The 57671-nt window shown below is 68.8% G+C and carries 54 protein-coding genes (1 of these 54 running past the window's edge); 38 read left to right on the top strand and 16 right to left on the bottom strand.

All coding sequences use genetic code 11. From position 1 onward, the window contains the following. On the top strand, positions 1-551 hold the 3' portion of the coding sequence (locus RF637_RS10790) for a YeiH family protein (protein ID WP_368844832.1). The gene continues 403 nt to the left of window position 1, outside the view; the window shows 551 of its 954 coding nt (coding positions 404-954); the start codon falls outside the window, past its left edge; it ends in the stop codon at positions 549-551. A 28-nt stretch (positions 552-579) separates the two neighbouring features. Then, positions 580-1641 carry an enoyl-CoA hydratase/isomerase family protein gene (locus RF637_RS10785; RefSeq protein ID WP_368844824.1) on the top strand — a complete coding sequence of 354 codons (1062 nt, stop codon included), beginning with the start codon at positions 580-582 and terminating at the stop codon, positions 1639-1641. A gap of 8 nt (positions 1642-1649) precedes the next feature. Here RF637_RS10785 and RF637_RS10780 read toward each other — a convergent pair whose 3' ends face one another. Then, entirely contained in the window at positions 1650-3065 is a 1416-nt protein-coding gene (locus RF637_RS10780) for a uracil-xanthine permease family protein (protein WP_368844823.1), read from the bottom strand. Between the two features lie 254 nt (positions 3066-3319). Here RF637_RS10780 and RF637_RS10775 point away from each other — a divergent pair, with 254 nt between their 5' ends. From RF637_RS10775 to RF637_RS10765, 3 genes are all read left to right on the top strand, one after another. After that, complete coding sequence (locus RF637_RS10775) at positions 3320-4174, top strand: 3-hydroxyacyl-CoA dehydrogenase (protein ID WP_085108652.1); 855 nt, start codon at positions 3320-3322, stop codon at positions 4172-4174. 379 nt (positions 4175-4553) lie between these two features. Then, positions 4554-5336, top strand: coding sequence for a metal-dependent transcriptional regulator (locus tag RF637_RS10770; RefSeq protein WP_085108639.1), 783 nt, complete (start codon positions 4554-4556; stop codon positions 5334-5336). Positions 5337-5582: 246 nt separating this feature from the next. After that, positions 5583-7121, top strand: coding sequence for a sulfatase-like hydrolase/transferase (locus RF637_RS10765; RefSeq protein ID WP_368844822.1), 1539 nt, complete (start codon positions 5583-5585; stop codon positions 7119-7121). Here the strand turns inward: RF637_RS10765 and RF637_RS10760 are convergent. The 5 genes from RF637_RS10760 to RF637_RS10740 all read right to left on the bottom strand — a co-directional run bounded on the left by RF637_RS10760 (position 7118) and on the right by RF637_RS10740 (position 13054). Beyond that, a complete protein-coding gene (locus RF637_RS10760) occupies positions 7118-8200 on the bottom strand; it encodes a lipid II:glycine glycyltransferase FemX (protein WP_368844821.1) in 1083 nt (360 codons plus the stop codon). The two genes, RF637_RS10765 and RF637_RS10760, sit on opposite strands and share 4 nt — an antisense overlap. 144 nt (positions 8201-8344) lie before the next feature. Beyond that, the gene (gene pgm, locus RF637_RS10755) at positions 8345-9979 is read right to left on the bottom strand and encodes a phosphoglucomutase (alpha-D-glucose-1,6-bisphosphate-dependent) (protein WP_368844820.1); all 1635 of its coding nucleotides are present in this window, start codon (positions 9977-9979) and stop codon (positions 8345-8347) included. Positions 9980-10103: 124 nt separating this feature from the next. Next, entirely contained in the window at positions 10104-11621 is a 1518-nt protein-coding gene (locus tag RF637_RS10750; protein ID WP_368844819.1) for an amidase, read from the bottom strand. 477 nt (positions 11622-12098) lie between these two features. Next, positions 12099-12698 (bottom strand): cadmium resistance transporter, encoded by a 600-nt coding sequence (locus tag RF637_RS10745; protein ID WP_048683490.1) that lies wholly within the window; start codon positions 12696-12698, stop codon positions 12099-12101. Beyond that, a complete protein-coding gene (locus RF637_RS10740) occupies positions 12695-13054 on the bottom strand; it encodes a helix-turn-helix transcriptional regulator (RefSeq protein WP_041102738.1) in 360 nt (119 codons plus the stop codon). Before RF637_RS10740 ends, RF637_RS10745 begins: the two co-directional genes overlap by 4 nt. Positions 13055-13250: 196 nt before the next feature. On the opposite strand from RF637_RS10740, the gene RF637_RS10735 reads away from it, so the two are divergent. The 4 genes from RF637_RS10735 to RF637_RS10720 all read left to right on the top strand — a co-directional run bounded on the left by RF637_RS10735 (position 13251) and on the right by RF637_RS10720 (position 16582). Next, complete coding sequence (locus RF637_RS10735) at positions 13251-13853, top strand: recombinase family protein (RefSeq protein ID WP_064847476.1); 603 nt, start codon at positions 13251-13253, stop codon at positions 13851-13853. 1 nt (position 13854) lies between these two features. Continuing rightward, the gene (locus RF637_RS10730) at positions 13855-15261 is read left to right on the top strand and encodes a Mu transposase C-terminal domain-containing protein (protein ID WP_368844818.1); all 1407 of its coding nucleotides are present in this window, start codon (positions 13855-13857) and stop codon (positions 15259-15261) included. Beyond that, positions 15258-16076, top strand: coding sequence for an AAA family ATPase (locus tag RF637_RS10725; protein ID WP_368844817.1), 819 nt, complete (start codon positions 15258-15260; stop codon positions 16074-16076). Before RF637_RS10730 ends, RF637_RS10725 begins: the two co-directional genes overlap by 4 nt. A gap of 68 nt (positions 16077-16144) precedes the next feature. Beyond that, entirely contained in the window at positions 16145-16582 is a 438-nt protein-coding gene (locus RF637_RS10720) for a hypothetical protein (protein ID WP_368844816.1), read from the top strand. Positions 16583-16774: 192 nt separating this feature from the next. On the opposite strand, the gene gabT is transcribed toward RF637_RS10720, so the two are convergent. From gabT to RF637_RS10705, 3 genes are all read right to left on the bottom strand, one after another. Next, positions 16775-18118: a 4-aminobutyrate--2-oxoglutarate transaminase gene (gene gabT, locus RF637_RS10715; RefSeq protein ID WP_368844815.1), complete on the bottom strand. Its 1344-nt coding sequence runs from the start codon at positions 18116-18118 to the stop codon at positions 16775-16777. Positions 18119-18291: 173 nt separating this feature from the next. After that, positions 18292-19767: an NAD-dependent succinate-semialdehyde dehydrogenase gene (locus RF637_RS10710; protein ID WP_368844814.1), complete on the bottom strand. Its 1476-nt coding sequence runs from the start codon at positions 19765-19767 to the stop codon at positions 18292-18294. A 103-nt stretch (positions 19768-19870) separates the two neighbouring features. Next, complete coding sequence (locus RF637_RS10705) at positions 19871-21319, bottom strand: APC family permease (protein WP_368844813.1); 1449 nt, start codon at positions 21317-21319, stop codon at positions 19871-19873. Positions 21320-21649: 330 nt separating this feature from the next. Between RF637_RS10705 and RF637_RS10700 the strand changes: the two genes are divergently transcribed. Then, the gene (locus RF637_RS10700; protein ID WP_368844812.1) at positions 21650-23026 is read left to right on the top strand and encodes an NAD-dependent succinate-semialdehyde dehydrogenase; all 1377 of its coding nucleotides are present in this window, start codon (positions 21650-21652) and stop codon (positions 23024-23026) included. On the opposite strand, the gene RF637_RS10695 is transcribed toward RF637_RS10700, so the two are convergent. Both RF637_RS10695 and RF637_RS10690 read right to left on the bottom strand, forming a co-directional pair. Further along, complete coding sequence (locus RF637_RS10695) at positions 22938-23468, bottom strand: MFS transporter (RefSeq protein ID WP_143467423.1); 531 nt, start codon at positions 23466-23468, stop codon at positions 22938-22940. The two genes, RF637_RS10700 and RF637_RS10695, sit on opposite strands and share 89 nt — an antisense overlap. Positions 23469-23578: 110 nt before the next feature. Beyond that, the gene (locus tag RF637_RS10690) at positions 23579-23701 is read right to left on the bottom strand and encodes a hypothetical protein (RefSeq protein ID WP_259462924.1); all 123 of its coding nucleotides are present in this window, start codon (positions 23699-23701) and stop codon (positions 23579-23581) included. Positions 23702-24068: 367 nt separating this feature from the next. Here RF637_RS10690 and RF637_RS10685 point away from each other — a divergent pair, with 367 nt between their 5' ends. Beyond that, positions 24069-25109, top strand: a complete 1041-nt coding sequence (locus RF637_RS10685) for an Lrp/AsnC family transcriptional regulator (protein WP_368836010.1) — start codon at positions 24069-24071, stop codon at positions 25107-25109. A 132-nt stretch (positions 25110-25241) separates the two neighbouring features. Here the strand turns inward: RF637_RS10685 and RF637_RS10680 are convergent, their stop codons facing one another. Both RF637_RS10680 and RF637_RS10675 read right to left on the bottom strand, forming a co-directional pair. Continuing rightward, complete coding sequence (locus RF637_RS10680) at positions 25242-26870, bottom strand: amidohydrolase (protein WP_085108046.1); 1629 nt, start codon at positions 26868-26870, stop codon at positions 25242-25244. A 214-nt stretch (positions 26871-27084) separates the two neighbouring features. Continuing rightward, positions 27085-27747, bottom strand: coding sequence for an aminotransferase class I/II-fold pyridoxal phosphate-dependent enzyme (locus RF637_RS10675; protein ID WP_368844811.1), 663 nt, complete (start codon positions 27745-27747; stop codon positions 27085-27087). Positions 27748-27815: 68 nt separating this feature from the next. Here RF637_RS10675 and RF637_RS10670 point away from each other — a divergent pair, with 68 nt between their 5' ends. The 4 genes from RF637_RS10670 to RF637_RS10655 all read left to right on the top strand — a co-directional run bounded on the left by RF637_RS10670 (position 27816) and on the right by RF637_RS10655 (position 31024). Continuing rightward, positions 27816-28187: a hypothetical protein gene (locus RF637_RS10670; protein WP_368844810.1), complete on the top strand. Its 372-nt coding sequence runs from the start codon at positions 27816-27818 to the stop codon at positions 28185-28187. 103 nt (positions 28188-28290) lie between these two features. Then, positions 28291-28626, top strand: coding sequence for a rhodanese-like domain-containing protein (locus RF637_RS10665; protein WP_064847362.1), 336 nt, complete (start codon positions 28291-28293; stop codon positions 28624-28626). Further along, positions 28623-29624, top strand: a complete 1002-nt coding sequence (gene pheA / locus RF637_RS10660; protein ID WP_193520067.1) for a prephenate dehydratase — start codon at positions 28623-28625, stop codon at positions 29622-29624. The genes RF637_RS10665 and pheA overlap by 4 nt, the downstream gene beginning before the upstream one ends. Before the next feature lie 5 nt (positions 29625-29629). Continuing rightward, positions 29630-31024, top strand: a complete 1395-nt coding sequence (locus tag RF637_RS10655; RefSeq protein WP_368844809.1) for a GntP family permease — start codon at positions 29630-29632, stop codon at positions 31022-31024. Between the two features lie 141 nt (positions 31025-31165). Here RF637_RS10655 and RF637_RS10650 read toward each other — a convergent pair whose 3' ends face one another. Next, the gene (locus RF637_RS10650) at positions 31166-32107 is read right to left on the bottom strand and encodes a diacylglycerol kinase family protein (protein WP_144932075.1); all 942 of its coding nucleotides are present in this window, start codon (positions 32105-32107) and stop codon (positions 31166-31168) included. 126 nt (positions 32108-32233) lie between these two features. Between RF637_RS10650 and serS the strand changes: the two genes are divergently transcribed. The 3 genes from serS to RF637_RS10635 all read left to right on the top strand — a co-directional run bounded on the left by serS (position 32234) and on the right by RF637_RS10635 (position 35225). Then, positions 32234-33538: a serine--tRNA ligase gene (serS, locus tag RF637_RS10645; protein ID WP_085108068.1), complete on the top strand. Its 1305-nt coding sequence runs from the start codon at positions 32234-32236 to the stop codon at positions 33536-33538. A gap of 87 nt (positions 33539-33625) precedes the next feature. After that, positions 33626-34540: an HAD family hydrolase gene (locus tag RF637_RS10640; protein ID WP_085108071.1), complete on the top strand. Its 915-nt coding sequence runs from the start codon at positions 33626-33628 to the stop codon at positions 34538-34540. Between the two features lie 73 nt (positions 34541-34613). After that, complete coding sequence (locus tag RF637_RS10635) at positions 34614-35225, top strand: hypothetical protein (protein WP_064847367.1); 612 nt, start codon at positions 34614-34616, stop codon at positions 35223-35225. A 120-nt stretch (positions 35226-35345) separates the two neighbouring features. On the opposite strand, the gene RF637_RS10630 is transcribed toward RF637_RS10635, so the two are convergent. Continuing rightward, positions 35346-36140 (bottom strand): hypothetical protein, encoded by a 795-nt coding sequence (locus tag RF637_RS10630; RefSeq protein WP_240918964.1) that lies wholly within the window; start codon positions 36138-36140, stop codon positions 35346-35348. 240 nt (positions 36141-36380) lie between these two features. Next, a complete protein-coding gene (locus RF637_RS10625; RefSeq protein ID WP_035959224.1) occupies positions 36381-36896 on the bottom strand; it encodes an inorganic diphosphatase in 516 nt (171 codons plus the stop codon). Positions 36897-37115: 219 nt separating this feature from the next. Between RF637_RS10625 and dacB the strand changes: the two genes are divergently transcribed. From dacB to RF637_RS10525, 20 genes are all read left to right on the top strand, one after another. Next, positions 37116-38555, top strand: coding sequence for a D-alanyl-D-alanine carboxypeptidase/D-alanyl-D-alanine-endopeptidase (dacB, locus tag RF637_RS10620; RefSeq protein ID WP_368844808.1), 1440 nt, complete (start codon positions 37116-37118; stop codon positions 38553-38555). Between the two features lie 87 nt (positions 38556-38642). Then, on the top strand, positions 38643-39737 hold the full coding sequence (locus RF637_RS10615; protein ID WP_167318828.1) for a zinc-dependent metalloprotease: 1095 nt from the start codon (positions 38643-38645) through the stop codon (positions 39735-39737). A 53-nt stretch (positions 39738-39790) separates the two neighbouring features. Beyond that, the gene (locus RF637_RS10610) at positions 39791-40252 is read left to right on the top strand and encodes a hypothetical protein (protein WP_064847371.1); all 462 of its coding nucleotides are present in this window, start codon (positions 39791-39793) and stop codon (positions 40250-40252) included. A 37-nt stretch (positions 40253-40289) separates the two neighbouring features. After that, entirely contained in the window at positions 40290-41459 is a 1170-nt protein-coding gene (gene tilS, locus RF637_RS10605) for a tRNA lysidine(34) synthetase TilS (protein ID WP_240918962.1), read from the top strand. Then, positions 41456-42007 (top strand): hypoxanthine phosphoribosyltransferase, encoded by a 552-nt coding sequence (gene hpt / locus RF637_RS10600; protein WP_098054248.1) that lies wholly within the window; start codon positions 41456-41458, stop codon positions 42005-42007. Before tilS ends, hpt begins: the two co-directional genes overlap by 4 nt. 230 nt (positions 42008-42237) lie before the next feature. Further along, positions 42238-44358 carry an ATP-dependent zinc metalloprotease FtsH gene (gene ftsH, locus RF637_RS10595; protein WP_064847374.1) on the top strand — a complete coding sequence of 707 codons (2121 nt, stop codon included), beginning with the start codon at positions 42238-42240 and terminating at the stop codon, positions 44356-44358. Further along, the gene (gene folE, locus RF637_RS10590) at positions 44358-45014 is read left to right on the top strand and encodes a GTP cyclohydrolase I FolE (RefSeq protein WP_368844807.1); all 657 of its coding nucleotides are present in this window, start codon (positions 44358-44360) and stop codon (positions 45012-45014) included. The genes ftsH and folE overlap by 1 nt, the downstream gene beginning before the upstream one ends. Beyond that, entirely contained in the window at positions 45011-45958 is a 948-nt protein-coding gene (gene folP, locus RF637_RS10585; protein WP_368844806.1) for a dihydropteroate synthase, read from the top strand. The genes folE and folP overlap by 4 nt, the downstream gene beginning before the upstream one ends. Before the next feature lie 7 nt (positions 45959-45965). Further along, positions 45966-46382, top strand: coding sequence for a dihydroneopterin aldolase (folB, locus tag RF637_RS10580; RefSeq protein ID WP_131333416.1), 417 nt, complete (start codon positions 45966-45968; stop codon positions 46380-46382). After that, the gene (gene folK, locus RF637_RS10575; protein WP_085108098.1) at positions 46379-46903 is read left to right on the top strand and encodes a 2-amino-4-hydroxy-6-hydroxymethyldihydropteridine diphosphokinase; all 525 of its coding nucleotides are present in this window, start codon (positions 46379-46381) and stop codon (positions 46901-46903) included. The genes folB and folK overlap by 4 nt, the downstream gene beginning before the upstream one ends. After that, complete coding sequence (locus RF637_RS10570) at positions 46891-47445, top strand: DUF3180 domain-containing protein (protein ID WP_131333415.1); 555 nt, start codon at positions 46891-46893, stop codon at positions 47443-47445. Before folK ends, RF637_RS10570 begins: the two co-directional genes overlap by 13 nt. Further along, positions 47429-47944: a PH domain-containing protein gene (locus RF637_RS10565; RefSeq protein ID WP_167318825.1), complete on the top strand. Its 516-nt coding sequence runs from the start codon at positions 47429-47431 to the stop codon at positions 47942-47944. Before RF637_RS10570 ends, RF637_RS10565 begins: the two co-directional genes overlap by 17 nt. Then, positions 47944-49779, top strand: coding sequence for a PH domain-containing protein (locus RF637_RS10560; protein ID WP_368844805.1), 1836 nt, complete (start codon positions 47944-47946; stop codon positions 49777-49779). Before RF637_RS10565 ends, RF637_RS10560 begins: the two co-directional genes overlap by 1 nt. A 51-nt stretch (positions 49780-49830) precedes the next feature. Further along, positions 49831-50823 carry a Rossmann-like and DUF2520 domain-containing protein gene (locus tag RF637_RS10555; RefSeq protein WP_064846316.1) on the top strand — a complete coding sequence of 331 codons (993 nt, stop codon included), beginning with the start codon at positions 49831-49833 and terminating at the stop codon, positions 50821-50823. After that, positions 50820-51662: a pantoate--beta-alanine ligase gene (panC, locus tag RF637_RS10550; RefSeq protein ID WP_085108112.1), complete on the top strand. Its 843-nt coding sequence runs from the start codon at positions 50820-50822 to the stop codon at positions 51660-51662. Before RF637_RS10555 ends, panC begins: the two co-directional genes overlap by 4 nt. Positions 51663-51686: 24 nt before the next feature. Next, positions 51687-53219: a lysine--tRNA ligase gene (gene lysS / locus RF637_RS10545; protein ID WP_367402479.1), complete on the top strand. Its 1533-nt coding sequence runs from the start codon at positions 51687-51689 to the stop codon at positions 53217-53219. A gap of 61 nt (positions 53220-53280) precedes the next feature. After that, entirely contained in the window at positions 53281-53553 is a 273-nt protein-coding gene (locus RF637_RS10540) for a hypothetical protein (protein ID WP_240918959.1), read from the top strand. 218 nt (positions 53554-53771) lie between these two features. Continuing rightward, positions 53772-54113 carry an Lsr2 family protein gene (locus RF637_RS10535; RefSeq protein WP_035959173.1) on the top strand — a complete coding sequence of 114 codons (342 nt, stop codon included), beginning with the start codon at positions 53772-53774 and terminating at the stop codon, positions 54111-54113. A gap of 218 nt (positions 54114-54331) precedes the next feature. After that, entirely contained in the window at positions 54332-56950 is a 2619-nt protein-coding gene (locus tag RF637_RS10530; RefSeq protein ID WP_368844804.1) for an ATP-dependent Clp protease ATP-binding subunit, read from the top strand. A 115-nt stretch (positions 56951-57065) separates the two neighbouring features. Further along, positions 57066-57584, top strand: coding sequence for an amino-acid N-acetyltransferase (locus RF637_RS10525; RefSeq protein ID WP_179861259.1), 519 nt, complete (start codon positions 57066-57068; stop codon positions 57582-57584). The last annotated feature ends 87 nt before the right edge of the window (positions 57585-57671 follow it).

Raw genomic sequence — 57671 nt, 5'->3', positions numbered from 1 at the left:
AGGACGTCGCGACCGCCGTGGGACTCGTGGTGCTCTACGGCAGTCTGATGATCCCGGTGATCCCGCTCCTCAGCGGGGCCCTGGGGTTGACCGAACACCAGGCCGGTCTGTGGGCGGGCGGCTCGATCCATGAGGTCGCCCAGGTCGTGGCCGCAGGCGGGGCCATCGGCTCGGCGGCACTGGCGTCCGCGGTGTTGGTCAAACTGACCCGCGTGGTCATGCTCGCGCCGATCATGACGATCGTGGGGATCCGGGCGCGCCGTTCGGGCACCGCCGCCCGCAACGGCAAGCGACCCCCAATCGTGCCCCTGTTCGTGGTGGGGTTCGTGCTCGCCGCGCTGGTGGCCTCGAGCGGCGTCCTCCCGGAACCGGTCATGGGAGCCCTGGGCACGCTGGAGACGTGGTGTCTCAGCATGGCGATGTTCGCGCTGGGGCTCGGGGTGAAGGCCAAGGAACTCGTGCGAGTGGGTTTCAAGCCCGTGCTGCTCGGTGCGATCTCCACGGTCGTCGTGGCGGCCACCGCCCTCGGGGGCATGCTGGTCGTCACATGAGCCCATGGTGCTGGCTAGCATGGGAAACATGAAGGCTACTGAAGAATCGTTCGTCCGGGCCGAGATCCAGGGCCAGACCGGGCTGTTGACCCTGACCCGTGACAAGGCGCTGAACGCGTTGAACCGCAGCATGTACCACCAGCTGGTCAGCGCACTGCAGATGTGGCGGGACGATCCCGCGATCACGCAGGTCGTGATCCGCGCGCAGCTCGCCAAGGCGTTCTGCGCGGGCGGGGACATCAAGGAGGTCCGCGAGGCGGCGTTGGGTGGCCGCCAGGACGAGATCCGCGACGCCTTCGGCACCGAGTACTCCATGAACGCGATCATCGCGCGCTACCCCAAGCCGTACGTGGCCATCATGAACGGCATCGTGATGGGCGGCGGCATGGGCCTGTCCGTGCACGGTTCGCACCGAGTGGTCACGGAGACCACGCAGATGGCCATGCCGGAGACTGCCATCGGCTTCTTCACGGACATCGGGGCGAGCTATTTCCTGCCGCGCGTCACCCGGGGTGCCGGTTCCTCGACCGACGACGACGCCGCTCGCCACGAATCCCTCGCCGTCGCCCGCTACCTCGGGCTGAGCGGTGCGCGCATCAACGGCGCGGATGCGATCGCGCTGGGGCTGGCGGACACCTACATCGATTCCGCGGACGTGGACGCGTTCGTGGACACCGTGCTGGCGGACGGAGTGGACGTCGCGACGTCGTCGTACGCCAAGCAGGCCCCGGAATCCGAACTCGTGGGGCGCTGGGACGAGATCGTGGCGACCTATGGTGCGGACGGCTTCGAGGAGGTCGTGCGCAACGCGGGTTCGGACCTGGACGGGATGAGCCCCACGTCGCTCGCGCGCGTGTTCGAGCTGCTGCAGCGCGGCGCGCAGGACGACGACGTCGTCTCCTGCCTGCGCCGCGAACTGCGTATGGCGGAGGACACTGCGGTGGGCCACGACTTCATCGAGGGCGTGCGCGCCATGGTCGTGGACAAGGACAAGAACCCGCAGTGGGAGCCGGCCACGGTGGCCGAGGTGGACATGGACCGGATCCGGAACGTGGCGGATCAGGAATCGGACCTCCCGATCAGCGTGTGAACCGCGGGTCAGCCCAGCGGTGACGGGCTCTGCGAAGAGTCCGGGGTGAGGGGGTCCGAGCCCACGGAACCGCGGGCGCGGGCGATGGCCGCCATGAGGTGGTAGACCACCAGGGCGGCGGCGGTGCCCAGGGCGATGCCCGCGAAGTCGAGCCCGGCCACGGACCAGGTGTAGTCGCCGATGCCCACGATCATGGCGATTGCCGCGGTGGTGAGGTTGACCGGGTTGGAGAAGTCCACGCGGTTCTGCACCCAGATCCGCACACCCAGCATGCCGATCATGCCGTACAACACCGTGGCCGCTCCGCCCAGCACACCCTGGGGGACCGTGGCCACCGCGGCGCCGAAGACGGGCAGCACGCTCAGCAGGATCGCGACGAGCGCGGCCACCCAGTACGCGGCGGTCGAGTAGACGCGCGTGGCGGCCATGACGCCGATGTTCTCCGCGTACGTGGTGGTACCCGAACCGCCGCCGGAGCCCGCGATCATGGTGGCCAGACCGTCCGAGATGATGGCGCGGCCCATGTAGGGGTCCAGGTCGTCGCCGGTCATTAGGGCCACGGACTTCACGTGACCGATGTTCTCCGCCACGAGCACCAGGATCACCGGGATGAACAACCCGGCCAGGTTGAGGTGGAACTCGGGGGAGTGGAACTGGGGCAGGCCGAACACGCCTTGTTCATCCCATGCGGCCTGGATCGAGGTGAAGTCCACCTCACCGCGGATCACGGCGGTGACGTAGCCAATCGCCACGCCCAGGAGGATGGACAGGCGGCCCAGCAGCCCGCGGAACAACACCGAGATCAGGATGATCGAACCCAGGGTCACGAGGGCCGTGACGGGTGCCGCGGTGAAGTTCTGCTTGGCGGAGGGGGCCAGGTTGAAACCGATGAGGGCCACGATGGTGCCCGTGACGGCCGGTGGCATGAGTTTCTGCAGCCACTCCGTGCCCGCGATCTGCACGATCACGCCGATCAGGAACAGCGCGGCACCGGCCATGATCACGCCGCCGAGCGCGCCACCCGGACCGTACTGGTTCACGGACGCGGTGATCGGGGCGATGAACGCGAACGAGGACCCCAAGTAGCTGGGCACCCGCCCCGCCGTGACCACCAGGAACAGCACCGTGCCGATGCCCGAGAAGAACAGCGTGGTGGCCGGCGGGAAGCCGGTGAGCAGCGGCACCAGGAACGTGGCGCCGAACATCGCGACCACGTGCTGCGCGCCGATCGAGATGGTGCGCGGCCAGGCGAGCCGTTCCCGCGGGGTCACCACATCACCGGGGGCCACGTGCCTGCCGTCCCCGTGCAGCCGCCAGTTCAGGCCCAGGCGCTCGACGACGCCGCCGCGCCGGTCCTGCTCGCGCGGCGCCTGCTGCTCGTGGCGCGTGGGCGGGGTGTGGTCGGGGGAAACCGGCGAACTCATGGGTGCTCCTTGTCCTGGGCGGGCCGTGGGTGCCGCCCCGAGGATTCTAGTGCGCGGGTGGGGGCCCGACTGGTTGTGCGGGGCCCACGCGCGGTGGTGCGGTGCCGCGGGGGGTGGCCGTGCGGCGTTGTCGGCGCCTGGCGAGAAATCTACGGGCGAGTAGGGTGAGTGACGGGGGCCACGCCCGTGGCCACCGGGCCCGCGGGAGGCCGACTCGCGCGAGCGTGACTCACACAGGAGTGGGGGAGGACATCATGGCTGAACTGACCAACGTGACCGTGATCGGATCCGGGGTGCTCGGATCGCAGATCGCTTTCCAGGCGGCGTACTTCGGCAAGACCGTGACCGTGTACGACATCAGCGAGGAGATCGTCGGGGCGCTGCCCGGCAAGTGGGAGAAGCTGTCCCTGCTGTACACGCGGGACATGGCGGCCACCCCCGAGCAGCTGGAGGCGGCCAAGGCCCGGTTGAGCGGCACCACGAACCTCACTGCGGCGCTCGCGGACGCGGACATCGTGATCGAGGCCGTCCCGGAGAACCTGGAGCTCAAGAAGAAGGTGTGGGCCCAGATCGGACAGGCGGCACCGGAGAAGACCATTCTCTGCACCAACTCCTCCACGCTGCTGCCCAGTGACATTGCCGAGTCCACAGGCCACCCGGAGCGGTTCCTGGCGCTGCACTTCGCCAACGAGGTGTGGCGCAACAACACCGGTGAGGTCATGGGGCACGCGGGCACGGACCCCGCCGCGGCCGAGGCCGTCCTGGAGTTCGCCGGGCAGATCGGGATGGTGCCCATCCACATCCAGAAGGAGCAGGCGGGCTACATCCTCAACACCCTGCTGGTGCCGTTCCTGACGGCGGCATCGCACTTGTGGGTCAACGACATCGCACAGGCCGAGGACATCGACAAGACCTGGCGCACCGCCACCGGTTCTCCCCTAGGCCCGTTCCAGATCCTGGACCACGTGGGCATGGAGACCTATTACCAGATCAACATGAATGCGGGGACCGAGGAGTCCCAGCGGGTTGCGGAACGCGTGAAGCGGGAGTTCATCGACCAGGGTCACATGGGGCGCAGCTCCGGGCAGGGGTTCTACACGTACGAGTGATGCCCCGGCCGAGCCCCGGTGTGGAGCCCGGCACGGCCGCGGCCTACGATGGGCAATAACGGAGCACATGCAGATCTGAGCGCCATTTTCTGCGTTTGCTCCGTTATTGCGCGCCTCCTGCGGGAGTCATTCCGCCGCAGCGGCCCGGCGCGCAGGCGCGTCACCGTCGCACGGCCTGACGATGTCGCACGGTGACCCCTCGCACCCAGCCGACGGCGCGGCGTCGCCGGGTGCCGCGCCACCCGAAGCGACCCCGGGCACACCCCGGGCGCGGCCCCCGGAGGGGGTGCAGCGTCGTCGTCGCCGTCTGTCATCCCCGGCGCGAACGCCGCGGGGCGCACCCTTGGGGACGTCCCCGGAGGGCCGCTAGGCTTAACGCGTGCACCCCGCAGAGCTGAGCCCGTCCACCCAGGACTACCTGAAGACCATCTGGCGGCTGGGCGAGTGGGAGCCGGAGCGGGTGACCACCACGTCGCTGGCCGCGCGAATGGGTCTGGCGGCCTCCACCGTGTCCGAGGCGCTGAAGAAGCTCACCGCACAGGGCCTGGTGACCCGGCCCGCATACGGGGTCGTGGAGCTGACCGCCGAGGGACGTGACGTGGCCGTGCACATGGTGCGCCGCCACCGCATCCTGGAGATGTTCCTGGCCACCGAGCTGGGTTACGCGTGGGACGAGATCCACGACGAGGCCGAGGTTCTCGAGCATGCCGTCACCGACCGATTCATCGACCGTGTGGACGCCAAGCTCGGCCACCCGTCCGAGGACCCGCACGGGGATGCGATCCCCTCGCGGGACGGGGTGATCACTCCCGCCCCGGCCGTTCCGCTCGGGGACGTCACCCACCCGGAGCCCGTGCGGGTCACGCGCGTCTCGGACGAGAGCCCTGAGACCCTGCGGGTGCTCGCGGAGGCCGAGATTCGGCCGGGCGCGGTGCTGCGGGTGCTCCCGGGTCCGGACCGCAGCGCCACGGTGCGCGTGCGCGTAGCCGGCGGGGGCACGACGCCGGGCGGTGACGTCCCGGGGGGCAGCTCGCCCGCAGCTCTGGTGACGCAGGGGCCGCCCGACGTTGTGGGGACGGTAGCGTCCGGTGGGGTCACGGTGGAACTCGGCATCCTCGTGGCGGAGGCCGTCTGGGTGCAGGCCCTCACCCACGCGAGCTGAACGGGACAGGCGCTCCCCGGCCCGGCTGCGGACAGCATCAGGCTCGCGCTGGACCGAGCGGCGCCGCCTCGGACAGTGGGCTCCCCTGCTGCGTCCGGCGCCGTCGCGGGCCCACAAGGTGAATAGCAGGTGACCGGAACATGTCCTACCCTTGAAAGAACACGAATATGTAGGCGGCGGCACACCATGCCCGGGCCGCGGCGGTGCCGGCTGGCACCGGTGATCGAGGAGCACGAGGTCCACAACATGTCCGAGGGTTTTCTGCGTGCGAGCAGACGGCTGGGCCGGTGGACGGGCCGAGGGCTCTGCTACGGCCTGATCTGGCTGGGACTGACCCTGCTCGCGGCGGGCGGGATCATCCGGCACTACTGGGGTCAGATCTCCGTGGGGCAGATGCGCATGAACCTGGTGTCCGTGCAGACGGACGGCGGCGGCGGGTCGATCGTGTGGGTCTCGGTGCTGCTGATCGGCGTACTTCCCGTGCTGCTGACCTTGGCGGTCGCGCTGGGCCGGTGGGTGTGGCGGCGCCGCCGCCTGTCCGGGCACACTGCGCGCGCCCCGCGCGGCGTGGTCCGCTCCATCTCCGCGATCGCGGTGGCGGCGGTGGTGGTGGGGGGTACCGCGAGCTTCGCGTCCGCGGTGGACCTGCCCCGCTACGTCAAGGCCGCCAAGTTCCCGCATGACATCGGATCGCGCTACGTCCAGCCCACCGTCACCGGGGACGCGGGCAAGCGCAACCTGGTGGTGGTCTACCTCGAGTCGGGGGAGCAGACCCTCGCGGACGACCAGCTGTTCGAGAAGAACGCGTTCGCGCCCCTGGAGGACGTCACCCGCGCGGAGGACGGCTGGCGCAGCGTCACCGACCTCCAGCAGTACGAGGGCGGCGGCTGGACCATGGCCGGGCTCACATCCACCCAGTGCGGCATCCCCCTCAAGAGCTCGGGGGAGGGCCTCAGCTCGAGTGACATCGGCGCCGGGATGGAGCAGTACCTGGGAGGCGTTACGTGTCTGGGGGACGTGCTGCAGAACCACGGCTACACCAGCACGTTCCTGGGCGGGGCCAACTCCTCGTTCGCCGGCAAGGACGCCTTCCTGCGATCGCACGGCTACACGGAGGACAAGGGGCTCGCGGACTGGCGGGCCGCCGGCGAGCCGGAGCAGAACTTTCGCGGCGACTGGGGGCTCAGCGACGAGCGGCTCATGGCCCACGCGAAGGACGAGGTGGACCGTCTGCACGCCCGCTCCGAGCGCACGGGCCAGCCGTTCAACCTGTCCATGCTGACCCTGGACACCCACGAACCGGTGCACGTCTATGACTCTTGCGGCGTGGACACCCAGAACCAGGTGACCTCGGTGTTCGCGTGCTCCATGACGCAGGTGGCGGGCTTCATCGAGCACATGAGGGTCCAGGGCTACCTGGAGGACACCTCCGTGGTGGTCATGGGGGACCACCTCAAGCACATGAGCGCCGGGGACGCGTTCCACGAGCAGCTGGACCACCACCCCAACCGCACCATCTTCAACCGCGTGTGGATCCCGGGGGAGTCCTCGGACCAGCCCCTGCGGGCGGGCGCGGACCAGCTGTCCATGTACCCCACCCTCCTGGAGGCCGCCGGTCTCTCCGTGCACGACGGCGCCGCGGGCCTCGGCGTGTCCGTGCGCCGCCAGACGCCCCCCGAGGGCTCCGTCCAGGCATTGGCACCGGAGGACTACCGGGACTTGCTGGACTCGCTGTCCTCGGACTTCTACGCCCGGGCCTGGGACGGGCGAAACCCGGTGGGCTAGTTCGAGGCGCGGGAACCCCTGGCCTCGGACACCGCCGTGCGCGCCCGGGCGCGGAGCTGGACCGCTCCGTCCCGGGCGCGACGCATTCCCCGGTACGCCGCGTAGCGGGCACGGCCGACGGGCACGTCCCACGTGCCGCCCAGTGCCACGTCCGCGCCCCCGAAGGAGCGCTTGAACGCGCTGAAGCCCGTCCACGGATGATCGGGTCGGCTCAGGGGCGCGATCCCGAAGAGGTCGCCGACCGACTGACCCTGCGCGGCGGCGTCGAGCAGCGCCTGGGCGATCAGCGGCTGGTTGGGTCGCAGCTTGCGCACCGCCGCGTCCATGCCGGAGTGCGCGAAGATCCGCGTGGTGGGGGAGTCGTAGGTGAGCAGGGCGCTGACCACCGTGCCGTCCACGGAGCTCAGGTACGCCGTGCAGCTACCGGGCGGTCCCAGGGAGCGGGCCGCAGTGCGCAGGTACTCGGAGGTCTGGGCCGTGAACCCCTTGCGCCCCGCGGTGCGGTGCAGCAGCTCGATCACGGTATCCGCGGCGCTGGGGTGCGAGCTGGACGAGAGGGTGAGACCCTTGTCCCGGTGCCGGCGCCACAGGTTGCGGTTGGTGCCCGTCATGGCCTTGAGGATCGCCTCGGGCGGACGGGTGAGATCCACCCAGCGGGTGTGGGCGGGCTGGATGTCACGCGGAGCGGGGCGGGCGCCGTGCGCCCGGAGCAGGGCCACCAGGGAGGCCGCCGTGGCGTTCTGTCGCTGCACCGCGTCCCCGAAGGGCGTCTGCGCGGGAGCAGGCAGCTGCGGTTCCACCCGCAGCCACCCCACGGACTCGGCGCGGGCGGCCTCCCGCAGGGCCTCGAGAGCGTCCGGGAGCGCTGCCGGATGCTGCAGCACGGGCCCGTAGGGCGCGTACCAGATCCGGCCGGCGCGGGATCGCTCCTCCACCACCAGGGCATCCCATCCGGGCCCGTGGAGCCTGTGGGTGGTACGCCCCAGATCGGTCTGGAAACGCTCCCAGGGCTCGGACTGCAACATGCTGGATGGGCCCAGAGAACTCGTGGAATCCGGGCGGGCGGGGGTGGACCTCATGCAGGGGTGTCATCCTTCGGTGATGTGCCCCCGGGGCGAGGGGTCTGCCACGGTGCCGCGAGGGTCGCCCCTCATTGAATACGCATACTTATCATCGGTCAACACCTCCTCCCGCACCCGCCCGGTGCGGGAGGCGTTCCAACCTCAGCCGATCACTGAATCCACGAGCGCCTTGGCCTCCTTCTGGACCTGCGCCAAATGCTCCGCGCCCTTGAACGACTCCGCGTAGATCTTGTACACGTCCTCGGTCCCGGACGGCCGGGCCGCGAACCACGCGGATTCCGTGACCACCTTCAGTCCGCCCACAGTGGCGCCGTTACCCGGCGCCTCGGTGAGCTTGGCGATGATGGGTTCCCCGGCGAGGGTCTCCGCGGTGACCTGCTCGGCGGACAGCTTCTTCAGTACGGCCTTCTGCTCGCGATCGGCCGGGGCGTCGATGCGCTCGTACACCGGATCCCCGAACTGCTCGGTGAGTTCCGCGTAGCGCTGCGACGGCGTCTTGCCCGTGCGTGCGGTGATCTCCGCGGCGAGCAGCGCCAGGATGATGCCGTCCTTGTCAGTGGTCCACGCGGAACCGTCCATCCGAAGGAAGGACGCGCCCGCGGATTCCTCCCCGCCGAAGCCGATGGATCCGTCCAGCAGACCGGGCACGAACCACTTGAAGCCCACGGGGACCTCCACCAACCGGCGGCCCAGCGAGTCGGCCACGCGGTCGATGATCGAGGACGACACCAGGGTCTTGCCGATCCCGGCTTCCGGGGACCACCCGGAACGGTTGCGGTAGAGGTAGTCGATGGCCACGGCCAGGTAGTGGTTGGGATTCATGAGCCCGGCATCCGGGGTCACGATGCCGTGTCGGTCGCTGTCGGCGTCGTTGCCGGTGGCGATGTCGTACTCGTCCCGGTTGCCGATCAGGGACGCCATGGCCGAGGGGGAGGAGCAATCCATGCGGATCTTCTCGTCCCAGTCCAGCGTCATGAACGCCCACTGCGGGTCCACCTCGGGGTTGACCACGGTCAGATTCAGCCCGAAGCGCTCGCCGATCTCCTGCCAGTACGCCACGGACGCCGAGCCCATGGGATCCGCGCCGATGTGCAGCCCGGATTCCTTGATGGCTTCGAGGTCGATGATTTCCGGCAGCGCGGAGACGTAGCTGTCCAAAAAGTCGAAGGTCCCGGTGGTCTCCGCGGCGGCGGCCTCCTCCAGGGGCACCCGCTCCACACCATCGAGGCCCGCCGCGATGAGGTCGTTGGCGCGGTTCGCGATCCACTCGGTGGCGTCCGTGTCCGCGGGGCCGCCGTGCGGGGGGTTGTACTTGAAGCCGCCGTCCGTGGGCGGGTTGTGGGACGGGGTGATCACGATGCCATCCGCGCGGTCCTCGGGCTCGGAGGCGTTGTACGTGAGGATCGCGTGGGACAGCGCCGGGGTGGGCGTGAAGCCGTCCCGGGAGTCCAGCAGGGTGCGCACGCCGTTGGCCGCGAGCACCTGCAGCGCGGTGTCCTGCGCGGGTCCGGACAGCGCGTGCGTGTCCTTGCCCATGAACAGGGGGCCGGTGATCCCCTGCGCGGTGCGGTACTCCACGATCGCCTGCGTGATCGCGGCGATGTGGTGCTCGTTGAACGAGGTCTTCAGTGAGGACCCGCGGTGCCCGGAGGTGCCGAATACCACGCGCTGATCAGGATCGTCCACGTCCGGGACGCGGTCGAAGTACGCGGCCAGGAGCTGGTCGATGTCCACGAGGTCACTGGGTTGGGCGACGGTGCCCGCACGGTTAGCCATGGTTCAAACCTAGTCCCGATCGCGGCGCCCGTCAGTCGTTTTCCGCAGGTTTCCGCGCACCGCACGCCGGGGCCCGAACGGCCGGTGGCAGCGCGCTCGCAGCTCGCGCTCAGAGCAGGTGCCGTCAGGCCACCAAGGACGCGCGCGGCGTGGTCGGCGGGTCCAACTGCGCCGCGAGCGCGAGCAGCCACGCCTCGGACGACGCCGCTCCCACCAGGTGCACGCCCATGGGCACCGGCCCGGGGTAGTTGCCTCGCTCGGGTGTAGCCCACGTGGTGGGGATTGTGATCGCGGGCAGCCCCACCACGTTGATCAGGGAGGTCCACGGGGTGTACTGGCATTGCCGCATGTAATCCTGCTCGGCACCGGCGGGGTCGGCGATGTCGAAGCCCTCGTGGAACCAGCCGATCGGGCGCGGGGGCATGGCCAGCGCCGGAGTGAGGATCATGTCGTACTGGGCATATTGGCTGATCACATTGGCCTCGATGTCCCGCAGGACCGCCACGGCATCGGCGAGATCCACCGCGGACCGTGTCAGCGCGCGGTCCCGGAACGCCCGGGCCAGGCCCGTGAGCTGTCCTTCCTGCCCGGTTAGCGGCAGCTGCCCCATGACGGTGCTCCACAGCCGGAAGAACGCGTCCGGGTAGGCCGGGTCGTAGGAGATCCGGGCGTCGACGACGTTGTGCCCCGCCCGCTCGAGGCGCCGCACCCCGTCGTCGAGCGCGGCACGCGCCTCGGGTGATACGGAGATGTCGTAGGTCTCGTCGAAGGGCGACGCCGTGCTGACACCGATCCGCAGCGGGCGCTCACCCCACGGCATCCGCCCGGCCAGGGCGGCGTCGACCACTGCCGTGAAGGACGGCTCGGGCGCGGCCCGGACGGGGCGGTCGATCCGATCGTGTCCGGGGGTGTGGCACAGCACGTCCATGAACAGGGCGGCATCCCTGGCGGTGCGCGTGATGGGGCCGTTGACCCCCAGTTGTCCCACGTTGGACAGGGCGTCGTTGCTCGGGACACGCCCACGATTGGGTTTCAGGCCGATGAGTCCGCAGCCCGCCGCGGGGATCCGGATGGAGCCGCCGCCGTCGGAACCCACGGCCCCGGGCAGGATCCCCGCGGCCACGGCGGCCGCTTGACCCCCGGAGGACCCGCCAGGGGAGCAGTCCAGGGCGAACGGGTTGCGGGCCGGAGGGAAAGCGCGATTCTCCGAATAGCAATTGAGCAGGAACTCGGGGACCTGGGTCTTGCCGAGGATCACCGCACCGGAGGCTTCGAGGGTCGCGGCGAGCGGCTCGGATACGGCGGCGGGCGGCACGGTACCGGTCTCGTCCCGCGTGGTCAGTGAGCCCCACGTGGTGGGCATCCCGGCGACGTCGTGCCCGTCCTTGAGCGCGGTGGGGATACCCAGCAGGGCGGGGAGCGCGGAGGCATCCTCCTCGGAGTCGCCTCGGGCGCTCGAGAGCCGCTCGTCCGCGCTGCGGGCCCGCTTGAGGGTGGTCTCTGGGGCCACATGGACAAAGGCCCCCAAGTGCGCGTTGAGCTCGGTTATCCGCTCGAGCGTCCGCCGGGTCAGCTCCTCGCTCGTCACCTCCCCGCGGCGCAGGGCGGCAACGGTCTCGGTCAACGTGGGGAAGTGTTCCACCGTGTCCTCCATGGCGTTCGGGACGTGTGCGGGGACCCCAGCCTAACCATTGCGCGTCATGAAGTTCTCAGAGCGGGGGCGGCGCTGCCGAGGACGGTCGGACCGACACTGCCTGGGAAAGGTTCTCGAGGACTCGTACCCGGGAATCGAACCAGTCCAACCCTCTGAGCTCCGTCATGAACGCCTGTTCGATCCCGACGCCAAAATCGCCGCAGTATGCTCGAATTTCCCCTCACGCATCACACCGAGAAAGTAGATCCCCCATGAAACGGTCGCTCTCCGTCGCGGTTTTGGCCTTCGTCGTTGTGACTGTTGCAGGTATGTGGCGGCATTCTTGCTGAGATACGTGGCGGCAAGGGCCGTCCATCCAGGAACGACACTGTCCGCAAGCTGGGGCCAGCAACGATCGCCAGGACGTCGGCATCGACAATGGCCGGAGATCTCTTTGTGGTGGAGGCTGCCGATCAGGAAGCGTGGTTAGAAACCGAAGGCCCCGCCGCTGATCAGGATGAAGAAACCCAGGCCGATCAGCACGATGGGGAACAGGATGTGTTCCCAGCGCTCCAGGACCTCGGCGATCGGTCGGCGGGTGGCGACGAACTTGGCCAGGCCCACCAGCACCGCGACCAGGGCCAGGAACACGATGCAGTAGGCAGCCACAGCCCCCGGGCCGACGCTGAGGAAGGCCGGGGCGTAGACGCCGATGTTGTCCCCGCCGTTGGCGAAGGTCACCCCGGCCACGGTCCAGACGGCGACATTCTTGCCCTCGATCTTGGCGTCGTCATCATCGTCTTCGCCTCTGCGCCACCCCTGCCAGGCCGCCCACACTCCCAGGCCCAGCGGGATGAGCCCGAAGTAGGGGATGACCCCCGGGGGCAAGAACGCGCCCGCGCCTAAGGACACGAGCACTGCCGCACCCAGGATGCCAGCGAAGCCGAGGTACTGGCCGACCAGGATTCGGACGGTGGTCCCACGCTGGCCCGCACCACGGCCGAAGAACAGGGATAGCACGATGATGTCGTCGATGTTGGTAACCAGGAACAGACCGATCGCCTGGAGGGTTGAGGACAGGATCACGCGCCCACCCCCTTCTCGCAGCAGCCGGGCACGGAGCAGGCCGGGTCCAGGCACGGGGCACTCTCATCCACCGCGAGGGTGACCTCGACCAGAGCAGTCAGCGCCCGCGCCAGGTGTGCATCGGCGATCTCGTACCGGGTCTGGCGGCCCTCGGCCACGGCGACCGCGATCCCGCAGTCCCGCAAGCACGCCAGGTGGTTCGACACGTTCGACCGGGTCAGCCCCAAGTCCCGCGCCAGTTCGGCCGGGTAGGCCGGCCGTTCTAGCAAGGTCATCAGGATCCGCGACCGGGTGGGGTCGGCCATCGCCCGGCCCAACCGGTTCATCACGTCAACACGAGAGGCAATAGTCAGCATTCACTGAACTATACAGTATGAACTGAACTTACAGTGTCGCCTCGTAAAGCTATAGGTTGATTAGACGTTCAGCGCGCGATTGGCCTCAGGTTCACTCCCTGCGTGAATGGGCACCCGGAAGTGTCTCGCTAAGTCGTCTCGACGAAAAGCGCCTCAGGGTGGTGACTTCCAGGACTTTCTGCCCCATGCTGGGGGTATGAGGCAGCTGGGATACACCCGCGTGAGTACGGCAACTCAGGATGCGCAGCTGCAAGTCGATGCGCTGGTGGATGCCGGGGTGCAGAAGCGGGACGTGTTCTCGGATGTGACCTCGGGTAGCCGGACCGCGATCGAGCGACCGGGGATGAAGCGGCTGCTCGACTACGCCCAGGACGGTGACACCGTGGTGGTCTGGCGTATCGACCGGCTCGGCCGGTCCCTCATCGATGTCCTGAACACGGTCACGCTGCTGCGCGGGCAAGGCGTGAAGATTAGATCGGTCTCGGACGGAATCGACCCGGAGACGACGTCGGGCCGGATGATGATGGGCATGCTCGCCACGTTGGCCGAGTATGAGCGCGAGCTGATCACCGAACGTGTCAATGCCGGGATCGCCGCGGCGAAGCAGAACGGTACCCGCTTCGGCCGACCTCCGGTCGACCCGGCCGTGGTCGCAGAGAAGCTCGACATCGCCGCCGATGCGCGCGCGAAGGGCCGCACCGCCGAAGACGCCGCCCGACTCGTCGGCTGGTCGCGGGCGACGCTGTATCGCCACCAGCAGGCGGCCCGCGCCCGAGCAGCTGTCGCCGAGCAGGTGTGAGATGGACGGGGCGGCGCGGTGGCGCATCCTGCGGCTGCACGTCGAGGACGGCATCGCGCTGACCGCCCTGGCCCGCGAGACCGGGATCGGGCTGCGCACCTTGGAGCGCTGGCACGCCCGCTACCGCATTGACGGGTATGCGGGCCTGAGCACAGGACAGCGCTCGGATGCCGGTACTCACCATCTTCCCGCGGAGCTCGTGCGGTTGATCGAGGGCCTGGCGCTGAGCAAACCCCGCCCCGCGATCGCCACTCTCCACCGCAGGGTCACCCGTATCTGCGGTACCCGCGGGTGGCCGGTGCCTTCCTACGGCGTGGTCCGCTCGATCGTGGCGGCCCTGGATCCGGGAATGGTCACTCTCGCCCTGGAGGGCGCGGGGTCCTACCGTGACAAGTACGAGCTGGTGTTGCGCCGGCAGGCCGAGCACCCGAATGCGATGTGGCAGAGCGACCACACGTTGCTCGACATCCTCGTGGTGGGCACCGACGGCAAGCCCGCCCGGCCGTGGCTGACGGCGATCATTGACGATTGCTCCCGCGCGATCTGCGGCTACACCGTCTTTCTCGGTGCGCCCTCGGCGATGAACACTGCGCTGGCGCTGAGGCAGGCGATCTGGCACAAGCCCGACCCGGCGTGGCCGATGTGCGGCCTGCCGGACGTGCTCTACGTCGACCACGGCAGCGACTTCATCAGCCACCACCTCACCCGCACCACCGTCGACCTCCATATCCGGCTGATCCACTCCACCGTCGCCCGCACCCAGGGCCGCGGCAAGATCGAACGGTTCTTCGGCACCGTCAACACCGAGCTTCTCGCTGACCTGCCCGGCTACATCACCGAGGACCACCTTGCTCCGACGCCGAAGCTGTCGCTGGCCGAGCTCGACAGCGCCCTGGAGGGGTTCGTGGCCACCTACAACGACCGGTCGCACAGCGAGCTTGACACCTCGCCGCGCAGTGCGTGGATCGCCGAGGGCTGGCTGCCGCGCATGCCCGAGAGCCTCGAAGATCTCGACGGGCTGCTGCTCACGGTTGCCCAGTCCCGGGTGGTGCACCGCGATGGCATCCGCTTCCAGGGGCTGCGCTACGTCTCCCCGACGCTGGCCGGCTACGTCGGACGGCCCGTGGTGATCCGCTACGACCCGCGCGATATCACCGAGATCCGCGTCTTTGACCATGACGAGTTTCTCTGCAAGGCCGTGAACCAGGAGCACCAGGCCCAGAAGATCGGCCTCAAGAAGATCCAGGCTGCCCGCAACGCCCGCCGTCGAGCCCTGCGCCAAGGTATCAATGAACGCATCGCCGTCGTAGCCGCACACACCACCGAGGCGCCGCTGACAGCCGAGCCGCCGGCCCCCGCGCCAGCACCGAGGCGGAAGCTGAAGGTCTACAGGGAGGACCTGATGTGAGCCAGCGCTTCATCGTCACCAAGGAGCACCGCCGCTTCACCGAGTTCGCCGACGCTGTGCGCCGCGGCCACACCATCGGCCTGTGCTTCGGACCGGCCGGGGTGGGTAAGACGCTGTCCGCGCGTCGCTACGCACACTGGGAAAAGGCCTACGACCTGCTGACCAACTGGGGGCCGCGCGCCGACAGCGACGCCAAGGTCTACGCCGCCCTGGCTCGGAGTCGTACCGTGCTCTACACCCCCAGCGTGCTCACCACCCCACGGGTGCTCAAGGACGAACTCGCCCAGGCCATCACCCGCACCAACATCTGCATCGAGCAGCACCTGGAGGCGATCGGCCAGATCACCCCGCAGTCGTGGGGATGGCGGCACGACAGGAACCACGTACAGCTGGTGATCGTCGATGAGTCCGAACGGCTCCGCCCCACCGCGCTGGAGCTGCTGCGCGATCGCTACGACCGCGACAACATCGCTCTGATCCTGATCGGCATGCCTGGGCTGGAGAAGCAGTTCAGTCACTACCCGCAGTTCTACAGTCGTGTCGGCTTCGCCCACCAATACCGACCCCTGGGCACGGACGAGCTGCTGTTCGTCCTCCAGCGTCACTGGCGCTCCCTGGGCAAGACCCTCGACCCCGAAGACTTCACCGACGCTCAGGCCATCGCAGCCATCACCCGCATTACCCGCGGGAACTTCCGACTGCTGGAGAGGCTCTTCCCGCAGATCGAGCGCGTCATGAAGATCAACGAGCTCGACACCATCACCAACGATGTCATCGAAGCAGCCGCCAGCACCCTCGTTATCGGTACCACCTGAGGCCGCTACGAAGCATCAACAGAACCCCGCCATTTACCGGCAAGAGTCACAGAGCCCCCGAGGCAAAGGTGCCCGTCGGCAGCAATGATCGGCTGGCTGAGCTCTACGGCACCACGCTGAAGGGCAATGACATCAATTTCCGCATTTTCAGCCCGAATGCCCAGAAAGAACTCAACGCCGTGATGCCTCCCCAGCTCAATGACGCATGGGGCGCATTGTGTTCACATGCCGCCACCCAGGAACAGCTCATGGAGACTGGCGTCAACGCCAACGGCCACAATTGGCGGCCCTTCCAGTACGCGGTGACTGAGAGCGGTGCGCCCCCACTCAGCGGCGATGCGAAGTCCAAAGAATATGAAGCGGCCTCGCTGGCGGAACTTTCTCACGGGGGATCCTGCGCCGTCATCCAGTCACCGGACACATCTGCTGCCACCAAAACCAGCGTCGCCTCCGTGGGCCACTACCTGGGCAACTCGACTCTGGAAGCCACGGTGTACGTGAGGTAGCCTCCGGGCTCCGGACCGGACGCCCCCTGGGGAACTGTGGGGGGTAGAGCCCGCCTTCGGGCTGACTGCGGCTCAGTCGATGTCGTGCGTTTGACGGATACCCCAGCCGTGCGCGCCGGACACGCGAACGGGCGGCCACCGGAACCCCGGTGACCGCCCGCCGTCGTACGCGGTAAACTCAGGAAGCGCGGATCAGGCGCCGGCCGCCTCGATGGCCTTGGCGAAGATCCGTAGGCCCTCGCGTAGCAGGTCGAAGTCGATCACGAGCGGCGGCAGCAGACGCACGTTGTTGCCGAACGTGCCACACGTGAGGATGACGACGCCCTGCTCGAGGCACTTGGCCGCGATCTGCTGGGCGGCGTCCGCGTTGGGTTCCTTGGAACGGGGCTTCACGAACTCGAGCGCCATCATGGCGCCGCGCCCACGCAGCTCGCCCACGATGGGGGAGGACTCTGCCAGGGAGCCGAGCTCCTCCTTGATGATCTTCTCGATCTCGAGGGCACGGTCCGCGAGGTTCCAGTCCTCGATGGTCTCGATCGCGCCGAGAGCGGCGGCGCACGCGACGGGGTTACCGCCGTAGGTGCCGCCCAGGCCGCCACCGTGCACCACGTTCACGAGCTCCGCGCGGCCCACCACTCCGGACAGCGGCATACCGCCGGCGATGCCCTTGGCGAAGGTCACGAGGTCCGGCTCCACACCCTCGTACTCGGAGGAGAACCACTTGCCCGTGCGGGCCACGCCGGCCTGGACCTCGTCCGCGACGAAGACCGCGCCGTTGTCCTTGCACCACTGCGATAGGGCGGGCAGGAAGCCCGGGGCCGGGACGATGAACCCGCCCTCACCCTGGATGGGCTCGATCACGATCGCGGCCACGTTCTCCACACCCACCTGCTTCTCCATGAGGGTCAGGGCGCGCTTGGCGGCTTCCTCGCCCGTCATGCCCTCCGGATCGCGGAAGGGGTAGGACATGGGAACGCGGTACACCTCGTTGGCGAACGGCCCGAATCCCTGCTTGTACGGCATGACCTTGGAGGTCATGGCCAAGGTCAGGTTGGTGCGGCCGTGGTAGGCGTGGTCGAAGACCACGATCGCGTTGCGCTTGGTGTGCACGCGCGCGATCTTCACGGCGTTCTCCACGGCCTCCGAACCGGAGTTGAACAGCGCGGCGCGCTTGTCGAAGGCCCCAGGGGTCAGGGACGCGATCTTCTCGGCGACCTCCACGTACCCCTCGTAGGGGGTCACCATGAAGCACGTATGGGTGAACTTACCCACGGCCTCGCGCACCTTCTCCACAACCTTGGGCGCGGTGGCGCCCACGGAGGTCACGGCGATGCCGGAGCCCAGGTCGATGAGCTGGTTGCCGTCCGCGTCCTTGATGATGCCGCCGTCGAGCTCGTCCGCGTAGACGGGCACGGAGGAGGCGACGCCGGCCGCGACCGCCTTCTCCCGCCGCGCCGCGAGTTCCTGCGACTTGGGGCCCGGGAGGGCGGTCTTCAGATCGCGCTTCTGCTCAAGCCGGTATTCGATGTCAGCCATGTTCGGTTGCCCTTTCACTACAGCGGCACGGGGACGCGAAAACTCGATAATCGGATCCGCCCCGGAAAGCCCCGGTGATCCGGGGCTCCAGCCGAGGCGGGTCCGTGTGCGGCCGGTGCCGGGAGTTCGGACCCTCGTGGGGCCCTCCTCCCGTCAGGCGGGCGCGGGCGTGCTCAGGCCCAGGGCGAGGGCATGCCCATGTACTGCACGGTGGTGTACTCCTCGATGCCCTCGGCGCCGCCCTCACGGCCCAGGCCCGATTCCTTGACGCCGCCGAACGGCGCCGCGGCGTTGGAGATCACACCCACGTTCATGCCCAGCAGGCCGTACTCGATGCGGTCGCCGATGCGCAGGGCACGCGAGATGTCCTCGGTGAACACGTAGGACGCCAGGCCGTACTCGGTGGCGTTGGCCAGGCGGACGGCGTCGTCCTCGTCCTTGAACGTGATCACGGGGGCCACGGGGCCGAAGATCTCCTCCTTGAACACGCGGCACTGCTCGGTCACGCCGGTCAGCAGGGTGGGCTCGAAGAAGTACCCCGGTCCGTCCACGGCCTTGCCGCCCACGACGGCCTCGGCGCCGTTGTCGAGCGCGTCCTGGACGAATTCGGTGACGCTGTCACGCGCCTTCTTCTCGACCAGGGGACCCACGGTGGTGTCCTCCTCGAGACCGTTGCCGGGCTTGAGGGCGTCGAGCTTCTCCGCGAACTTCTTGGAGAACTCGTCCGCGACGGACTCGTGCACCAGGAAGCGGTTGGCTGCGGTGCACGCTTCACCCATGTTGCGCATCTTGGCGGCCATGGCGCCATCCACGGCCTTGTCCAGGTCCGCGTCCTCGAACACGATGAACGGGCCGTTGCCGCCCAGTTCCATGGAGGTACGCAGCACGCGGTCCGCAGCGGTCTTCATGAGCTGCTTGCCCACCGGGGTGGAGCCCGTGAAGGAGATCTTGCGCAGCCGGGGATCCTCCATGATGGGCCCGGAGACGTTGGACGCGGACGCGGAGGACACCACGTTGAGCACACCCGCGGGGATGTCGGCCTCGATCATGAGCTTCGCGAAGAACTGTGAGGTCAGCGGGGTCAGGCGCGCGGGCTTGAGGATCATGGTGCACCCGGCGGCCACCGCGGGGGCCACCTTGCGGGTGGCCATGGCCAGCGGAAAGTTCCACGGGGTGATCAGCAGGCACGGGCCCACGGGCTTGTGGGTCACGATCATCTTGAGGTTGCCCTCGGGGGTGTCCACGTAGCGCCCGTAGTGACGCACGGCCTCCTCGGAGAACCAGCGCAGGAACTCGCCGCCGTAGACGACCTCGCCCTGGGACTCCTTGAACGGCTTGCCCATCTCCAGGGTCATCAGCAGTGCGAGATCGTCCTTGTGCTCCTGGACGAGGTCGAACGTCCTGCGTAGGATCTCGGAACGCTCGCGAGCGCTCGTGCGGGCCCAGGACTCCTGGGCGTTCGCGGCGGCGTCCATGGCCGCGCGCGAGTCCTCCTCGGTCGCGGAGGCTAGCGTGGCCAGCACCTCGCCGGTCGCGGGATTCTCGACGTCGAACGTCCCGCCGTCGGAGGCATCTCGCCACTCGCCGTTGATCAGGAGGCCCTTGGGTGTGGCCTCGAGGACTTCTGAAACCCGGTCTTTGATGCTCATCTGGTTCCTTTCTGGGAACTCCACTCGGCGTGGTCCGGTGCAGTCTCGAACTCGTGGGACATAGCTCCCTTCCTCCATGGTATGCCCGGCCGCAACGGTGCGATCAGCGGCTGCGGGTTCGTGACTCGCTCGCTGCCACGAGCCGCTCCTCGGCGTCCGCGCCGGGGGCGATCCCGCGCGGGATGCGCAGCATGAAGATCAGCCCCAGGACCCACCACAGCGCGAAGATCACGTAGGGGGCGGTGCCCAACCCCGCGGGCATCCCGGGCAGATACAGCACAGCGAGTCCCAGGCAGAGCACTACGGACAGCACACCGATCACCACACCGCCGTGGTGCTTCCCGCCGATCCGGTAGGGCCGCTCCATCTCCGGTTCGCGGCGTCGCAGGATCACGAACACGATCGACACCAGCAGGTACGCCACCACGATCGAGGGCGAGCCGGAGTCCACGAGCCAGCCGAGCATCTCGGTGCCGAAGAACGGGGCGATGAAGGACAGCGCCCCCACGAACAGCAGGGCATTGGAGGGGGTCCCGTACTTGGGGTGCAGCTTGGCGAACCAGCGGGGCAGCATCCGGGAGTTGCCCAGGGCCCAGAGCAGACGTGAGGCACCCATGAGCAGGGAGTTCCAGGACGTGAGGATCCCGGCCAGGCCACCGGCAAGCAGCACGTTGGCCATGGCGCCCGAGGTGAAGAGGTTGCCGAACGCGTCCGCCACGGCGATGTCCGCGTTCGCGAGGTCATGTGCGGACATCGCCGAGGACGTGGTGAGGATGACCATCACGTACCACGCGGTCGCTATCAGCACGGAGGTGACGATCGTGCCGCCCAGTTTCTTGGGCGGCAGGTGCATCTCCTCGGAGACCTGCGGGATCACGTCGAAGCCCACGAACAGGAACGGGACCACCACGAGCACCAGGGAGAACCCGGAGACACCGTTGTGGAAGAAGGGCTCCATGTTCTGTTCCGAGCCGCGCGTGAACGCGCCGAAGACCATCATGAGTCCCACGATCGCCAGGAAGATGATCACGAAGACCTGCGCCGTGGACGCCTGCTTCACACCGCGTAGGTTGATCCACGTGATCACCACGGCGCTGAGCGCACCCACGAGCGCCCACGTGAGGTTCACCTCGAATCCGGCGATCGTCCACAGCGGGACGTGGCTGAGGTTCGGGAAGATGTACTCCACGGTGCGAGGTACGGCCACGGCCTCGAACGCCACGATCGTGATGTACCCGACCGTGATCGCCCACGAGCCGATGAACGCCCACCTGGCACCCATGCCCCGCAGCAGGTAGTTGTGCTCACCGCCCGCGGCGGGCATCGCGGCCACGAGTTCGCCGTACACCAGGCCCACCACGGCCATGATCGCCCCGCCGGCCACTATGGCGAGCACCGCGCCCATGGTCCCGGCGTCGTTCAGCCAGCCTCCCGTGAGGACCACCCAGCCGAAGCCGATCATGGCCCTCACACCCAGGGCGATGGCGTCCAGCCGCCCCAGGACCTTCTTGAACCCTGCGCCGTGCTCCGGGAGATGGCGTTCGTGTGTCATGCATGCCGTCCTGGGATGTCGAGGAGGTCGAGGTTGTTGCGCTCCATTGTCCGCGCGGACGGCGCCCCCGGGGCTTATGTGCGAGTTCGTGTCATCGACAGCAGGCGGAGGACGACGGCGCTGGGTCCCCTTGGCCGCGGAAGCAGCGGCGTCGTGGGCAGCGGACGACGGTGCTGGGTCCCCTTGGCGGTGGGAGTGGCGGCGTCGTCGGTGGGCAGCAGGTCCCGGCAGAGAGGGGAATGACGGCGCGGGGTGGGGGGCAGGTGTCATGAAGTCTCGCCCTCGGTGAACGCTATGTCGTGAGAGTGTGGCGGGGCATACGCTGACAGCATGGCTTACGCAACAATCAACCCTGCAACGGGTGAGTCCCTCAAGAAGTTCGACACCGCCACGGATCAGGAGATCAAGGACGCCGTCCAGCGTTCCGCCAAGGAGTACTCCTCCTGGCGCAATGTCCCGGTGGCCGAGCGCGCTCAGCTGATGCACAAGATGGCGGAGCTGTACCGCGAGCGTCAGGACGAGCTCGCCGCGATCCTCACGGAGGAGATGGGCAAGCCGGCCGCGCAGGCCGCGGGCGAGGTCCAGATCGTCGCCGCGATCTACGACTACTACGCGGACAACGCGGAGGAGTTCATGAAGGGCCGCAGCCTGACCCCCTCCACCGGGGGAGAGGCCCGTGTGGTCCTGGACTCCACGGGTGTCCTGCTGGGCATCATGCCGTGGAACTTCCCGTACTACCAGGTGGCCCGTTTCGCGGCCCCCAACGTGATGCTGGGCAACACCATCCTGCTCAAGCACGCCGGTAACGTCCCGCAGTCCGCGCTGGTGCAGGAAGAGCTGTTCCACGAGGCGGGCTTCCCCGAGGACGTCTACATCAACGTGTTCGCGTCCAGCGACCAGATCGCGGAGATCATCATCCCGGACCCCGCCGTCCAGGGTGTGTCCCTCACGGGCTCCGAGCGTGCGGGTGCCTCCGTGGCTGCGACCGCCGGCAAGAACCTTAAGAAGGTTGTGCTGGAGCTGGGCGGTTCGGACCCCTTCATCGTGCTCGACGATAAGAACGTGGAACGCACCGTTAAGCAGGCCGTGAATGGGCGCATGAACAACAACGGCCAGGCGTGCACCAACGCCAAGCGGTTCATCGTGCTCGAGGACGCGTACGAGACCTTCGTGGAGAACTTCGCGGAGGCCGTGCAGGGGATCACCCCGAGCGATCCCACGGACGAGAAGACCTTCCTGGGCCCGCTGTCCACCGTGTCCGCGCGTGACGAGATCATGGAGCAGGTCCAGGACGCCGTGGACAAGGGTGCCACGGTGCTGGCCGGCGGCAAGAAGCTGGACAAGCCCGGTGCTTGGATGGAGGCCACGCTGCTCGCGGACGTGACCCCCGAGATGCGCGCCTACGCCGAGGAGATCTTCGGCCCGGTAGCTGTGGTCTACAAGGTAAAGGACGTGGACGAGGCCATCGAGCTGGCCAACTCCTCCTCGTTCGGTCTGGGCGGTTCCGTGTTCGGCGCCGACGAGGCAGAGGCCCTGGAGGTCGCCAAGCGTGTGGACTCCGGCATGGTGTTCGTCAACGAGGTCACCGGCACCGCTCCGGACCTGCCCTTCGGCGGCGTCAAGCGCTCCGGTGTGGGCCGTGAGCTCGGCCCGTTCGGCATCGAGGAGTTCGCCAACAAGAAGCTGCTGCATACCCCCAAGAAGTAATTCCCGCGCGGCCGGGTTCCACGTCCGGGACGCGGCCCTGTACGACGACGTCGCCCCCGCACCGAGAAGGTGCGGGGGCGACGTCGTACCGGGAGAAGGCGGACCCTAGTGCCGCAAGGTCCTTGGCCTTGGTCTCGGGCAGGATGGAGGCGACCACGGTGGAGACCACCAGCAGCAGGCACACGTGCAGCGAGAACATGCCCGCCGAGTACTGCGTGCTGATCCAGTTCTGCAGGTACGGGGCGGTGCCACCGAAGATGGCCACGGCCACCGCGTACGGGAAGGCCATGCCCACGGTGCGTACGCTCGTGGCGGGCAGGAACAGGGAGAGGAACATCTGGCCCACCATGGCGTTGAGCGGGAAGAACAGCAGCAGCGGCACCAGATTGCCGATGATCAGCGACGGACGCTGGCCCCAGATGTCGGAGAGCTTGCCCCACAACGGCAGGGAATGATCAGGACCACGTTGGCCAACAGGCTCGCCTGCAGGGCGGTGGCCTGGGGGTTGAAGATCTCACGCGCGCAGTAGCTGGAGAACGTTGCGTAGCTGCTTCAGTCGTACCACTCGAGTGCGTTGCCGATACCGGTGTTGATGAGTGTTTTCCTGGAGGAGACCGCCGGGCCACCGGGGTTGGTCTCGGTGGCTATCGCAGAGGAAGCAGCGGGAGTAGACATGTCGTTCATCCTGAGAGGTGAGGGCGGGTCAGATCAGCCCTGTCAAGTCGTCACTGCGGGCAACAGCCATGCAGCGTGCTAGCCGCTCTGCATGATGTGATACAAATAACCAACTGTGTGACATAAATTTCTACAATTTTGGGTCGCTTTAATCGATCTTATTTCAACTCGGGTGTCCGGACGTCTCGGTTACGACTTGGCACCGGACGGTCCTCGCACTCATCATGGGGCGTTGGGAGCCGCGGTCGGGTCCGGGAGTACGTCCGTCCCACGGGTCGCATGCCGCCATCCTGGGACGGCTGAACGGCACCGCCCGCGCCGCCACCCCGGCGCCACCCGTGCCACGAGCCCAGGAAACAGAGGACCCATGCTGAGCAACGGCCACATCAAGAGCGAGCTCTCCCCCCAGGATCAGGAACTGATCAGTTTGCTGCAGTGGGCGCCGCGCATCACGTGGGGGGAGGCGGCCGAGATCCTGGGCGCGCACGCCACCACGCTCGCCGGCCGGTGGGAGAAGCTGGAACGTTCGGGCATCGCGTGGATCACGGCGCAGGTCAACCTCTCGGACACCCGCAACCAGCTCAGCTTCATCGAGATCTCGTGTGATCCGGGAGGGTGGGCTCACGTGGTGGACACCTTCACCGCGATGCCCGAGGTGATCTCCGTGGAGGCGTTCGCGCCGTCCCCGGACCTGGGGTTGACCGTGCTCAGTCACGACCTGGAATCGCTGTCCCGTTTCGTGGAGGAACAGATCTCGCAGGTGCCGGGCGTGGCCAAGGTGCAGCTCATGCTCTCGTCACGCCTGCACCGCGCGGGCGACAAGTGGCGACTGGACCGGCTCAGCGACGAGCAGCGCGCCACGGCCCAGGCGTGGACCTCCGCCGAACAGGCCGCCCTGCCCACCTCAACCACCGCGCTCGGGGAGGACCAGCGCCCGGTGATCGAGGCCCTCATGCGTGACGGCCGCGCGAGCGCCGCGGAGATCGCCCGCAGCACGGGGCTGCACCCGGCTACGGCCCGGCGCTACCTGCAGAAGGTCCTGGCCTCCGGGCTATTGAGCATCCGCTGCGACCTGGTGCAGGGGCTCTTGTCCTCCCCCGTGACCGCGCAGTGGTTCATGCGTTTGAATGCTTATCGGCACGAGGACGCGGCCGAGGCACTCGCGAAGGACCCACGCACCCGCGTGGTCTCCTCCATCACGGGGCGCTCCAACATGATGGTGGTTATGTGGCTCTCCTCCGTGGGGGAGATCATCGAGGCCGAGCAGGCCATCCAGAGTCTCGTCTCGGACGTGGAGATCCAGGAATCGGTGATCTCCCTGCGCCCGCTCAAGCGCATGGGCTGGGTCCTGGAGAACGAACGTAACGCCACCAGGACCTTCGTGGCCCCGCACCTGCACCTGAGCTGAGCGCGCGTCGGTCTGCGCGGTCGCGGGGTACGACGCCGCAGGGTCGCCCGCCCGGACGACGTCGCCCGGGGACGCACGCGGGCGACGTCGCCCGTGGGACGTGCGTGAGCGTCGTCGTTGTGCCCCGCGCTGTCAGTCCGCGCGCTGGTAGCGGATCTGGGCGCCCACCACGGTGGCCTCGACCACGGTGTCCTTCACGACCTCGGCGTCCTCGGAGAAGATGTCGCGGTCCACGCTCACGAAGTCCGCGAGCATCCCCGGGGCCAGGCAGCCCTTGAGGTTCTCCTCGTAGGACGCGCGGGCCACCGCGTGGGTGTAGTAGTACACGGTCTCGGCGCGCGGGAGCCGCTCGTGGGGCTGCCACCCGCCCTCGGGCGCCCCGTCCCGGGTGCGGGTGATGGCCGCGTGGATGCCCTGGAACGGGTTGGGGTCCTCTACGGGGCCGTCGGAGCCGAACACGAGCTCGGCGCCGGCCTCGCGCAGACTGTTCCACCCGTAGGCTACGAGGTCGCGCTCGGCCAGGAAGTCGTTCATAGGGATGTCCGCCGTGCAGTGCATGGGCTGCATGGACGCGGTGACTCCCAGCTCACGGAACCGGGGGACGTCCGAGCGCTTCATGTACTGGGCGTGCTCCACGCGCTGGCGCAGGCCGAAGACCCGGGCGATCGACTGACTCTTGGCGAACGCGTCCAGCACCTCCGTGGTGGCCTGGTCGCCGATCGCGTGGACGGCCGTGGCAATCCCGGCGGACGCCGCCAGACCGATCCAGTGCTCGAGCTCGTGCGGGGACGTGACCGTCATGCCGTGGTTCTCGGTGCCCGGCCACGCCTCGGACATGTGGCACGTGTGCGAGCCCAGGGCGCCGTCCGCGAAGAGCTTGAGCGGGCCGATCGAGATCCACTCGTCCCCGGAGGCCGTGCGGATCCCGCGCCGGATGAAGTCGTGGACCTGTTCCTGGCGCAGCACCTTGTGGATGCGGATGTCCAGCTCGCCGCGTTCGCGCAGCTTCTGGTACGCGTACAGGCAGTCCGCGCCGTCGATGTCGTGGATGGATGTGATGCCCCGCTTGAGCAGCTCACGCTGACCCAGGGGCAGGTAGTCGTCGATGTTGCCGGAGACGTCCGACTGCATGAGCCCGTCCCGGATGGGGATGGCCGCGGCCTCCCGGATCACGCCGGTGAGCTCACCGTGCTCGTCCCGCACGAACTCGCCGCCGTCAGGGTCCTTGACGTTCCGGTCCAGGCCCAGCTCCTGCAGCGCCTTGGAGTTCAACCACAGGGTGTGCCAGTCCAGGGACCCCAGGGCCACGGGGATATCCGGGGCCACGGTGTCCAGCGCGTGGCGGTCCGGCAGCTCGGGGACGTCCCACGCGTTGACGTTCCACTGCCCGCCGAAGATCCACGTGATGGACTCGTCCGCCATGCCTCGCTCCACGAACGGGCGTAGCACCTCGAGCGCGGACTCCAGGGACGTGCAGTGGCGCATGTCCGGCTCGATGAGGGAGCGGGAGTACATGGCCGAGTGGATGTGGCCGTCGCCCATGCCCGGGAGCACGTAGGTGCCGCCGAGATCGGTACGTTCGGTGCCGAGCGGCGCGAGATCCTTGAGCCGCTGGTAGTCGCCCACGGCCACGATGCGGTCGTCGGAGGTCAGGATGGCGTCCGGATGGGGCATGTCGTGGGAGTGCCACTGGGCCTGGGGAGTCCATCCGGTGGCCGGATTCATGGCGTGCACCGTGGCGTTGTGGAAGAGGCGGAACATGGAACGGGCTCCTAACGGCCGGCCCCGGCGCCGACACAGTTGTGTGATGGTGCGCCGACCCCCGCGACGGCGCCCCCACGAAGCGGGGTGCAAGGATCGGGCAACCGCGGTCCTCGATCCATCAGTCTAGGTCGCAGCGGATACAGCCCGGCAGAACGACGGCGCCGGGCCACAGAATTGTTGACACCGGCGCCATGGCGTTCGGGCGAACCGATCAGGCGTTCATGGCCTTCTTCAGGGTGGTGGCGAGGATCTCCACACCCTTGCGGATCTCGCCATCGGTGGGGTGGCAGAAGGACATGCGCACCTCGTACTCACCGCGGCAGTCCGTGTAGAACGCGTCCATCAGGGCCTGGGACCACTTGCCGTACAGCATGCGGTACTCGTCCAGCACGGAACTCCAGTCGTACTTCTCGAGGCACCCGGCGACCACTTCCTGAGCGAAGTCCGAGGGATTGAGCACAGGGGCCTCGCTCTGCAGACCCAGGATCGTGGCGAGCGAATCGGGGGCCACGGTCCAGCCCACGCGCAGACCCGGCGTGAACATCTTGGACGCCGAGCCCAGGTAGACCACGTTCTCGTCGTCCGCGCGCCTGGCACGGGCAGTCTGACCCTCGAAGCCCAGCAGGCGATAGGGGTTGTCCTCCGCGATCAGCACGTGGTGCGCGGCGCTGACCTCACAGATCCGGTCGCGGCGCTGCTGCGGCATCATGGTCCCGCCCGCGTTCTGGAAACTCGGGATGGTGTACAGGAACTTGATGCGCCGGTCCTGGGACTCGAGCTCCTCGATGGTCTCCTCGAGTTCGTCCGGGGTCAGCCCCTCGTGGTCGATCGCCACGTGGACGACCTCCGCCTGGGCGCCCGCGAACACGGCCATGGCGCCCGAGTAGGAAGGCGCTTCCGCGAGGATGACGTACCCCCGGATCGATCATCACGCGGGCGAGGGTGCCCAGACCGTTCTGGGAACCGGTGGTCACGAGCGCGTTCTCACGCTTGAACGCCACGCTGTACGCGTGCGCCCGCTCGCTGCGCAACCTCGCGGCCCACGGTCAGGTGCGCGGCGTGTCCTTCAATCTGCCCGACGCTCCCGTGACCACCTACGGGTGCCTCGCGTTCCTGATCCTGCTGAGCCTGTACATCATGTTCGGCATGACCAACCCGCACTGGTACTACAGCCTCATCGCGGGCATCGTGATCCTCGTGGGCACCGACATCGGCTACGAGATCTCCACGCGTCACGTGGCCAAGCACGGCCTGTCCGAGCTGGGGCGCTCGCACCCGTCCGAGCACGACAAGATCGGCACCGACGTGCGCTGAGCGACGTCGCCCGCGGCACCCCGCGCCGTCGGCGCCGAACACCGCGCCCTGCCGCTATGGTGGGGGTCCGAGTGAACTGAGCAGTCGAACGACGAGGGACGCCATGGACAACGTGAACAACTTGCCGTCCGCCACAGTGGACGAGATCCCGGCGGGCGCACCCATCCTGGACGTGCGCGAACAGGACGAGTGGGATGCCGGGCACATCGACGGTGCCCAGCACCTGCCGCTGTCGCAGCTCGCGGAGCGCACGGACGAGGTCCCGCTGGACCAGGACGTCTACGTGATCTGCCGTTCCGGCGGCCGCTCGCTGCGCGCCACCGCGTACCTCGCGCAGTACGGGTACGACCCCGTCAACGTGGTGGGCGGCATGGGCGCGTGGGCGGACGCGGAGAAGCCCATCGTGTCCGAGACCGGGGAAACGGCGCGCGTTCTGTGAACGCAGCACTGTCCGGCGTGGCCTCGGGTCCTGTGGACCCGGGGCCATGCGCTCGTGAGTACGCCTTCCTGGGCCCCGAGGGCACGTTCACCGAGGCGGCACTGAGGCAGGTCCCGGGGGTCGACGACGCCGCGTGCACCCCCATGAGCTCCGTCCCGGCCGCGCTCGCGGCCGTTCGAGAGGAACGTGTGGACGCCGCCGTGGTGCCCATCGAGAACTCGGTGGAGGGCGGCGTGACCGCCACGCTCGACGACGTCTCCTTCGGTGCCGAACTGCGGATCCTGCGCGAGATCCTGGTGCCCATCCAGTTCGTCCTCGTGGCCCCGCCGGGCGTGAGCCTGTCCGACGTCCACGCCGTGGCGACCCACAGTCACGCCTGGGCGCAGATCCGCGGCTGGGTCGAGCAGAACCTCCCAGGCGTGAGCTACGTCCCCGCGTCCTCCACGGCGGCCTCGGCCATGGACATGTTGGACGGCACGGGCGGGGTGAGCACCGAGGGCCTGGGCTACGACGCCGGCGTGTGTTCCCCCGTGGTCGTGCAGCGCCACCCCGAGCTGAACGTGCTGGCCGAGGACATCGGGGACAACGAGCACGCAGTCACGCGTTTCGTGCTCGTGGCCCGCCCAGATGCACCCATGCCCGAGCCCACCGGGGCGGACAAGACGTCCCTGGTGATCCCGCTGTGGGAGGACCGTCCCGGGGCGCTGCTGGAGATCCTCGAGCAGTTCGCCACGCGCGGGGTCAACCTGACCCGCATCGAGTCCCGCCCCACGGGCACCCACCTGGGCGACTACTTCTTCTCGGTGGACATCGACGGCCACATCCGGGAGGACCGGGTCTCCGAAGCCCTCATGGGTGTGCGCCGGATCTGCCCCCGCACCCGGTTCCTCGGGTCCTACCCCCGCGCCGACGGGCGCGCGGTCCACGTGGCCAAGCACTACAGCGACGCCGCCTTCATCCAGGCCCGTTCGTGGGTCAACAACCTGAAAGGACATTGACGTCCATGGAGATCGAGGGCTGGAGTCAGACACTGACAGCCGGGCCGTTGCTGCTGATCGCGGCGGCGGCCATCGCAGTGTTGTTGGTGCTGATCATCACATTCCGCGTGCACGCCTTCCTCGCGCTGATCATCATCTCGGCGCTCACGGCGTTCGCCACGGGCATCCCCACCTCCCAGGTGGTGCCCGTCCTGCTCTACGGTTTCGGTAATACGCTCGCCAGCGTGGCGCTGCTCGTAGGGCTGGGAGCCATGCTGGGCCGCTTGCTCGAGACCTCGGGCGGCGCCCAGGTGCTCGCGGACCGACTCATCCGCGCGTTCGGGGAGAAGCGCGCGCCGCTGGCCCTGGGTGTGGCCTCCCTACTGTTCGGCTTCCCCATCTTCTTCGACGCCGGTCTGGTGGTCATGCTGCCCGTGGTCTTCTCGGTCGCACGCCGACTGGGCGGCAGCGTGCTCACGTACGCGCTGCCCGCCGTGGGCGCGTTCTCCGTGATGCACGTGTTCCTGCCGCCCCACCCGGGTCCGGTCACCGCCGCTACGTTCTTCGAGGCGAACGTGGGCTACATCATCCTGGTGGGCCTGATCTGCGCGATCCCCACGTGGTACGTCTCCTCCTACCTGTTCGGCAAGTTCTCGGGGCGCCGGATCAAGCTCCCGGTCCCCGCGATCCTGGGCCAGGCCGAGGACGTCCGCAACCCTCCTGCGGTGGGCACCGTGGTGGCCATGCTGCTGCTGCCCATGCTGCTGATCTTCCTCAACACCGGCCTGGGCACGCTCGCCAAGTCCGGAGCGGTCTCCGAGGAGACCTCGTCCCAGGCGTGGTTCGAGCTGCTGCGCGCGATCGGTGAGACGCCCATCGCCCTGACGCTCACGCTCATCATCGCCGCGCTGACCATCGGCAAAGCCCGAGGGGTGAGCGGTTCCGCGATCGAGAAGACGTTCGAGTCCGCCCTGGGCCCCGTGTGCTCGGTCATCCTGATCACCGGCGCCGGCGGCATGTTCGGCGGTGTGCTGCGCACCTCCGGGATCGGCAACGCCCTCGAGGACGTGCTCGCGGACCTGGGCATCCCCCTGATCATCGCGGGCTTCCTGATCGCCGCGGTCATGCGCGTGGCGCAGGGTTCCGCCACGGTCGCGCTGACCACGGCCGCGGGTCTGATCGCCCCGGCGGTGCTGGCCGCCGACTACAACGTGGTGCAGCTCGCGGCCATGGTCGTGGCCGTGGCCGCCGGTTCCGTGGTGCTCTCCCACGTCAATGACTCCGGGTTCTGGCTCGTGGGCCGGTTCCTGGAGATGGACGTGCGCACCACGTTCAAGACCTGGACGGTGCTCGAGACCATCATCGGTGTGCTGGGCTTCACGATCGCCGCGGTGATCTTCGGACTCGCAGGCGCGGTCTGAGCCGGCGCGGTGCGTGGCGCCTGTGCAGGGCGTGGCGCCCGTGCGGCACATGATGCCCGCGCGGCGTCGTCGGCCCTGAGGCCCGCATGAACGAACGGCCCGGTCCCTCCGAGAGGAGGGACCGGGCCGTTCGCGTGCGGATCAGTCGGCCTGGGTCGGTGGCACGCGGACCTGCAGGGACTTGTGGTGCATGGTGGTCTCGAACGCCTTGATCCGCCCCAGGGGATCGCCGTCCACCTGGTACTCGATGGGTTCGTGGAACTCCACCCGGACCTTCTTGCCGCTGCGGTAGTCGATCACGGGCAGCTCGTGGCGGTGGCGGAACGCGACCTTGGCAACCATGCCCAGCCAGCCCACGAGCGAGCGCGGGGTCATCACCACGAGGTCCAGCACGCCGTCGTCGATCTTGGCCTCCGGCACCAGGACCAACCCGGCGGTGAGTTCGCCGCAGTTGCACACCATCACGGAGCGCACGAGCTTGGACTCCCAGGGGCCGTCGTCGATGCTGTAGCGCGCCCAGCGGGGCCGGTTGAACAGGTGCCGGAAGCCGGCTTCGCCGTAGGCGGCCCACCCCACGAGGTCCTTGAGGTCGTCCTTGGTGTCGGCCATGATCTGGGCGTCGAAACCCGCGCCGCCCATGACCAGGAAGCGGTGGTCCTCGGTGCGGTCGTCGTCCGTCTCGAGGTGCACGGCCACGGTGTCGATGGCCTTCTGGGACCCGAACAGCGCCACGTCCACGGAGTGGTGCGGGTCCGCGAGGTCCGCCTTGAGGTTGCGCGCCAGCAGGTTGCCGGTGCCCAGCGGCACGAGCCCCAGCGGGATGTCCCCGCCGGCCAGCGACTCGCCCACGGCACGGATGGTGCCGTCACCGCCCGCGGCGAGCACGACGTCCGCGCCCTCCTCGACGGCGCCGCGGGCCATGGAGAACCCGGGATCGTCCACTTCTGTCTCGTAGAAGACGGGATCCGCCCAACCACCCTTGCGGCACGCGATGATCACCGCGTCCCGTGCTGCGTCTGCCTGGGCCTTGATGGGGTTGATCACCACGGCCACTCGCTGGGGTTCCACTGTGTGCTGCGGCACGGGAGTCCCCTTCCTGGATCGTTCGAAAGGCGGCTGTCGGACGCGGCCAGTCTACTGGCGCGCGGGCCGGGCGCCGCCTCCACGTCGGATCGCGCACCCGTGCGTTTCGTTGGATACCCTGGACGGGTGATCGACATCAACGACCTGCGCGCCGACCCTGAGACCTACCGTGCTTCCCAGACCGCCCGGGGGGCGGACGCGGGACTGGTGGACCGCATCCTGGAGGCGGACTCCCGGCGGCGCGGGGCGATCACCGACTTCGAGTCCCTGCGCGCGGAGCAGAACGCGTTCGGCAAGAAGGTGGCCAAGGCCCAGGGTGAGGAGAAGCAGCAGTTGCTCGCCCAGGTCAAGCAGCTCGCCGCGGACGTCAAGGCCGCCCAGGCGGAGGCAGACGCCGCCCAGCTCACCCAGCAGGAGCTCGTGGCCCAGTTCCCCAACCTGATCGTGGAGGGCATCCCATCCGGCGGCGAGGACGACTTCGTCCTGTTGCGCACCGAGGGCACCCCGCGCGACTTCGAGGCCGAGGGCTTCGAACCCCGGGACCACCTGGAGCTGGGGGAGTTGCTGGACGGGATCGACATGGAACGCGGGGCCAAGGTCTCCGGCTCGCGCTTCTACTTTCTCAAACGGGACGTCGCCCGCCTCGAGACGGCCCTGTTGCTCGCGGCCCAGGACCTCGCCCTGGACAACGGGTTCATCCCCATGTCCACGCCCAACCTGGTGCGCCCGGCCATCATGAACGGCACGGGATTCGACGTGGAGCACGACGACGAGATCTACCGCGTGGGCAAGGACGACCTCTACCTCGTGGGCACGTCCGAGGTCGCGCTCGCGGGCTACCACGCGGATGAGATCCTGGACCTCAGCGACGGGCCGCTGCGCTACGCCGGCTGGTCCTCGTGCTACCGCCGCGAGGCCGGCTCCGCGGGCAAGGACACCCGCGGGATCATCCGCGTGCACCAGTTCAACAAACTCGAGATGTTCGTCTACTGTCACCCCGAGGACGCCGCCGCCGAGCATGAGCGGTTGCTCGCGTGGGAGGAGCAGATGTTGCGGGCGTGTGGGCTGAGCTACCGCGTGATCGACACCGCGGCCGGGGACCTCGGGACCTCCGCGGCCCGCAAGTTCGACTGCGAGGCGTGGATCCCCACCCAGGGCAAGTACCGTGAGCTGACCTCCACATCCAACTGCACCACATACCAGGCGCGCCGGCTCAACATCCGGGAACGCCTGCCTGAGACCACGGACGCCCAGGGCAGGACCAAGAAGGGCGGGACCCGCGCGGTAGCCACGCTCAACGGGACGCTCGCCACGACCCGCTGGCTCGTGGCGATCCTCGAGACTCATCAGCAACAGGACGGTTCCGTGGTCGTCCCCGAGATCTTGCGCCCGTACCTGCGCGGCCAGGAGGTCCTGCGCCCGGTCGAGTGACGCACATCCCCCGGGAACTTCACGCTCCCGTCACCGGGCGGTCCATCGCAAGACATGCATCGATGGTGATGTGACACCATGACTGTCATGACTGATATCCAGGCCGGCATCGATGACCGGCACACCGAGGAGAAGGCGCAGAGTGCTGCAGCGGCGTTCGCGCCCATGAAAATGCAGACCCCCCGTTCGAGTTCCTGGACCAGGGAAGAGGGCGTCCGGTACCTCGTGGCGCTGGACGTGGACGGGACCCTCGTGGACCACGACGGCCACATGTCCCGCGGCGTGAAGGACACCCTGCGCGCCGTCGTGGGCGCCGGCCACCACGTGGTGATCGCCACGGGCCGTTCCAAAGGCGCCGCGCTGCCCGTGATCCGCCAGGGCCACATCCACTCCGGGTTCGCGGTGTGCTCCAACGGGGGCGTGACCCTGCGATTGGACCCGCAGCTCGAGCAGCGCTACGAGATCACCGACCGCGTGAGCTTCGACCCCTCCAACGCGCTGCGGGCGCTGTCCAGCAAGCTGCCCACCGCCAAGTTCGCCCTCGAGGGCGTGGATGGGCAGTTCTACTCGACCGAACGCTTCCAGGACTCGTCCTTCGGGATCGAGGCCGTGGGCGTGGACCTTCAGGAGCTCTCCGAGATGCCCGCGGTGCGGCTCGTGGTCTACAGCGCCACGGACGCCCCCGGGGACTTCGCCCAGGCCATCGAGCAGGCCGGTCTGCACGGCGTCGCCTACTCCGTGGGCTGGTCCTCGTGGCTCGACGTCGCCGCGAACGGCGTCTCCAAGGCCAGCGCTTTGGAGCAGATCCGCAAGCAGCTGGACGTGGACCCCGCGCACACCGTGGCCATGGGGGACGGGCGTAACGACATCGAGATGCTGCAATGGGCCGCGCGCGGTGTGGCCATGGGTCAGGCCCCGGACGAGGTCGAGCAGGTCGCCCGCGAGGTCACCGGCAGCGTGTACGACGACGGCGCCGCGGCCATCCTGCGCACGCTGCTCTGAGCGGGACGTCCGGTTCGGGAAATGCGCGGCGTCGTGGCCGGGTTGCCCGGTGCGGAACTGCGATACTGGAACCGTGTTCGTCCTGACCCTGACCCAGCGTGTGGCGGACGCGTCCCGCCCCGACCCCGCCATGGACCACGAACTGTGTCGGCGCCTGCGTGACGTGCCCGCGCGCGCCCCGTTCCAGCCCATGGCGCCGGGTGAGGTGCGCGGTCTGACCGAGGACGCCCACGCTGCGGTCGCGGCGGCCATGATCGCCGTGCGCGAGGACCGCTATGCGGTGGGCATCGGCGTGGGGGACGTGTTCCTCACGCGCGTGGACCACGAGGACGGCCGCGTGGCCGTGACCGCCGAGGGGCCGGGCATGAACCACGGTCACCTCGCTGCGCAACCGGGCCGTGACACCGAGCGGGCGGCCGTGCGGGTCAGCGCGGTGGACGCGACGGCCGCGGAGCAGGCCCAGGCGGTGCTCAAGCTCGTGGGCCGGATCGTGAGCGAGCGCAGCGAGGCCGAGTGGCGCGTGGTGGACCTGCTGGTCCCCGGAGCCAGAGGTCAGCAGAAGACCGTGGCCCAGCAGCTCGGGATCACACCCCAAGCGGTGTCCAAGGCCGTGGTGCGCTCCCTGTGGAACGAGGAGTGGCAGGCCCGTCCGGCGGCCGCGACGCTGTTGCGCCTGTGCGAGTGAGCCCTGGGCCAATGGGTACCCGCGCTATGGGCGTCCGAGGCGGTGCCCGGTCGGGGAACGGCGGCCGGGTCAGCGGTCGAACACGTCAATGCCCGCTCGCGTGAGCGGGTGGCTGCGGCGTCACCACCACGTGTCCACGGCATAACCCGCGCTCGCGAGGTCCGCTTCCAGGATGGGCAGGCACGGGGACGGCAGCCGCAGTGACCCGGCGATGTCCCGGGCGTCGAAGTACCCGGTGAGCCACGTGAAGGCGGGGTGGTCGGTGGCGAGCGCTTCGCAGCGCGCCATGATGTCCGCGACGTCCGCCTCGGGGGCGAAGACCCAGAAGGACTCGAGGTCCGTGAGCTGGAACAGCCCCACGCCGGTGCCTCCGGGCTCCGGGCGGGCGGGATCACCGGGCCGGTCAGAGGGGTCGCGGGGGACCGCGGGCTCCCCGGAACCCCACGCCCGCGCGGGACTGCGTACCCACCCGCCCGACGCCGCGGGGCCGAGTGCCGGAGCCAGGGGATCGAGTTCCCATCGCGGGGCGCGCACGAGCCAGTCCGGTGCGCTGGGCGGGAACAACGGTCCCCCCGGGGGATCGGGCCAGCGGTCCTGCCACGTGGCCCAGCTGCCCTTGTCCACCCGGTCCCAGAAGGCGTCCGCCCCGAGGTCCACGGAGACTTCCGTGACCGTGCTACGCACGTCCGTCCAGTGTTCGGGTGCCGGGTCACCGGGATCCTGCTGGGATTCCGAGGTGTAGGGGCGCGGGACGATGTCCGGGTGCAAGGACGGCTCGGGCGCCGGATCGGTTCCGGCCGCCGACAGCAGCGTGCGCACCTGACCCATGAGGTGCTCGGGGCCCAGGACCTGCGTGGACTCGGTGCCGTGGAAGACGTAGACGTGCCCGTGTTCACGTGCGTGCGGATCGAACACGGGTACCACCTTTCCGAAGCGCAGGGGACCACCGGGTTCTCGCGGCCGCGTCCCGCAGGATCATCCCACCACGGCCCGCCGACAGGCATAAGCGCCCGCGGTTCCGAGGGGCGCGGGATGCGGAGTCACCGGGCGTGGGAGTCACCGGGCGTGACCGTCATCGAACCGGTGTGCACGGGTGAGGTCCCCGTGCTCGGTGCGCACACCGACCACGGGGACCCCGGGTGGAGGGGGACGGACTCAGTCGTCCTGCTCGGCCTCCGCGGCGCTGTCGTAGTGGGACTGCTCGAAGCGCTGCTGGGCCTCCACGATGAGCCGCTCCGCGGCCTCCTTGCCGTCCCAGCCCTCGCCCTTGACCCACTTGTTGGGTTCCAGGTCCTTGTAGCGCTCGAAGAAGTGCTGGATCTCCTTCTGCTTGAACTCGTTGACGTCCTCGAGACCCTGGATCTCGTCGTAGCGCTTGTCCGTGGACACGCACAGGATCTTGGCGTCCCCGCCGGCCTCGTCCGTCATGTTGAACACGGCGATGGGCCGGGCCTCCACGATCACACCGGGGACCACGTCCACGTCCAGGATGACCATGGCGTCCAGCGGGTCGCCGTCCTCGCCCAGGGTGTTCTCGAAGTAGCCGTAGTGCGTGGGGTACTGCATGGAGGTGAAGAGTACGCGGTCCAGGCGGAGTCGACCGGTCTCGTGGTCGATCTCGTACTTCACGCGGGAATACCGCGGGATCTCGATGGTGACGTCAAGCTCCATGGTGAAACTCCTCGGGTCGTAGTGCTGTGTGCCGGGCGGTTCGCGCACCCGGGTACCGCGCGGGACAGCGCCGAGCCGCCGCGCGTTCGATCGGATGCTCCCACGATACCGGCCGTGGCCGCGCCGTAGGGCAGCGCCCGCCCGCAGCGGTCCGGTGTTCGGCGTACGACGGCGCTCGGTGCGTTGTCCGTGTCGGGCGGGTACGGGAGAATGAGGGCCATGCCCGCACCCCCACCGAGTACCTCCGCGCGTCGCCGCTCCTGGCCCCTCGCGTGTGCACTGCTCGCGCTCGCGGTGCTCGTCGCGGCAACATTCGCCGTGCCCGCGGTCGTCGCGGAGCTACGGCCGGCATGGCAGCACGCGCAGGACGCGGACGACGCCGCGGCGTCGCCCGATCCCGCTGCGGCCGGTCTGGCGGCAGCGTCCGGGACGGTGGATGCCGAGGGCGTGGCGGAGGCCCTGGACGCGGGTCTGACCGGGGCCCCGGGAACCGTGGCAGCCGCCGTGGCGGTGGCGGGGGAGGACACCGTGGTCGCGGGGCGGTCGCAGGAGCGGCCCATGGTGCCGGCGTCGAACCAGAAGGTGCTGACCGCCCTGGCGCTGGCCGCGACCGTGGACCCGTACGAACGACTGGAGACCACCGTGGTCCGGGGGGATCAGCCGCGGAAACTCGTCCTGGTGGCCGGTGGTGACACCCTGCTCGCTCCGGGCGAGGGGCGGGCGGATGCGGTCAACGGTCATGCGGGACTGGGGACGCTCGCGGAACGCACCGCGCAGGCCCTGCGACAGGACGGTCCCGATGCCGCGGCCTCCGGGCAGTGGACCGTGGAACTGGACACGGACCTGTTCGCCGGACCGGAGCTGAACCCCGCGTGGGAGGGGGAGGACATCGCCGCCGGGGAGATCACCCGTGTGGCGCCCGTGGCCCTGTATTCCCACCGGGTGCCCACCGCGGACGGCGCGGACCCGGGCTCCCGCGGCGAACGGCCCCAGGACCCCGCGGCCGCGGTCGCGCGAGAATTCGCGCGCCAGCTCGAACAGCGCCTGGGCGCCGGGGCGAGGGTCACCGTGGGAGGTGCCGCGAGTGCCCCGGAGGACGCCGTGGGGCTCGCGCGCGTGGCATCCGCGCCCGTGTCCGAACAGAGTGCCTATATGCTCGCGCACTCGGACAATTCCCTCGCCGAGAGCCTCGCGCGGGTCGCCGCGGTGGCCTCCGGACGTGAGGGCAGCGTGACGGGTGTGCAGGAGCTGATCCCGGCCGCCCTGGCCGAGCACGGGATCGACACCGAGGGCCTGCGGGCCGCGGACGCGAGCGGGATGGCGCAGCAGGACAGGGTCAGCGCCACCACACTCGCCCGCGTGGTGGACACCCTGGTCACGGATCCCCGCTACGGTCCGTACGGCCGGGGGCTGCCACTGGCGGGAGCCCAGGGAACGCTCTCGGAGCGCTTCGACGACCCGGCGGAGGCCGCGGCGCGCGGTGTCACCCGGGCCAAGACCGGGACCCTGCTGGACGTCGTGGCGCTGTCCGGGTACGTGCAACGCGCCGACGGCAGCGTGCTCGTGTACTCCCTGGTGCTCAACGGGGTCAGCGGGGACACCACCCGGGCCAAGGACACCGTGGATCGCACGGTGGCCGCGCTCGCGAGATCTGCGTGAGCCGACCACTCGCGGAACGCGCCGTGCCCCGGGAGTTTCCAGCCTCCGCCCATTCGCGTGACCGCCCGGGTGTGATTGAGTGAGCGCATGAGCCAAGAACTGACACGTCGTTCGCTCGTGGACTGGGACGCAGCCGCCCAGATCGCTGCCAAACTGACCCCGCCGGGCCCCACGCCCGGGCCGCGTGAGATGTCCCGCGCCGTGGAGTCCCTGCGCTACTTCGCACATGAATCGGTGCACCACGTCCACGCGATCACGCGTCTGGACGCCGCGGAGAACCTGCGGGACTCCACCGTGCTCGTGGTGGATCGCGCGGGCTGGGCCAAGGCCAACACGCAGACGTTCTCCGTGCTCGTCCAGCCCGTCTTCGACCGGTTGCACGCCAAGGACCCCGGCACGTTCGACGCCGCCCTGCGGGGCGTGGCGCCCACGGCCATCGCCGCGGAGATGGGGGCCCTGGTGGGTTTCCTGTCCGCCAAGGTCCTGGGGCAGTACGACCCCTACGCCGGGCTCGTCTCCGAACAGGCGGCCCGTTCCCATCCCGGGGGTCGGCTCATGTTCGTGGCACCCAACGTGTTGTGGACCGAGCACGAACTCAACGTGGCCCCCGAGGACTTCCGATTGTGGGTGTGCCTGCACGAACAGACCCACCGTGTGCAGTTCGCGGCGGCCCCGTGGCTGCGCGATCACATGCTCGAGCAGATCTCCCGCCTGGGTTCGCTGGACGCGTCCGCGTGGGATCGCCTGCGCGCCGCCGCGGCGTCGATCACGGGCCGCTCCGCCGGCCGCCCGGACGCGGGTCTGGGTCCCATGACCCATCTGCTCACGGACGCCGAACGTGACACGGTCTCCCACGTGACGGCGGTGATGTCCCTGCTCGAGGGTCACGCCAACGCCGTCATGGACGCCGTGGACTCGTCCATCGTGCCCTCCGTGAAGACCATCCGCCGCCGCTTCGACGACCGCTCCGCGACCCACGGCGCCCTGGACCGGTTCATTCGTTCCCTGCTGGGCATGGACGCCAAGATGCGCCAGTACAGCAACGGCCAGAAGTTCGTGGAGTACATCGTGGAGCGTGTGGGCATGGAGCGCTTCAACACGGTGTGGACCTCACCCGAGACCCTGCCCACCGAGGTGGAGATCCACGACCCGCAGGCCTGGATGGATCGCGTCCTGGGCTGAGCCCGGGACGTGCTCTCGGGTTTTCCCCCGGTTGTCTGTGCCAAGATGACCGTGTGAGCTCTGAAAACATCAATCAACAGATCCGGCTGTACGGTCAGCCGCTATCAGAGCGTTTTGGCGCCGTGGTGGGGGTCTACGGTATTACGCAGCGCAGGCTGGCCCAGGTCCTGGGCCTGTCCGCGCCCATGCTCTCCCAACTCATCAGCGGCAGACGCATCAAGATCGGTAACCCTGCGGTCTACGAACGCTTGGTCATGCTCGAGGACAGCGCAGGGTCCTCGGACCAGGAGGCCGTCCTGAACAGGGTGGAGGCATCCCAACCGGTGCTGTCCACGTCACAGATCCGCACGCGGATCACCACGGACACGGATGCCGTGTCCGCGCTCGCCTCGGTGGTTCCGGTGGGGGAACTGGAACGCGCCCTGGTCATGCTCGGTGACACCACCCCCGTGCTGAGCAAGGTCCTGGGGATGGCCGAGGAAACGGCGCAGCGCGCCAGGTCCGCCCAGGACTGACGGGGTGCAGCACGGACGGACCGGTCGCCTCCATCCCGTGGTCGCCCGCGCCCGGCGTGCGGTGGCCCGCGCCGTCGACCACCTACCCCGTGAGACGTCGGCCGGGGGAGCGGACGCACGTGATCCGATGCGTCCGGACCCCTCGACGACCCCGCGGGAAACAACTACCGAGCACGCGCGGGCGGGCACTGATCCCCGCCCGCCCCTCGTGCTCGTGGCATGCAGCGGTGGCGCCGATTCCCTCGCGCTCGCCGCAGCGACTGCGCACCTCGCGCGGCGCGGCCGCGTGCGGGTGGGCGCCGTCGTGGTGGACCATGGACTCCAAGAGGGCTCGGCCGAGGTGGCCCGTGACGCGGCGCGCACCGTGCGGGAGCTCGGCCTCGAGCCCGTCGCGGTCGAGCGGGTCACGGTGGTGCGCGAGCACCACGGCCCCGAGATGGCCGCGCGCCTCGCCCGCTACGGCGCCCTCAGCGATGTCGCGCGCCGAACCGGCGCTGCCGCCGTCCTGCTCGGACACACACGGGACGACCAGGCGGAGACCGTGTTGCTGGGCCTCGCCCGGGGCTCGGGAACGCGCTCGCTGTCCGGGATGCCCGAGCGGCATCATGTCGACGACGTGCTGTACCTGCGTCCGTTCCTCAACGTCACGCGCGCCGAGACCGAGACGGTGTGCGCGGCCGAGGGGCTGTCGCCATGGCACGATCCCACCAACGCGGACACTGCACTGACCCGCGCACGCGTGCGCCACGAGGTCCTGCCCTATCTCGAGTCCCAGCTGGGGCCGGGGGTGGGCAGGGCACTGGCCCGCACGGCGTCGGTACTCGGCGCCGATGCCGACTACCTGGACGAACAGGCGTCCCTGGCGTTCGACGCCGCCCTGGTGCCCGCGGCGTCGTCCGGCTCGTCGGTCGTGCTGGACGGTGCCGTCCTCCAGGGGACCCCGGCGGCACTGCGCCGACGCATGCTCGCGAAGGCATGTGTCCTCGCGGGCGGGGAGACGCCCACGTTCGAACGGTTGAGCGCGCTCGAGCAGTTCGCGCTCGGGTACGGGGCGGCCGGGCCGGTGCAGATGGCGGGTAAGGTGGCAGCGTGGCGGCACCGCTCGGACGCGACCCATGCGCGAGGGTGCCTCGAGCTGCGCGGTGAGCGCGGACCTCGCCCGCTGGAGACAAGTCCACCCACGAACGACCCCGGGAGTGCACAGTGAAGGCCGAACACGTCCACGACGACCTGAGCAACGTCCTGTTCACCAAGGAACAGATCGCGCAGAAGGTCCGTGAACTCGCCCAGCAGATCGACCGCGACTACGACGGGCGGGACGTGCTGCTCGTGGGGGTGCTCAAGGGTGCGGTGATGGTCATGGCGGACCTCATGCGCGAGCTCGAGGGGCAGTACCCCATGGACTGGATGGCGGTGTCCTCCTACGGTTCGGGCACCAAGTCCTCGGGCGTGGTGCGCATCCTCAAGGACCTGGACACGGACCTGCACGGCAAGGACGTGCTGATCGTGGAGGACGTCATCGACTCGGGCCTCACGCTGTCCTGGCTGCGCACCAACCTGGAGTCGCGCGGACCCGCCTCGGTGGAGATCTGCACGCTGCTGCGCAAACCCGACGCCGCCAAGACGGACATCGACGTGCGCTATGTAGGCTGGGACATCCCCAACGAGTTCGTGGTGGGGTACGGGTTGGACTTCGCGGAGCAGTACCGCAACCTGGACTGCATCGCCACGCTCGCACCGCACGTTTACGAGTGAGTCGCGCACGGACCCTCACGCCCAGCCAATGTCGGGCAGAGGCGTGTACCGTGGCCCAATCGTGTGCGCTGTGAAAGAACGGACCGCACGCACGGCGTCGCAGCGCCATTCGAAGCGATAGATTGTGCCATACACGTCACGGCCACCGTTCCCCACCCCTCCGCCCCATGGAGACAGGTGCACGAGCGGGCCGTGACGAAACGTGTCACGTCCATGGGAGGATCAACGGCTTGGCCACGGCAAAAAAACCCACGAGTTTCTTCAAGGGTCCACTCTTCTGGATCCTGCTGGCCATTGTGGTCCTGGTTCCCGTGGGCGCCAGCGTGTTCAGCCCCACCTCGTCCCGCGTGGACACCAACGTGGGTCTGGAACTGCTCAGGGACCACAAGGTCGACGAAGCCAAGATCTACGACGGCGAGCAGAAGGTGGAGCTCAGCCTCAGGGACGATCTGAACCGGGACGGCCAGAACCTCGGTAAGGACGTGGAGTTCTTCTACGTCCAGCCCCGCGCGGAAGACGTCGTGCGGACCATGAACGACGCCCAGTTGAGCGGCTTCACGGACCAACCCGTGGAGAACAACTGGTTCCTGTCGCTCGTACGCTTCCTGCTCCCGTTCCTGATCATCCTGGGTATCTTCTGGTTCATCTTCGCCCGCATGCAGACCGGCGGGCAGGCCATGAAGTTCGGCCGGTCCAAGGCCAAGATGTTCAACAAGGAGAACTCCGAGGTCACGTTCGCGAATGTGGCCGGCGCGGACGAGGCCGTCCAGGAGCTCGACGAGATCAAGCAGTTCCTGGTGGAGCACGACCGCTTCACCGCCGTGGGTGCCAAGGTTCCCAAGGGTGTGCTGCTCTACGGCCCTCCGGGTACCGGCAAGACCCTGTTGGCCAAGGCCGTGGCGGGTGAGGCCGGTGTTCCGTTCTACTCGATCTCCGGTTCCGACTTCGTGGAGATGTTCGTGGGCGTGGGTGCGTCCCGCGTGCGCGACCTGTTCCAGCAGGCCAAGGAGAACGCCCCGGCCATCGTGTTCGTGGACGAGATCGACGCCGTGGGCCGCCAGCGCGGTGCCGGTATGGGCGGCGGCAACGACGAACGCGAGCAGACCCTGAACCAGTTGCTCGTGGAGATGGACGGCTTCGACGCCAACACGAACGTGATCCTGATCGCCGCGACCAACCGTCCGGACGTCCTGGACCCCGCGCTGTTGCGCCCGGGCCGTTTCGACCGCCAGATCGGCGTGGATGCCCCCGACATGAAGGGCCGCGAGCAGATCCTGCGCGTGCACTCCCAGAACAAGCCGCTCGCGAACAACGTGGACCTGGCCTCCGTGGCCAAGCGCACGCCAGGGTTCACGGGTGCGGAACTCGCGAACGTGATGAACGAGGCCGCGCTGTTGACCGCCCGCTCCCACGCGCAGCTGATCGACGACCGCGCGGTGGACGAGGCGATCGACCGCGTGATCGCCGGCCCGCAGAAGCGTTCCCGCGTGATGAAGGAACTCGAGCGCAAGGTCACCGCGTACCACGAGGGCGGCCACGCGCTCGTCGCCGCCGCACTGCGTAACACGGACCCCGTCACCAAGATCACGATCTTGCCGCGCGGCCGCGCGCTGGGCTACACCATGGTGATGCCCTCGGACGACAAGTACTCCACGACCCGCAACGAGCTGTTGGACCAGATGGCCTACGCCATGGGCGGTCGCGCGGCGGAGGAGATCGTGTTCCACGACCCCTCCACGGGTGCGTCCAACGACATCCAGAAGGCCACGGACACCGCGCGCAAGATGGTCACCCAGTACGGGATGAGCTCGCGGATCGGCTCGGTCAAGATCGGCGGGGACAACTCGGACCCGTTCGTGGGCCGCGAGATGGGCTCGGGCTCCAAGGAGTACTCGGACCACACGCTGGCCGTCGTGGACGACGAGGTGCGGGCATTGCTCGACCAGGCCCATACCGAGGCACACCAGATCCTGCTCGAGAACCGTCCCGTCCTGGACCGCCTGGCCCTGGAGCTGCTCGAAAAGGAAACCCTCAACGAGGCCCAGATCCAGGAGATCTTCCGGGACGTCACCAAGCGGGACCTGCGCCCGGTGTGGCTTTCCGGGGAGGAGCGCGAGGTATCCGACATCCCGCCGGTGGTCACGTCCGCCGAACGGGAGGAGGCCCGCCGCAAGAACCTCCAGGACCCCAGCACCATGGCACCGCAGGACCAGGCCGTGGCCGCCAAGCCGGAACACCCGCTCGAGGTGCCCGAGCACCAGGACCCACAGCCGGGGGCCGACGCCTCCGGCGCGGGCCCGGACGGGCCGTCCGGACAGGAACCGGGCGGTGTGCGGCGGGAGAACCCCTGATGCACGGCACCCACGAGGACGATCCGCGCGAGCCGGTGTCGGGGTCCTACGCGGACTACGCCGAGGCCCCCCAGCTCGATCCGACGATCGACCAACCTCGGATCGCGGCCGCGGTGCGCGAGATCCTGTTGGCCGTGGGGGAGGACCCGGACCGCGATGGTCTGCGGGACACCCCGGCCCGGGTGGCACGCGCGTACGCCGAGGTCTTCGCGGGTCTGCACCAGGACCCCGCGGACCTGCTGGCCACGTCCTTCGACATCGGCCACTCCGAGATGGTGCTCGTGCGGGACATCCCGTTCTACTCCACGTGCGAGCACCACCTGGTGCCGTTCCACGGGCTCGCTCACGTGGGGTACATCCCGGGTCCGGAAGGCAAGGTCACGGGCCTGTCCAAGCTCGCGCGGCTCGTGGACCTCTACGCCAAGCGTCCCCAGGTCCAGGAGCGGCTCACCACGCAGGTTGTTGAGGCCCTGAGCGAGCACCTGCACCCGGCCGGGGCGATCGTGGTGATCGAGTGCGAGCACCTGTGCATGTCCATGCGGGGGGTTCGCAAACCCGGTGCCAAGACCGTGACGTCGGCCGTGCGCGGTCAACTGCGTAACCCGGCAACCCGCGCCGAGGCCATGAACCTGATCCAGGCGGGGCGCGCGCAATGAGCGCGCCGCACGACGCCGCGAGCTCGCCCGACGGTGTTCGGGCCTACCATGCCGGGCCCGCTCGGCACGCGCTTGGCTGGGGTTCGTTCGACGCGCTGCCCACCGGACGCACACTCGTGATGGGCATCCTCAACGTGACCCCAGATTCGTTCAGTGACGGCGGTCGCCACGACACCGAGGCCGCGGCGGTGGCGCACGGGCTGCTGCTCGCCGAACAGGGCGCGGACATCGTGGACGTGGGCGGGGAGTCCACCCGGCCCGACTCCGAACGGGTGGATCCGCGGGAGGAACAGCGGCGCGTGCTGGCCGTGATCCGCGAACTGAGCGACCGCGGCGTCGTCGTGAGCGTGGACACCCTGCACTCGGACACGGCCGAGGCCGCCCTGGACGCCGGGGCGCACATCATCAACGACGTCTCCGGGACGAACCTGGACCCCCGCATGATCGAGCTGGCCGGGGACCGGGGCGTGCCGTACGTGCTCATGCATTCGCGCGGGACCCCCCAGACCATGACGTCCCTCGCGGACTACGACGACACCGTGACCGAGGTGCTCGCCGAGCTCGAGCAGCTGCGGGAGCGCTGCCTCGCCGCGGGGATCCGCCCGGAGCACCTGATGGTGGACCCGGGGCTCGGCTTCGCCAAGGTGGGGGAGCAGAACTGGGAACTGCTGCGCGCCCTGCCCCGGCTGACCGGTCTCGGCAAGGTCCTGATCGCCGCGTCCCGTAAACGCTTCGTGGGCGCCCTGCTGGCCACGCAGGACGGACCGCGTCCCGTGGATGAGCGGGACACGGCCACGGCAGCCATCAGCGCACTGTCCGCGTTCGGGGGAGCCTGGGCCGTGCGCGTTCACGACGTCCCGACCACGGTGGACGCGGTGGCCGCGGCTCACGCGTGGCGCGGCGTCGCCCCGCCCGTACTGCACCCCCGGGATATGGGAAACTGAGCCCGCCATGAACACACCCGCCCCTGACAAGAACCATCGCGATCGGATCACCCTCACCGGCCTGGGCGCGGTGGGCTACCACGGCGTGTTCGAGAAGGAACGCCGCAGCGGTCAGCCGTTCTTCGTGGACCTCGTGCTCTACATGGACCTGCGACCGGCCGGGACCAGCGACGACCTCACCCGCACCGTGCACTACGGGGAGGTCGCGGAAATGGTGCGGGAGATCATCATCGGGACCCGGTTCCAGTTGATCGAGGCACTCGCGGAGGAGATCGCGCGGGCGCTCGTGGAGAATTTCCCCGCGGTGGCTGAGCTCGAGGTCACGGTCCACAAACCCAAGGCGCCGATCGACGTGACGTTCTCGGACGTGGCCGTGAGCATCCACCGCCGCCGAGGACACTACGAGGCGAGCGCGGACGGATGACGGCCCGGTGTGTTGTGGCCCTGGGGGCGAACCTAGGGGAGCGGTTGACGGTGCTGCGGCAGGCCGTGCGGACGCTGGACGCGACACCCGGGATCAGTGTCACGGCGAGCTCACCGGTCGTGGAGACCCGCGCGGTGGGTGGACCGCAGGACTCCCCGGACTACCTCAACGCGGTCGTGGAACTGCGTACCCGGCTCACGCCGTTCGAGGTGCTCGCGGTGTGCCAGAGCATCGAGGCCGAGCACGGTCGCACGCGTGACGTGCGCTGGGGGCCGCGCACCCTGGACTTGGACGTGGTGTGGTTCGAGGACGTCCACAGCGACGATCCGCGTTTGCAGTTGCCGCACCCGCGGGCCCATGAACGCGCGTTCGTGCTCGAACCGTGGGCCCTCATGGATCCGCGGGCCCACCTCGACGGCCGTCCCGTCCGTAAGCTGGCCCGTGAGGCCTCGGACTTCGCGGATCTGACCGTGACCGAGCACCGCGTGCGACCGGAGGTGGGGTCCCCGTGCGATACCTGAACGTGTTGTCCCTCGTGGCGGCCGCCGCGGTCGCGGCGGCCGTGGGGTGGAGCCTCAATCACGTGGTGAGCGGGCAACACCAGAGCCTGCTCATCCTGCCGTGGCTCAGTTTGCTCGCCGAACTCGCGGCCGCGCTCGTGGTGGGGTACCTGGGGCTGCGGTTGCGCGCCTACCGGGACCCCGAACGCGGTGCCGGGCGACGTCGCGACCCGGCTCGGCGCAAACCGTACGATCCCGTGTGGGCCGTGGGTACGGCAGCGGCGGCGCAGGCGATCGCGTACTACGGAGCGCTGACCGCCGGGTGGCACGCCGGGATCGGCGTGGACCAGCTCACCCTGCTCGGGGTGCGTTCCACGCAGGAACCGCTGTGGCTGTGCATCGCCCAAGGTGTGGCGGGGATCGTGCTGGCGGTCGTGGGCTGGATCGTGGAGAAATCGTGTCGGCTCCCACCCGATGACCCGGACGCGGAGGAGGAAACCCCCTACGGTGGACGGCGGGATCCGTACGCCCCAGGAGAGGGAGGATATGCCCGCCACCGATGAACTGTCACCTCCGGGACTGACCTGGCACCGGGTGGCGCCCCAGTACGTTTCCGTACGCCTGATCAGCTCCGCCATCTCCACCGTCGTGTGGACCGCGATCTTCTCGATCCCCTTGATCCTGGGTCTGCTCGGGACCTGGGGCGACCGCCCGCAGTGGTGGATGTGGGTGCTGTCCGGGATCGTGCTCGGGCTGGGTCTCGTGAACCTGTCCCTGATTCCGCGCCGGGTCCGGGCCATCGGCTACGCGGAGGCACCCACCGAACTGTGGCTGCGCAAGGGCCTGTTCTTCCGCAGCGTGACCGTGGTGCCGTACGGGCGGATGCAGTACGTGGACATCAAGACCGGGCCGGTGCTCAACGCGTTCGGGCTGGCCACGCTCACGCTCCACACCGCGTCCGCGGCCACGGACGCCGTGCTGCCCGGGTTACCCCGCGCGGAGGCAGGCCGGTTGCGCGAGCAGCTCACGGAGCGCGGGGAAGAGCACATGGTGGGGTTGTGATGAGCCCGGACCCGTCCCACCGCTACGCGCAGCCGGGGTCGCCGGCGGACCCGGGCTCCGGTCCGCTTCCCGGGCCCGCCCAGCGCACTGGCACGGGTCCACGCCCCGGGGCGGACGCCGACGGCGCGTGGCACCGGGTGCACCCGCTCACGCCCTTCGTGCGCAGCTGGCTACTCGTGGTGGCCCTCGCGTGGGGCTTCGGCAACGTGTTCCTGGACGACCTCGTCACGGCGGTGCTCAACGGGGACCCCATCGAGATGGACGTGGGCGGGGCGGTGCAGCTCGCGGGCGCGGGTCTTGCGATCGCGATCCTGTGCGGTGTGCTCGGCCTGCTCATCGGTCTGGGTCTACTCTCGTGGTGGTTCATCCGCTACCAGATCACGGACGAACACGTGCGCCTGCGCACGGGGTGGCTGTTCCGCACGCACCGCCAGGCCCGCCTGGACCGGGTCCAGGGCATCGACATCGAGCGCAAGTTCATCCCCCGGATCCTGGGTCTCGCGTCCTTGAAGTTCGACGTCGCAGACGGCGGGTCCAGCGTCCTCGAGCTGTCCTACCTTCGCCGCGACCACGCCCGCCAGCTGCGGCAACAACTGCTCGTGGCCGCGCACCACGCGTCGGACGCGCCGATCCCGCACACCGCCCCGGACGCCCACGAGGCGTCGGCCGCTCATGACGGCCAAGCAACGGGGGAGGCGGCTGCCGACCGGTACCGGGATCCGCAGGTCACCCGCCCCGGGCGCGTGGCGCCGTGGGACCGTTCGGCGGCGAGCGCCGTCGTCCCTGCCGTGGACTCCGGCGCGACCGACCGCTACCCCGCGTACCCGGGGGACCCCGCGGCCGGTACGGGCGAGCGCGGCCGGCGCGACACCGTGGACGTGCGGGCCGCCCAGAAGTACGGCCTGTTGGGCGAACAGGACGAGCTGCGGCGCGTGTTCACGGTGCCCACGAGCCGGGTGCTGCTGAGCCTCGTATGTTCCCCGCCCGCCGTGATCCTGCTGCTCATGGCGGTGGCGGCGGTGATCGCCGCGTTCTGGAACGCCCAGGTGATGCGGGTCATGATCCCCAGTTTCGTCCCCCTGCTGCTCGGCGTGGTCTCCACGGTGTACTCGCGGCTCGAGAAGAGCTGGGGGTTCACGCTCAGCGTGGTCCCCTCCGGGGTGCGCACCCGATCCGGGTTGTTCAACGAGCGCTCCTCCACGATTCCCACGGGGAGGGTGCAGGCCCTGGAGGTCGGTAAACCCCTGATGTGGCGCGGTTTCGACGGCCACCACGTCCGTGTGATTACCGCGGGTAAAGGCGGCTCCGAGGGCACCGAGGGGCTCGGTTCCACGGTGTTGCCCGTGGGCACACTCGAGAACGTGCACGAGATCCTCGACCTCGTGCTGCCGCTCGAACACGCGCCCACCGAGCTCGTGGACCAGGGACTCACGGGGATCGGCGGCTCGGAGGACTTCACCACGAGCCCCCGGAGGGCCCGCTGGTTGGATCCGCTCACGTGGCGTCGCACGGGCTTCGCCTTGAACACGTCCGCGCTCGTGCTGCGGTGGGGCAGACTCGCACGGCACGCGAGCGTGATCCCGCACCACAAGACGCAGTCCGTGGCCGTGACCCAGGGCCCCGTGGACCGGCGGTTGCGGCTGAGTGGTTTCGCGGTGCACGTGACCCCCGGGTCGGTGACCACGTCCGTGCACCACCTGGACACCGCACAGGTCCGCGAGCTGCAGGCACGCCACACGGACCTTGCCCGCGCGGCGCGCGACCGCGTCAACGGTCGGGGCCGCGAACAGCACGCCACTGCGCTGGCAGGCACGCCCGACCCGCGGGGGAGCTGACGCGCGTGCGCTACTCTGTGCGTGCCGTCGTCCCCGTCGAGGAGAATTTCCGTGAGACAACCCAGTGACCGCCCGGGCCGGTTGGGCGTGGGCGTGATCAGTGCCGGCAAGGTGGGCGCGGTGCTGGGCGCCGCGCTGCGGGCTGCGGGACACGCCGTCGTGGGTGTGCACGCGTCCTCCGAACAGAGCCGGGAGCGCGCGGGCGCCCTGTTGCCGGACGTGCCTGTGTTGGACGTCCCCACGATCGTGGAACGCAGTGAACTCGTACTGCTCGCGGTCCCGGACGACCAACTACCAGGCCTGGTGAGCGGGCTCGGTGCCACGGGCGCGTGGCAACCCGGTCAGCTCGTGGTGCACACCGCGGGGCGCTACGGCACGGATGTGCTCGAACCCGTGCGCCGCGCCGGGGGGATTGGCCTGGCCGTGCACCCCGCCATGACCTTCACGGGGCTCAGCCTGGACCTGCACCGGCTCGCGGACTGCAGCTTCGGCGTCACCGCCGCGGCACCCGTCCTGCCCATCGCGCAAGCTCTCGTGGTGGAGATGGGCGCCGAGCCCGTGGTGATCGCGGAAGCGGATCGCCCCCTGTACCACGCGGCGCTCGCCCACGGTTCCAACCACGTGATGACCCTGCTCGGGGAGTCCATGCAAGTGCTCGGGCAGATCGGGGTCACCCACCCGGAACGCGTCCTGGGCCCCCTCGCGCGCGCCACGGTGGACAACGCACTGGCCTCCGGGGAGGACGCCTTGACCGGTCCCGTGGCCCGCGGGGACGTCGCCACGGTGGCCGCCCACGTCGCCGCCCTACGGGAGCTGTCCCAAGATGGGGTCTCCGCCGCCGACGCCGCCCGCTCGCCCGAGCGCGTCACGGCACCCGACGCCTCCGTGCGGGGAGCGCGCCAGACGGACGCCGGGGAGCAGTTGTTGGCGGGGTACCGCGCACTGGCGCGGCAGACCGCGGCCCGCGCGGCGTCGTCGGGCCGGATCGACGAGACGACCTATCGCGCGGTGCTTGCCGCGCTCGACGGAGAGGAACGCCCGTGACGGGACCCGTGGTGTGCACTACCGTGGCGCAGTTGCGCGAGGAGATCGGGGCGCGCGTGACCCGCGGCGCCCGCACCGTGGGGTTGTTCCCCACCATGGGTGCCCTGCACGACGGGCACGCACGGATCGCGCAGCGCACGCGTGCGGAGAACGACCTCGCGGTGGTGTCCGTGTTCGTCAACCCGCTGCAGTTCGGTCCCGGCGAGGACTTCGAGAGCTACCCGCGGGACCTGGACGGGGACGTTGCGCGGCTCGCCGAGGTGGGTGTGGACCTCGTCTTCGCGCCGTCGGTCGAGCAGATGTACCCGGACGGGACGCCCGTGGTGTCCGTGACGTCCGGGCGGGCAGGGTCGATCCTGGAGGGGGCCACGCGCCCCGGGCACTTCGACGGCGCCCTGACCGTGGTCAACAAGCTGTTCACGATCGCGGCACCGGGCCCCGCCGCCGAACTGCGGGCCTATTTCGGGGAGAAGGACGCGCAGCAACTGCTGCTCATGCAGCGGATGGTGCGTGATTTCGATTACCCGGTGGAGATCCGTGCGGTGCCCATCGTGCGCTCGGAGCAAGGGCTCGCCCTGTCCTCGCGCAACCAGTACCTCTCCGCCGAGCAGGCCGACCACGCGCTCGTGCTGCACCGGACGTTGCGCGCGCTCGCGGCAGGGGAGCTCACGCTCGAGCGGGCGCGCAGCGCCATCGACGCCGAGCCGGAGGTGCGCCTGGACTACTTCGTGACCGTGGACCCGGGAGATCTTTCCCTCGTGGAACCCGGCCCCGGGACCCTCGCGCTCGTGGCGGCGTGGGTGGGCCCCACCCGCCTGATCGACAACATGCGAATCTGAGCGCGGGCGGTATCCTGGTCCATTGTGACCGAGCAGCCCGAATCCACCGTTCCCGCAGACACCGCCAGCACCGATCCGGAGCTGAGCGCCCACGAGCTCAACGATCAGATGGCCGTGCGCGCCGCCAAGCGCCAGGCAGCGCAGGACGCCGGGATGGCGCCCTATCCCGTGGACGTGCATCGCACCACGACCCTTGCCGCGGTCCGTGAGCAGTTCGGTCAGCTCGAACCCGGGGAGGAGACCGAGCACGTCGTGACCGTGGCCGGTCGTGTGGTCCACGTGCGCAACACCGGCAAGTTGTGCTTCGCGACCCTCCAGGAGGGGGACGGCACCCGGCTGCAGGCCATGCTCTCCAAGGTCAACGTGGGGGACGAACCCCTCGCGCAGTGGAAAGCCCTCGTGGACCTTGGCGACTTCGTGGCCATCACCGGTCGCGTGATCAGCTCGCGGCGCGGGGAGCTGTCCGTGATGGCGGACTCGTGGACCATGGCCTCCAAGGCCCTGCGCCCCCTGCCCACCATGCATAAGGAACTCAACGAGGAAACCCGGGTGCGCCAGCGCTACCTGGACCTGATCGTGCGCCAGGAGGCCCGCGACGTCGTCCTCACGCGCTCCACGATCACGCGCACCGTACGCCGTGTCATGGAGGAACAGGGGTACGTGGAGATCGAGACCCCCGTGCTCCAGCTCGTGCACGGCGGGGCCGCGGCGCGCCCATTCGGTACGCACCTCAACGCGTTCGACCAGGACATGACGCTGCGTATCGCCACCGAGCTGTATCTCAAGCGCGCGGTCGTGGGCGGTATCGACAGGGTTTTCGAGATCGGCCGGGTCTTCCGTAACGAGGGTGTGGATTCCTCCCACAGCCCGGAATTCACCACGCTCGAGGCGTATGAGGCCTATGCCGATCAATTCGTGATGGCGCAGCGGATCCAGGAGATCATCCAGGAATGTGCCCGCGCGCTCGGTGTGGACGGGGTGGACACCGAGGACGGCCGCATTGACTTGTTCGGGGAGTGGGCATGGGTTTCCGTGTATCCGGGACTGTCCGAGGCCGTGGGACGGGAGGTCACCCCGGACACGGATGTCACGGAACTGCGAAAGATCGCCGCTCAGCGCGATATCCAAGTGAATCCTGCATGGGACGCACAGAAACTCGTCATGGAACTCTTCGAGGAAATCGTGGAGCCCACCCTGATCCAACCCACGTTCGTGTACGACTACCCGCCGGCCGCACAACCGCTCGCCCGGCCCCACCGCGAGAAGCCGGGGTTGATCGAGGCGTGGGACCTGATCATCGGAGGGATGGAGCGTGGCACCGCGTTCTCCGAGCTCGTGGACCCGGTGGTGCAGCGCGACCGGCTCACGGAGCAGTCCCGGCTCGCCGCGGCGGGGGACGACGAGGCCATGCGGTTGGACGAGGACTTCCTGCGGGCCCTCGAATACGGCGCGCCGCCCATGGGCGGGCTCGGCCTGGGGCTGGACCGGCTCATCATGCTGTTCACCAACCTGGGCATCCGGGACACCATCCTCTTCCCACTCATGAAGCCCGAGTGAACCGGCCCGGCGCAGTACCGCGTCCAGCCGCCGTCCAGTCCTGGAGAGGATGATCACCGTCATGGATTACCTGGCCGTCTTCGTACCCTCACTCGGTGTGGGTGTGGTCTTCTACCTCGTGATGCGCTGGTTGCTGCGCGGGGACAGGACCGAGCGCAGTGCGCAGGCACAGGCCCGCGACGACGCCGAGCAGTGGTACCGCTCGGTACGCGAACGCGAGGGGGACAAAGTCCCGTTCGGATATCAGGAGGATAAGCCCCGGCAACAACGGGGTCTGGGCTTACGCAACAGCATTCCTATTCGTGAATCCCCGGAAGATCCCAATAGACCGTGATGACAATTATTCGAATATCTGCCATGATAGGACCGTGAATCCGCGGTCCCTGCATTTCATTCCGGGGACGTTCCCATGGGTGAATCCGAACAGTTTCCATGAGGAATGGAGATCGGAATCACACGGGGGACAAATTCCTGTGTTTCACCCCATAGCATGAATTTGCTAGCGCGAATAATTGATCGACGAGCCCGTAGGGCGTTTGGAGGAGCTGGAGCATGGCTCAGACCGTGAAAATCATTCTTGAAGACGATATCGACGGCGGCGAGGCCAATGAGACCGTGCGTTTCGGTCTGGACGGCGGCCAGTACGAGATCGACCTGAGCTCGGCCAACGCCACCAAGCTGCGCGACGCCCTGCGTCCCTACGTCGCGGCCGGTCGCCGCGCGTCCGCCAAGAGCGGGCGCAGCCAGAACACCACCACGCGCCCGAACCGCTCGGGCAACCCCGAGACCCCCAAGATCCGCGCGTGGGCCAAAAAGCAGGGCCTGCAGGTCTCGGACCGCGGCCGCATCCACCAGGACATCCAGGACAAGTACTACGCCGCTCACAACGACTGAGTTCGTAGCACACCCCGGCATCACGGCCGGAACACGCCGCAACAAGCGTGTTCCGGCCGTTGTCGTCGGTACCGGGGAGCACGGGACGGGGGAGTTGCGAAAGGCCCCCCGGGGGGAATTTTGCTGAGGGCTGGATACCGTGCGCCAGTGGCGAACAGTGCCGGAAACGCCGCGCGGGATGCCTAGCATCGTTGACAGAGATCAATGAAGGAGTATCCATGTTCGAACGCTTCACCGACCGCGCCCGCAGGGTCGTCGTGCTGGCCCAGGAAGAGGCCAGGATGCTCAACCACAACTACATCGGGACCGAGCACCTGCTGCTCGGCCTGATCCACGAGGGTGAGGGCGTCGCCGCCAAGGCCCTCGAGTCCATGGGCATCACCCTGAGCGCCGCCCGCGAGCAGGTCCAGGACATTATCGGCCCGGGCCAGCAAGCGCCCTCGGGTCACATCCCGTTCACGCCCCGCGCCAAGAAGGTGCTCGAGCACTCGCTGCGCGAGGCCCTGCAGTTGGGGCACAACTACATCGGGACCGAGCACATCCTGCTCGGGATCATCCGCGCTGGCGAGGGCGTGGCCTCCCAGGTGCTCGTCAAGCTCGGCGCCGATCCCGGCAAGGTCCGCGCCACGGTGCTGGAACTGATCTCCGGTTACCAGTCCGGCAACGCCGGCGGGGAGAAGGAAGCCGCCGGTGTCGGCACCGGTGGCCGCGCCGAGGGCGCTCCCGCGGGTTCGGCCGTGCTGGACCAGTTCGGTCGCAACCTCACCGCCGCCGCGCGCGAGTCCACGCTGGACCCCGTGATCGGGCGCTACCGCGAGATGGAGCGCGTGATGCAGGTGCTCTCCCGACGCACCAAGAACAACCCGGTGCTGATCGGTGAACCCGGTGTCGGTAAGACCGCAGTCGTGGAGGGCCTGGCCCAGGCGATCGTGCGCGGGGACGTCCCCGAGACGCTTAAGGACAAGCAGCTCTACACGCTGGACCTGGGATCGCTCGTGGCCGGTTCCCGCTACCGCGGTGACTTCGAGGAACGCCTCAAGAAGGTGCTCAAGGAGATCCGTACGCGCGGGGACATCATCCTGTTCATCGACGAGATCCACACGCTCGTGGGTGCGGGTGCCGCGGAAGGCGCGATCGACGCCGCGTCGATCCTCAAGCCCATGCTGGCGCGCGGCGAGCTGCAGACCATCGGTGCCACCACGCTGGACGAGTACCGCAAGCACATCGAGAAGGACGCCGCCCTCGAACGGCGCTTCCAGCCCATCCAGGTGGACGAGCCCTCCGAGGCCCACGCCGTGGAGATCCTCAAGGGCCTGCGCGACAAGTACGAGGCGCACCATCGCGTGTCCATCTCGGACGACGCGCTGGAGGCCGCGGTGCACATGTCCGCGCGCTACGTCTCGGACCGGTTCCTGCCCGACAAGGCCATCGACCTGATCGACGAGGCCGGTGCACGTCTGCGCATCAAGCGCATGACCGCGCCGCCGGAGATCAAGGCCCTGGACCAGAAGATCGCGGACACCAAGCGTGCCAAGGAAGCCGCGATCGAGGGCCAGGACTACGAGAAGGCCGCGTCCCTGCGCGACACCGAGCAGAAGCTCATCGCCGAGCGTGATGAGAAGGACACCGCGTGGCGCGAGGGCGACGACCAGATCTCGGAGGTGACCCCGGAGGTCATCTCGGACGTCCTGTCCGCCTCCACGGGTGTGCCCGTGTACAAGCTCTCCGAGGAGGAGTCCGGGCGGCTGCTGCACATGGAGGACGAGTTGCACAAGCGCGTCATCGGGCAGAACGAGGCCATCAAGGCCCTGTCCCGCTCCATCCGCCGTACCCGAGCTGGTCTGAAGGACCCGCGCCGCCCGGGTGGCTCGTTCATCTTCGCCGGGCCCACTGGTGTGGGTAAGACCGAGCTGGCCAAGGCGCTCGCGGAGTTCCTGTTCGGTGACGAGGACGCCCTGATCACGCTGGACATGTCCGAGTATCAGGAGAAGCACACCGTCTCCCGGCTCTTCGGTGCCCCTCCGGGCTACGTGGGGTACGAGGAGGGCGGTCAGTTGACCGAGAAGGTCCGTCGCAAGCCGTTCTCCGTGGTGCTGTTCGACGAGGTCGAGAAGGCCCACCAGGACCTCTTCAACTCGCTGCTGCAGATCCTCGAGGACGGTCGCCTGACCGACTCGCAGGGCCGTGTGGTGGACTTCAAGAACACCGTGATCATCATGACCACGAACCTCGGTACCCGGGACATCTCCCGCACGGTTCCCGTGGGCTTCCAGGCCAGCGGGGACGCGGCCACGTCCTACGACCGAATGCAGGCCAAGGTGCAGGAGGAGCTCAAGGAGCACTTCCGTCCCGAGTTCCTCAACCGCGTGGACGAGATCATCGTGTTCCCGCAGCTGAGCGAGAGTGAGATCGTGCAGATCGTGGACCTGTTCGTCGCGCGCCTGCAGCGGCGGTTGCGTGAGCAGGACATGTCCATCTCGCTGTCCGACGCCGCCAAGCAGTTGCTCGCCAAGAAGGGCTACGACCCCGCGATGGGTGCCCGGCCGCTGCGCCGGACCATACAGCGCGAGATCGAGGACCAGCTCTCCGAGCGGATCCTGTTCGGCGAGATCGCCTCGGGCGAGAAGATCTCGGTGGACGTCGAGGGTGAGGGCGACGGCGCCACCTTCACCTTCTCCTCCACGCCCATGTCCGAGCTCTCCGACGACGAGATCCGGGAGATCGAGAACACCCCGGCGTTCTCGGACGACGCCGACAGCCAGTCCGGCAAAGACGTGCCGCGCTCGCCCCACTCGGGGCCCGACAGCGGCGGGGGAGCGGCCCAGGCGCAGGCCTGAGCCACCCCGCGCGGTGCCCGGCACCGCGGCGCCTCCGCGAGCGGGCGGCGTCGTCGACCACAACGGTCGGCGGCGCCGCCCGCTCGCGTTCGAACGGACGCGTACAGTCGTGGGCATGGTAGAGATCCGCATCCGCCCCGCCCGGACCTCGGACGTCCACGGCATCAAGGAGCTCGTGGCGCCCATGGCGGCCGAGCGCATCCTGATCACCAAGGACACGGTGACGTACTTCGAGAGTATCCAGGAGTTCGTGGTTGCGGAGGACGACGCCGGGAACCTCGTGGGCTGCGGGGCCTTGCACGTGATGTGGGAGGACCTCGCGGAGGTGCGCACCCTGGCCACGTCCCCCGCGGCGCGCGGTCATGGCGTGGGCGGGCGGATGATCGAGGAACTGCTGGCCCGTGCGGCTCGGCTCGGGGTCGGCCGGGTTTTCTGCCTGACCTTCGAGGTGGCGTTCTTCGCGCGGCACGGATTCGCCGTGATGGAGAACCAGGAGACCATCGAGCCCGAGGTCTTCGCAGAGCTGTTGCGTTCCCACGACGAGGGCGTCGCGGAGTTCCTGGACCTGGCCCGGGTCAAACCCAACACGCTGGGCAACACGCGGATGATCCGCGCGATCACCCCGGAAGGCTGACCGCGCCGTCGTCCGACCTGACTCGTGCCACTTGAGAGCTCCTGGCTGACTTGGCCGGTGTTGTCGCTGGTCAGGGTCCTGTGGCGG

The organism is Kocuria sp. CPCC 204721, assembly GCF_040980945.1.
Classification (GTDB): domain Bacteria; phylum Actinomycetota; class Actinomycetes; order Actinomycetales; family Micrococcaceae; genus Kocuria; species Kocuria marina.
The sequence above is the reverse complement of the archived record's forward strand: the minus strand, read 5'-3'. Positions and strand labels throughout refer to the sequence as shown.

Bases quoted from the DNA above. Each gene is read 5' to 3' on its own strand.
- RF637_RS10525 (WP_179861259.1), top strand. From the start codon at position 57,066: ATGGTAGAGATCCGCATCCGCCCCGCCCGGACCTCGGACGTCCACGGC.
- RF637_RS10765 (WP_368844822.1), top strand. From the start codon at position 5,583: ATGTCCGAGGGTTTTCTGCGTGCGAGCAGACGGCTGGGCCGGTGGACG.
- RF637_RS10785 (WP_368844824.1), top strand. From the start codon at position 580: ATGAAGGCTACTGAAGAATCGTTCGTCCGGGCCGAGATCCAGGGCCAG.
- folE (WP_368844807.1), top strand. From the start codon at position 44,358: ATGCACGGCACCCACGAGGACGATCCGCGCGAGCCGGTGTCGGGGTCC.
- RF637_RS10535 (WP_035959173.1), top strand. From the start codon at position 53,772: ATGGCTCAGACCGTGAAAATCATTCTTGAAGACGATATCGACGGCGGC.
- RF637_RS10560 (WP_368844805.1), top strand. From the start codon at position 47,944: ATGAGCCCGGACCCGTCCCACCGCTACGCGCAGCCGGGGTCGCCGGCG.
- RF637_RS10675 (WP_368844811.1), bottom strand. From the start codon at position 27,747: ATGGCCGTGTTCGCGGGCGCCCAGGCGGAGGTCGTCCACGTGGCGATC.
- gabT (WP_368844815.1), bottom strand. From the start codon at position 18,118: ATGGCTGACATCGAATACCGGCTTGAGCAGAAGCGCGATCTGAAGACC.
- RF637_RS10655 (WP_368844809.1), top strand. From the start codon at position 29,630: ATGGAGATCGAGGGCTGGAGTCAGACACTGACAGCCGGGCCGTTGCTG.
- RF637_RS10730 (WP_368844818.1), top strand. From the start codon at position 13,855: ATGGACGGGGCGGCGCGGTGGCGCATCCTGCGGCTGCACGTCGAGGAC.
- RF637_RS10690 (WP_259462924.1), bottom strand. From the start codon at position 23,701: ATGTCTACTCCCGCTGCTTCCTCTGCGATAGCCACCGAGACCAACCCC.
- RF637_RS10540 (WP_240918959.1), top strand. From the start codon at position 53,281: ATGGATTACCTGGCCGTCTTCGTACCCTCACTCGGTGTGGGTGTGGTC.
- RF637_RS10685 (WP_368836010.1), top strand. From the start codon at position 24,069: ATGCTGAGCAACGGCCACATCAAGAGCGAGCTCTCCCCCCAGGATCAG.
- RF637_RS10710 (WP_368844814.1), bottom strand. From the start codon at position 19,767: ATGAGCATCAAAGACCGGGTTTCAGAAGTCCTCGAGGCCACACCCAAG.
- folK (WP_085108098.1), top strand. From the start codon at position 46,379: ATGACGGCCCGGTGTGTTGTGGCCCTGGGGGCGAACCTAGGGGAGCGG.
- RF637_RS10705 (WP_368844813.1), bottom strand. From the start codon at position 21,319: ATGACACACGAACGCCATCTCCCGGAGCACGGCGCAGGGTTCAAGAAG.
- RF637_RS10740 (WP_041102738.1), bottom strand. From the start codon at position 13,054: ATGCTGACTATTGCCTCTCGTGTTGACGTGATGAACCGGTTGGGCCGG.
- folP (WP_368844806.1), top strand. From the start codon at position 45,011: ATGAGCGCGCCGCACGACGCCGCGAGCTCGCCCGACGGTGTTCGGGCC.
- dacB (WP_368844808.1), top strand. From the start codon at position 37,116: ATGCCCGCACCCCCACCGAGTACCTCCGCGCGTCGCCGCTCCTGGCCC.
- folB (WP_131333416.1), top strand. From the start codon at position 45,966: ATGAACACACCCGCCCCTGACAAGAACCATCGCGATCGGATCACCCTC.
- pgm (WP_368844820.1), bottom strand. From the start codon at position 9,979: ATGGCTAACCGTGCGGGCACCGTCGCCCAACCCAGTGACCTCGTGGAC.
- RF637_RS10665 (WP_064847362.1), top strand. From the start codon at position 28,291: ATGGACAACGTGAACAACTTGCCGTCCGCCACAGTGGACGAGATCCCG.
- RF637_RS10775 (WP_085108652.1), top strand. From the start codon at position 3,320: ATGGCTGAACTGACCAACGTGACCGTGATCGGATCCGGGGTGCTCGGA.
- RF637_RS10780 (WP_368844823.1), bottom strand. From the start codon at position 3,065: ATGAGTTCGCCGGTTTCCCCCGACCACACCCCGCCCACGCGCCACGAG.
- RF637_RS10565 (WP_167318825.1), top strand. From the start codon at position 47,429: ATGCCCGCCACCGATGAACTGTCACCTCCGGGACTGACCTGGCACCGG.
- RF637_RS10700 (WP_368844812.1), top strand. From the start codon at position 21,650: ATGGCTTACGCAACAATCAACCCTGCAACGGGTGAGTCCCTCAAGAAG.
- RF637_RS10615 (WP_167318828.1), top strand. From the start codon at position 38,643: ATGAGCCAAGAACTGACACGTCGTTCGCTCGTGGACTGGGACGCAGCC.
- RF637_RS10640 (WP_085108071.1), top strand. From the start codon at position 33,626: ATGACTGATATCCAGGCCGGCATCGATGACCGGCACACCGAGGAGAAG.
- RF637_RS10530 (WP_368844804.1), top strand. From the start codon at position 54,332: ATGTTCGAACGCTTCACCGACCGCGCCCGCAGGGTCGTCGTGCTGGCC.
- RF637_RS10680 (WP_085108046.1), bottom strand. From the start codon at position 26,870: ATGTTCCGCCTCTTCCACAACGCCACGGTGCACGCCATGAATCCGGCC.
- RF637_RS10760 (WP_368844821.1), bottom strand. From the start codon at position 8,200: ATGAGGTCCACCCCCGCCCGCCCGGATTCCACGAGTTCTCTGGGCCCA.
- RF637_RS10735 (WP_064847476.1), top strand. From the start codon at position 13,251: ATGAGGCAGCTGGGATACACCCGCGTGAGTACGGCAACTCAGGATGCG.
- RF637_RS10625 (WP_035959224.1), bottom strand. From the start codon at position 36,896: ATGGAGCTTGACGTCACCATCGAGATCCCGCGGTATTCCCGCGTGAAG.